The organism is Catenibacterium sp. AM22-6LB (assembly GCF_003435615.1).
In the GTDB taxonomy this organism is placed as follows: domain Bacteria; phylum Bacillota_I; class Bacilli_A; order Erysipelotrichales; family Coprobacillaceae; genus Catenibacterium; species Catenibacterium mitsuoka_A.
In genome coordinates this window covers 1-44,567 of record NZ_QTUM01000012.1, presented here as the reverse complement: position 1 = coordinate 44,567, position 44,567 = coordinate 1, and the positions used below count along the sequence as shown (strand labels likewise).

Annotated in this window: 45 protein-coding genes, 1 tRNA gene and 2 other annotated features; of the genes, 33 read left to right on the top strand and 13 right to left on the bottom strand. The window is 33.3% G+C overall.

Annotated features, from left to right (window positions below; all coding sequences use genetic code 11):
- Nucleotides 1-531: 531 nt before the first annotated feature.
- The 4 genes from ltrA (at nucleotide 532) to DW269_RS04450 (ending at nucleotide 4,846) form a co-directional block, all read left to right on the top strand.
- Nucleotides 532-1,815, top strand: coding sequence for a group II intron reverse transcriptase/maturase (gene ltrA / locus DW269_RS04465; RefSeq protein WP_117458723.1), 1,284 nt, complete (start codon nucleotides 532-534; stop codon nucleotides 1,813-1,815).
- Between the two features lie 209 nt (nucleotides 1,816-2,024).
- Nucleotides 2,025-2,260, top strand: a binding site (T-box leader).
- Nucleotides 2,261-2,302: 42 nt separating this feature from the next.
- Nucleotides 2,303-3,340, top strand: coding sequence for a methionine ABC transporter ATP-binding protein (locus DW269_RS04460; RefSeq protein ID WP_117458722.1), 1,038 nt, complete (start codon nucleotides 2,303-2,305; stop codon nucleotides 3,338-3,340).
- Entirely contained in the window at nucleotides 3,330-4,001 is a 672-nt protein-coding gene (locus tag DW269_RS04455) for a methionine ABC transporter permease (RefSeq protein WP_117458721.1), read from the top strand. Before DW269_RS04460 ends, DW269_RS04455 begins: the two co-directional genes overlap by 11 nt.
- Nucleotides 4,002-4,024: 23 nt before the next feature.
- Nucleotides 4,025-4,846 (top strand): MetQ/NlpA family ABC transporter substrate-binding protein, encoded by an 822-nt coding sequence (locus DW269_RS04450; RefSeq protein ID WP_117458720.1) that lies wholly within the window; start codon nucleotides 4,025-4,027, stop codon nucleotides 4,844-4,846.
- A 156-nt stretch (nucleotides 4,847-5,002) separates the two neighbouring features.
- Here DW269_RS04450 and DW269_RS04445 read toward each other — a convergent pair whose 3' ends face one another.
- Nucleotides 5,003-5,677, bottom strand: coding sequence for a PspA/IM30 family protein (locus tag DW269_RS04445; protein WP_117458719.1), 675 nt, complete (start codon nucleotides 5,675-5,677; stop codon nucleotides 5,003-5,005).
- A gap of 2 nt (nucleotides 5,678-5,679) precedes the next feature.
- Nucleotides 5,680-6,645 carry a hypothetical protein gene (locus tag DW269_RS04440; protein ID WP_117458718.1) on the bottom strand — a complete coding sequence of 322 codons (966 nt, stop codon included), beginning with the start codon at nucleotides 6,643-6,645 and terminating at the stop codon, nucleotides 5,680-5,682.
- Between the two features lie 323 nt (nucleotides 6,646-6,968).
- Here DW269_RS04440 and DW269_RS04435 point away from each other — a divergent pair, with 323 nt between their 5' ends.
- From DW269_RS04435 to DW269_RS04385, 11 genes are all read left to right on the top strand, one after another.
- A complete protein-coding gene (locus DW269_RS04435) occupies nucleotides 6,969-7,499 on the top strand; it encodes a nitroreductase family protein (protein WP_117458717.1) in 531 nt (176 codons plus the stop codon).
- Complete coding sequence (locus tag DW269_RS04430) at nucleotides 7,499-7,960, top strand: GAF domain-containing protein (protein WP_117458716.1); 462 nt, start codon at nucleotides 7,499-7,501, stop codon at nucleotides 7,958-7,960. The genes DW269_RS04435 and DW269_RS04430 overlap by 1 nt, the downstream gene beginning before the upstream one ends.
- On the top strand, nucleotides 7,936-8,454 hold the full coding sequence (locus DW269_RS04425) for an RNA 2'-phosphotransferase (protein ID WP_117458715.1): 519 nt from the start codon (nucleotides 7,936-7,938) through the stop codon (nucleotides 8,452-8,454). The genes DW269_RS04430 and DW269_RS04425 overlap by 25 nt, the downstream gene beginning before the upstream one ends.
- A 50-nt stretch (nucleotides 8,455-8,504) precedes the next feature.
- The gene (gene feoB / locus DW269_RS04420; RefSeq protein WP_117458714.1) at nucleotides 8,505-10,850 is read left to right on the top strand and encodes a ferrous iron transport protein B; all 2,346 of its coding nucleotides are present in this window, start codon (nucleotides 8,505-8,507) and stop codon (nucleotides 10,848-10,850) included.
- Nucleotides 10,851-10,931: 81 nt separating this feature from the next.
- Nucleotides 10,932-11,372: a hypothetical protein gene (locus tag DW269_RS04415; protein WP_117458713.1), complete on the top strand. Its 441-nt coding sequence runs from the start codon at nucleotides 10,932-10,934 to the stop codon at nucleotides 11,370-11,372.
- 196 nt (nucleotides 11,373-11,568) lie between these two features.
- A complete protein-coding gene (locus tag DW269_RS04410; RefSeq protein ID WP_233502420.1) occupies nucleotides 11,569-12,315 on the top strand; it encodes a ZIP family metal transporter in 747 nt (248 codons plus the stop codon).
- Between the two features lie 64 nt (nucleotides 12,316-12,379).
- The gene (locus DW269_RS04405; protein ID WP_117458712.1) at nucleotides 12,380-13,327 is read left to right on the top strand and encodes an Ig-like domain-containing protein; all 948 of its coding nucleotides are present in this window, start codon (nucleotides 12,380-12,382) and stop codon (nucleotides 13,325-13,327) included.
- Between the two features lie 53 nt (nucleotides 13,328-13,380).
- Nucleotides 13,381-14,286: a hypothetical protein gene (locus DW269_RS04400; RefSeq protein WP_117458711.1), complete on the top strand. Its 906-nt coding sequence runs from the start codon at nucleotides 13,381-13,383 to the stop codon at nucleotides 14,284-14,286.
- A 28-nt stretch (nucleotides 14,287-14,314) separates the two neighbouring features.
- A complete protein-coding gene (locus tag DW269_RS04395; RefSeq protein WP_117458710.1) occupies nucleotides 14,315-15,097 on the top strand; it encodes an SDR family oxidoreductase in 783 nt (260 codons plus the stop codon).
- The gene (locus DW269_RS04390; RefSeq protein ID WP_117458709.1) at nucleotides 15,094-15,570 is read left to right on the top strand and encodes a DNA-deoxyinosine glycosylase; all 477 of its coding nucleotides are present in this window, start codon (nucleotides 15,094-15,096) and stop codon (nucleotides 15,568-15,570) included. The genes DW269_RS04395 and DW269_RS04390 overlap by 4 nt, the downstream gene beginning before the upstream one ends.
- Before the next feature lie 44 nt (nucleotides 15,571-15,614).
- Nucleotides 15,615-16,109: a small multi-drug export protein gene (locus DW269_RS04385; protein ID WP_117458708.1), complete on the top strand. Its 495-nt coding sequence runs from the start codon at nucleotides 15,615-15,617 to the stop codon at nucleotides 16,107-16,109.
- Between the two features lie 8 nt (nucleotides 16,110-16,117).
- Here DW269_RS04385 and DW269_RS12580 read toward each other — a convergent pair whose 3' ends face one another.
- Nucleotides 16,118-16,261 (bottom strand): hypothetical protein, encoded by a 144-nt coding sequence (locus DW269_RS12580; RefSeq protein ID WP_158546305.1) that lies wholly within the window; start codon nucleotides 16,259-16,261, stop codon nucleotides 16,118-16,120.
- Between the two features lie 204 nt (nucleotides 16,262-16,465).
- Here DW269_RS12580 and DW269_RS04380 point away from each other — a divergent pair, with 204 nt between their 5' ends.
- The gene (locus DW269_RS04380; RefSeq protein WP_233502419.1) at nucleotides 16,466-19,045 is read left to right on the top strand and encodes a cation-translocating P-type ATPase; all 2,580 of its coding nucleotides are present in this window, start codon (nucleotides 16,466-16,468) and stop codon (nucleotides 19,043-19,045) included.
- A gap of 179 nt (nucleotides 19,046-19,224) precedes the next feature.
- Here DW269_RS04380 and DW269_RS04375 read toward each other — a convergent pair whose 3' ends face one another.
- Entirely contained in the window at nucleotides 19,225-19,587 is a 363-nt protein-coding gene (locus DW269_RS04375) for a metal-dependent transcriptional regulator (protein WP_006505529.1), read from the bottom strand.
- A gap of 163 nt (nucleotides 19,588-19,750) precedes the next feature.
- Between DW269_RS04375 and DW269_RS04370 the strand changes: the two genes are divergently transcribed.
- The 6 genes from DW269_RS04370 to DW269_RS04345 all read left to right on the top strand — a co-directional run bounded on the left by DW269_RS04370 (nucleotide 19,751) and on the right by DW269_RS04345 (nucleotide 23,114).
- On the top strand, nucleotides 19,751-19,960 hold the full coding sequence (locus DW269_RS04370; RefSeq protein ID WP_006505528.1) for a FeoA family protein: 210 nt from the start codon (nucleotides 19,751-19,753) through the stop codon (nucleotides 19,958-19,960).
- Between the two features lie 12 nt (nucleotides 19,961-19,972).
- Nucleotides 19,973-20,194, top strand: coding sequence for a ferrous iron transport protein A (locus DW269_RS04365; RefSeq protein ID WP_117458706.1), 222 nt, complete (start codon nucleotides 19,973-19,975; stop codon nucleotides 20,192-20,194).
- 2 nt (nucleotides 20,195-20,196) lie between these two features.
- Entirely contained in the window at nucleotides 20,197-22,320 is a 2,124-nt protein-coding gene (gene feoB, locus DW269_RS04360; protein WP_117458705.1) for a ferrous iron transport protein B, read from the top strand.
- A 6-nt stretch (nucleotides 22,321-22,326) separates the two neighbouring features.
- Nucleotides 22,327-22,674, top strand: coding sequence for a heavy-metal-associated domain-containing protein (locus tag DW269_RS04355; protein WP_117458704.1), 348 nt, complete (start codon nucleotides 22,327-22,329; stop codon nucleotides 22,672-22,674).
- A 29-nt stretch (nucleotides 22,675-22,703) separates the two neighbouring features.
- On the top strand, nucleotides 22,704-22,895 hold the full coding sequence (locus DW269_RS04350; RefSeq protein WP_006505524.1) for a FeoB-associated Cys-rich membrane protein: 192 nt from the start codon (nucleotides 22,704-22,706) through the stop codon (nucleotides 22,893-22,895).
- Between the two features lie 102 nt (nucleotides 22,896-22,997).
- Nucleotides 22,998-23,114: a rubredoxin-like domain-containing protein gene (locus DW269_RS04345; RefSeq protein WP_022425517.1), complete on the top strand. Its 117-nt coding sequence runs from the start codon at nucleotides 22,998-23,000 to the stop codon at nucleotides 23,112-23,114.
- A gap of 80 nt (nucleotides 23,115-23,194) precedes the next feature.
- Here the strand turns inward: DW269_RS04345 and DW269_RS04340 are convergent, their stop codons facing one another.
- Together DW269_RS04340 and DW269_RS04335 are read right to left on the bottom strand one after the other, a co-directional pair.
- Nucleotides 23,195-23,587 (bottom strand): hypothetical protein, encoded by a 393-nt coding sequence (locus tag DW269_RS04340; protein WP_117458703.1) that lies wholly within the window; start codon nucleotides 23,585-23,587, stop codon nucleotides 23,195-23,197.
- The gene (locus DW269_RS04335) at nucleotides 23,580-23,885 is read right to left on the bottom strand and encodes a DUF2089 family protein (protein WP_117458702.1); all 306 of its coding nucleotides are present in this window, start codon (nucleotides 23,883-23,885) and stop codon (nucleotides 23,580-23,582) included. The genes DW269_RS04340 and DW269_RS04335 overlap by 8 nt, the downstream gene beginning before the upstream one ends.
- A gap of 200 nt (nucleotides 23,886-24,085) precedes the next feature.
- Between DW269_RS04335 and DW269_RS04330 the strand changes: the two genes are divergently transcribed.
- The 10 genes from DW269_RS04330 (at nucleotide 24,086) to DW269_RS04285 (ending at nucleotide 33,868) form a co-directional block, all read left to right on the top strand.
- Nucleotides 24,086-24,514, top strand: coding sequence for a hypothetical protein (locus tag DW269_RS04330; protein WP_117458701.1), 429 nt, complete (start codon nucleotides 24,086-24,088; stop codon nucleotides 24,512-24,514).
- Between the two features lie 98 nt (nucleotides 24,515-24,612).
- Nucleotides 24,613-24,818, top strand: a binding site (T-box leader).
- Between the two features lie 116 nt (nucleotides 24,819-24,934).
- Nucleotides 24,935-26,158 (top strand): argininosuccinate synthase, encoded by a 1,224-nt coding sequence (locus tag DW269_RS04325; protein WP_117458700.1) that lies wholly within the window; start codon nucleotides 24,935-24,937, stop codon nucleotides 26,156-26,158.
- Nucleotides 26,159-26,169: 11 nt separating this feature from the next.
- The gene (gene argH / locus DW269_RS04320; protein ID WP_117458699.1) at nucleotides 26,170-27,552 is read left to right on the top strand and encodes an argininosuccinate lyase; all 1,383 of its coding nucleotides are present in this window, start codon (nucleotides 26,170-26,172) and stop codon (nucleotides 27,550-27,552) included.
- Nucleotides 27,545-28,573 carry an N-acetyl-gamma-glutamyl-phosphate reductase gene (gene argC / locus DW269_RS04315; RefSeq protein ID WP_117458724.1) on the top strand — a complete coding sequence of 343 codons (1,029 nt, stop codon included), beginning with the start codon at nucleotides 27,545-27,547 and terminating at the stop codon, nucleotides 28,571-28,573. The genes argH and argC overlap by 8 nt, the downstream gene beginning before the upstream one ends.
- 10 nt (nucleotides 28,574-28,583) lie before the next feature.
- Nucleotides 28,584-29,798, top strand: coding sequence for a bifunctional glutamate N-acetyltransferase/amino-acid acetyltransferase ArgJ (gene argJ, locus DW269_RS04310; RefSeq protein WP_117458698.1), 1,215 nt, complete (start codon nucleotides 28,584-28,586; stop codon nucleotides 29,796-29,798).
- Nucleotides 29,798-30,652 carry an acetylglutamate kinase gene (gene argB / locus DW269_RS04305; protein WP_006506234.1) on the top strand — a complete coding sequence of 285 codons (855 nt, stop codon included), beginning with the start codon at nucleotides 29,798-29,800 and terminating at the stop codon, nucleotides 30,650-30,652. Before argJ ends, argB begins: the two co-directional genes overlap by 1 nt.
- Nucleotides 30,653-30,723: 71 nt before the next feature.
- Nucleotides 30,724-31,674, top strand: a complete 951-nt coding sequence (locus tag DW269_RS04300; RefSeq protein WP_117458697.1) for an N-acetylmuramoyl-L-alanine amidase — start codon at nucleotides 30,724-30,726, stop codon at nucleotides 31,672-31,674.
- A 118-nt stretch (nucleotides 31,675-31,792) separates the two neighbouring features.
- On the top strand, nucleotides 31,793-32,632 hold the full coding sequence (locus tag DW269_RS04295; RefSeq protein WP_055233244.1) for an ATP-binding protein: 840 nt from the start codon (nucleotides 31,793-31,795) through the stop codon (nucleotides 32,630-32,632).
- Complete coding sequence (locus DW269_RS04290; protein ID WP_117458696.1) at nucleotides 32,632-33,315, top strand: ThiF family adenylyltransferase; 684 nt, start codon at nucleotides 32,632-32,634, stop codon at nucleotides 33,313-33,315. The genes DW269_RS04295 and DW269_RS04290 overlap by 1 nt, the downstream gene beginning before the upstream one ends.
- A 4-nt stretch (nucleotides 33,316-33,319) precedes the next feature.
- Entirely contained in the window at nucleotides 33,320-33,868 is a 549-nt protein-coding gene (locus tag DW269_RS04285) for a DJ-1 family glyoxalase III (protein WP_117458695.1), read from the top strand.
- A 60-nt stretch (nucleotides 33,869-33,928) separates the two neighbouring features.
- Here the strand turns inward: DW269_RS04285 and DW269_RS04280 are convergent.
- The 7 genes from DW269_RS04280 to DW269_RS04250 form a co-directional block, all read right to left on the bottom strand.
- A tRNA-Glu gene (locus DW269_RS04280) sits at nucleotides 33,929-34,004 on the bottom strand.
- Between the two features lie 48 nt (nucleotides 34,005-34,052).
- Nucleotides 34,053-34,451: a hypothetical protein gene (locus tag DW269_RS04275; RefSeq protein WP_117458694.1), complete on the bottom strand. Its 399-nt coding sequence runs from the start codon at nucleotides 34,449-34,451 to the stop codon at nucleotides 34,053-34,055.
- 124 nt (nucleotides 34,452-34,575) lie between these two features.
- Nucleotides 34,576-36,681, bottom strand: coding sequence for an ATP-binding cassette domain-containing protein (locus DW269_RS04270; protein ID WP_233502418.1), 2,106 nt, complete (start codon nucleotides 36,679-36,681; stop codon nucleotides 34,576-34,578).
- Nucleotide 36,682: 1 nt separating this feature from the next.
- Entirely contained in the window at nucleotides 36,683-38,482 is a 1,800-nt protein-coding gene (locus tag DW269_RS04265) for an ATP-binding cassette domain-containing protein (protein WP_117458692.1), read from the bottom strand.
- A 237-nt stretch (nucleotides 38,483-38,719) separates the two neighbouring features.
- Entirely contained in the window at nucleotides 38,720-40,369 is a 1,650-nt protein-coding gene (locus DW269_RS04260; RefSeq protein ID WP_117458691.1) for an ABC transporter ATP-binding protein, read from the bottom strand.
- Nucleotides 40,362-42,323: an ATP-binding cassette domain-containing protein gene (locus DW269_RS04255; protein WP_117458690.1), complete on the bottom strand. Its 1,962-nt coding sequence runs from the start codon at nucleotides 42,321-42,323 to the stop codon at nucleotides 40,362-40,364. The genes DW269_RS04260 and DW269_RS04255 overlap by 8 nt, the downstream gene beginning before the upstream one ends.
- A 559-nt stretch (nucleotides 42,324-42,882) precedes the next feature.
- A complete protein-coding gene (locus DW269_RS04250; RefSeq protein WP_117458689.1) occupies nucleotides 42,883-43,134 on the bottom strand; it encodes a hypothetical protein in 252 nt (83 codons plus the stop codon).
- Nucleotides 43,135-43,482: 348 nt separating this feature from the next.
- Here DW269_RS04250 and DW269_RS04245 point away from each other — a divergent pair, with 348 nt between their 5' ends.
- Nucleotides 43,483-44,433 (top strand): hypothetical protein, encoded by a 951-nt coding sequence (locus tag DW269_RS04245; protein ID WP_117458688.1) that lies wholly within the window; start codon nucleotides 43,483-43,485, stop codon nucleotides 44,431-44,433.
- Nucleotides 44,434-44,567 lie beyond the last annotated feature (134 nt).

The window sequence follows — 44,567 nt, the reverse complement described above, 5'->3', positions numbered from 1 at the left end:
TTGTATGCCGGGCATGGCATATATCTAGGTGGTGAAAGTCCACTGTGGGGGCGATGTCGCAACTGCCAACCACTAGCCAAAATCAAGGGTGTCTATCGTGAGATAGAATCTGAAAGAAGATGGAGGCAAAACTCTGGTCCGAGGAACACGAATCACATATAAGGCGTATAAACGGGGATGAGTGTGCAAAACAACACGAAGTCATAAGAGATTGCGGAATAGGACTGTTATATGTAAATGTGGCGGATATATGGAGAGAAAGAGATATGACCTTATCCCGGGAGGTCTTGTGAGGGATAATTATCCTAGCAACAGCGAATCACAAGAAGTCAGCAGAGGTCGTAGTAGTGAAGAAATTTCTGTAATGGAAATGGAGCGAAGGACCGAATAAATCTATCAGTTATTAAAATTAGGATTGATTCCATTATGCGTAAGCGTCAGAGATAGTACAAATACACTAGGAAGCCCGAAAGAAGAATGTAGGGGAAGTGAGCATAATGGATAGCGAGAGAAATGGAGGTAACGGAAATTATGAAAACTGATAACACATTACTTGATAAGATGCTAAGTGAAGAAAATCTTGGTCTGGCACTGGCCCAAGTAAGAAGAAACAGAGGTGCTTGTGGAATAGATGGTATGGAAGTATCGGATTTAAAGGATTATTTAGATGAAAATCTTGATGAAATCAAAGAATCGATACGTAAAAGAACATATAAACCACAACCGGTAAAAAGAGTAGAGATACCAAAACCTGACGGTGGTGTTAGAAAGTTAGGAGTACCAACAGTCTTAGATAGGTTTGTACAACAAGCAATCGCACAAGTACTTATACCAATCTATGAACCGAAATTCAGTGATAACAGTTTTGGATTTAGGCCGAATAGATGTTGTGAAATGGCAATTATCAAAGCATTGGAATACATGAATGATGGATTCCAATGGGTTGTTGATATTGATTTGGAGAAATTCTTTGATACAGTCAACCATGATAAACTGATTAGTCTTGTGATGAAGGATGTGAAAAGCGGAGAGATTGTATCGCTCATTAGAAAATTCCTTGTCAGTGGAATCATGGTTGATAAAGAATATAAGGAGTCAATTATCGGAACACCACAAGGTGGGAATCTAAGTCCACTTCTTAGTAATATCATACTCAATGAACTTGACAAAGAACTTGAAGCAAGAGGACTGCGCTTTACACGATACGCTGATGACTGCATCATTTTAGTGGGAAGCAGTAAAGCAGCCGATAGAGTTATGGCTAACATAAGCAAGTACATTGAGAATAAACTCGGTCTTAAAGTCAATATGACTAAAAGTAAAGTATCCAAACCAAATGATATCAAATATCTAGGTTTTGGATTCTATTATGATGAATTCCATAGACAATGGAAAGCAAAACCCCACCAAGTGTCAATCAATAAATTAAAAGATAAATTAAAGAAGCTTACAAAAAGAAGCTGGTCAGTATCGTGGGAGTATAGATGCACAAAACTTAGACAGCTTATTATAGGATGGGTTAATTACTATCGAATAGGACAATTCAAAATGATATGTCAAAAAATCGATAGATGGATAAGATTTAGAATCAGAATGTATCTGTGGAAGAAATGGAAAACAAACAAAAATAGAGAAAGACAGTTAAGGAAATTAGGAGCCTACCAATGGCAAGCTAAAACCTGGTCGAATACTCGTAAATCATACGCTAGATGTGCGAGTACATTTCTTTTATCCGTGATAACAAATGGATTACTAAATAGAAAAGGTCTGCCATCATTGACAGACCAATATCAGTTAAAACATATTTCAGTATAGATTTAAACCGCCGTGTGCCGAACGGCTTGCCCGGTGGTGTGAGAGGACGAAAATAATTTTAATTATTTTCTCCTACTCGATTATGCACTGATATAGTTTAAAACTATGGTACCCTATTCTATAAAACTATAATCCTACTAAAGCAGTAGATATTATCGTGTTTTGTGTTGACGCACTAAATTTGTGGTGCTAAGATGAAACCACATCAAGAAAAGACAGTGAAAAGAAGAGTACTGTAATGAAACTTATACAGAGAGTTCCGTTAGCTGAGAAGGAATGAAGGGAAGTTATAGGAAGATGGTCTTGGAGTTGCATGGCTGAAATGTAAGTCATGACGGGAGCGCCCGTTACAGCGATAGAGTATGCAGGTACTCGAAGAGGTTATTAAGGTGACTTAATAATGAATTTAGGTGGTAACACGAAACATTACGTTCTCGTCCTATTATATGGATGAGAACGTTTTTTATTTAAGGGAAGGAGTGAAAACATGATCCACTTAGAACATGTTACAAAGACTTTTAAGACTAAAGATGGCGATGTCCATGCTGTCAAAGATGTCAGTCTGAATATTGAAGAAGGTGAAATCTACGGTATTATTGGTTTCTCAGGGGCTGGTAAATCTACATTAGTAAGATGTATCAACTTATTAGAAAAACCTGATAGCGGTGCTGTTGTATTTGGAGATAAAGATTTATTAAAACTATCCGATGCAGATTTAAGAAAAGAAAGAGAAAAGATTGGAATGATCTTCCAGCACTTTAATCTTTACAACAGTCGTACTATTTATGACAATATCGCTTTTCCATTAAAACATCTAGGCTGGAGTAAGGATAAGATTCAAAAGAGAGTCTTAGAATTACTCGAACTTATCGATTTGGTAGAAAGAAAGGATTCTTATCCAAGTCAGTTATCTGGAGGACAGAAACAAAGAGTCGCAATCGCAAGAGCGCTTGCCAACAATCCTAAAGTACTTCTATGTGATGAAGCCACAAGTGCTTTAGACCCTCAGACAACACAAAGTATTCTTCAGCTTATTAAGAAAGTAAATAAAGAACTTGGCTTAACAGTTATTTTAATTACTCATGAAATGGCTGTAGTGAAGGAAGTATGTGATAAGGTGGCAGTGATGGAAGATGGTAGAGTTGTGGAACAAGGAAACATTGTAGATATCTTCTCTAATCCACAGCATCAGATTACTAAGAACTTTATTGCAACTACAAACAATCTTAATAAGATTGATGAATTGATTAAAGACAATCATCGTATTACACAGTTAAATGAAAACCAGCAGATGGTAAAATTACAGTATCAGAGTTCTAATACAGATGTCGCATTAATCTCAGTATTATCAAGAGATTATAGTGTTGATTGTTCTATTATCTTTGGGAATGTAGAAATTATCCAGGGACAGCCAATTGGTACACTCATTACAATCTTTACTGGTGAAGATGTAGATATCAAGAAAGCATTAGAATTCACAAAACAGCAGGGAGTTAAAGTGGAGGTGATTAAACGTGGTAACTAAGTTATTTCCAAACGTTATAGAGTTTGCTTCAGATTTTCCACAGGCAATTATTGATACATTAATTATGTTAGTTGTCAGTGGTTTAATCTCAGTCGTTATTGGAGTCTTCTTAGCAGTAATCGTAGTAATCACTAGAAAAGATGGTTTAAAAGAAAATGAACCTGTTTTCTGGCTCTTAGATAAGATTATTAACTTGTTTAGATCTATCCCATTCATTATCTTGATTCCTACTGTTGCAGTACTCTCTCGTGCCTTATTTGGTACAACTATTGGTATCGAAGGTGCACTTGTTCCTCTAGTTATAGGAACAGCACCATTTGTCGCAAGACAGATGGAATCAGCCATTATGGAAATTGATCCAGGAATCATTGAAGCAAGTATTGCGATGGGACTCAGTACAAAAGAAATCATCTTTGATGTTTATCTAAGAGAAAATATTCCAGGGATGATCAGAGGTCTTACAATTTCATTTATTGCGTTAGTTGGACAGATTGCGATTGTTGGTTCTGTTGGCGCAGGCGGACTTGGTGATATGGCGATCAGATATGGTCTACAGAGATCAATGGGAGATATCACATTCGTCGTTATTATCTTAATTCTTATTTTAATTTCAATTGTTCAGGCAATTGGTGACAAACTCGTAGAAAAAACAACACATTAATTAATACATTGGAGGAAAATATTATGAACAAAAACATTTTAAAAGTATTTACAGCAGGTCTTTTAGCTTTCTCATTAGCAGGATGTGGAAGTAAGTCAGATTCTAAAACTATTACAGTAGGTGCAACAACTTCACCTCATGCTATTATCTTAAAGCATATCCAGCCAGAATTTGAAAAAGCAGGATATAAATTAAAGATTAAGGAATTCTCAGATTATCCTAACATCAACCCATCTACTTCAGATGGTTCATTAGATGCAAACTTCTTCCAGCATCAGCCATACTTAACTTCTTACAACAAGGATAAGGGTTATAAGAAGGGTGATGATGGATATCTAGTATCAGTAGGTGCAATCCACTTTGAACCTTTAGGATTATACTCAACTCAATATAAAGCAGTATCTGATATTAAAGATGGTGCTAAGATTGCAATTCCTAATGATGCTACAAATGAAGCAAGAGCTTTATTATTACTTGCAGACAATGGTGTTCTTACATTAAAGAAAGACACAGGTGTAACTGCAACTAAGAAGGATGTTGTTTCTTACAACAAAAAAGTTGAATTAGTAGAAGTAGATGCTGCACAGGTGGCTTCTAAATTACCTGATGTTGATTTTGGTATTATTAATGGTAACTATGCATTAGATGCAAAAGTAACAGATAAGATCATTACTTCTGAAGATTCAAATTCTGAAGCTGCAAAGACTTACCAGAATATTATCGCTGTAAAAGAATCAAATAAAGATAATAAAGCAATTAAGAAACTAGTTGAAATCTTAAAGAGCGATAGCACTAAGAAATGGATTGAAAAGAAATTTGGAGTATCTGTAAAACCTGCAGAATAATGAATTGAGGCGGTCATTCGACCGCTTTTAGACTGTTGACAAACAAAATGTTAACAGTCTTTTTTTAAGCAAAAAAAAATAAAAATACCAATTTGGGTTATCCCAATTGATATTTTCATTAAATTTGTTACTAGTATGAGGAATATACAAATGTAATTATAATCCAAGCTTTGCTTTCATAGCAGCAAGTTCGTCTTCTACAGAAGCATCACCTTTTGAGGTATATTTATCAGCTAAAGAAGAAGCTGCACTTGTATGAGCATTTAATTCGGCTTCAGCAGTAGCTGCATCTAACATTTTTTCAGCTTTCTTTTCATAACGTTCAAATGATTCCATAGAAGATTTAGCCTTATCTCCACCAGAGACTATTGTATTAATATGTTCTTGAGCTTTTGCAGAAGCAACAGTTGCTTTAATAGCATCTCTTCTAGCTTCTAATGTTTCAATATCATTGACAAGTTTATCATACATTTGACGCATTTTATCTTCATTAGCATGAGTTAGTTCTTGTGTCTTTTTATAAGAAACAAGATTGCTTTCATATTGTTGCTTTTTAGCAATTAATGTTCTAGTATCATCTTCATTACCAGCCTTTAAGGCATTTTGTGCAGCTGTTGTATATTTTGCGATTTCTGCTTCACATTCTTTCACTTGACGATCTGCAGTTTTTGCATCCGCAATAATATTAGCTGTTTCTTTTTTTACTTCAGCTAAATCTTCCTTTAAATTTCTTAATGTTTGATCAATCATTTTTGCTGGATCTTCACATTTGTCTAATAAAGCATTAATATTGCTTTTCATAATGTCAGTAAATCTAGAAATAATTCCCATAGTTATTCTTTCCTTTCTTCATTTAAATACTTCTCTCTTAATTCATCAGTTTTATCAAGAGGTGTTTTTAAAATTTCAATTGTTTCTTCGGCTTTTTCTTTATCACGTTTAAACTTTATGCGTAAGATATAAATGGTCCCACCTAAAACAATCATAATTCCAACTATAATACATATAATTTTTATAATATCTTTAGAAGTAGTTGTTCTTGTCATAATCGTTTTTGCGGTAGAATCATATACCTTTGTAAAAACATCTACTGTAGAAAGCGAACTATCACTCCAATAACGATCAATATAGTTCCAAAAAATATCAATCGCTTCACTATCCATTACAGAAGTAACTTGTTTCCCATTGACATAAGCCATATATCCAATTTCATTAGGATTAGAGTCCGCATAGTAGATGAGTAAAAACGTACCTTCATTATCAATATTTTCTTCATACCAAGTTTGTGCGTAACTATTTTTTTGATCATCACTTATTAGAGTCGAATCATAGCTTTTTAAATAAATATAAGGCTGAACTCCCGTTTTATTATAGAAGTTCATAAGATTTTTAGAAAGTCGTGAACTGTTTTCAATATAACCTAATTCATCTTTAATACAATTATTGTTATAAGGAACACGATTTTCTATTTTTTCACGATTAATTGTAGAAACAACTTTATTATGATTATTGCTTATCATGAAAAAACTAAAAACAATTATCGCAAAAATAATAATAATACAAACAATTAATGTTCCTAAACCACTAGTAGAACCTGTATAACCATGTCTGCTATTTCTATAATAGCCTCTTCGATAAGGAGAAGTATTATGATAATGGTTTATAGAAGGGCCTCTATTAAAAGAGGAACCTCCTGTAGGACGACTTGATTGACCAACGTGATGACCACCACTTACGCGACTACTTGAATGCCCACCAGAAGAACGATGCCCACCACTGCTAGTTCCAGGTCTTGGCATATTTTCACCTCTTTTCCTTGTTTTTTTAGTACAATAATTATAACTTAATTTAATTTTTAAAAGTAGAGATAAATAGAAAATGTAAGAAATGTAAGAAATTGAGACACAAGTAACTTATTTCGTTTATTATAACATAAAATAAAAGGTGATAGATTTTAAAGAACTATTATGAAGCGCTAGTTGTATTGTTTACTTCAAATAGCAATTCTATATAAACTTACATTTTCATCTAATTTGTTGACAATCTAAAGCAATCGATTGATCGCTTTTTGTTTATCTAGAAGAGTATTTCTTATATAATAGTTCTATAAGGAGAAAATCTTATGGAATTTGATCAGTTATTAGAAGAAAGATACTCTGTTAGAAAGTTCTCTAATCAGAAGGTAGAAAAAGAAAAAATAGATAAAATATTAGAAACTGCAAGAATAGCACCTACAGCTGTAAACTATCAGCCACAAAGAATACTTGTAGTAGAAGATCCAGATAATCTTGCAAAACTAAAGGAATGTACTAGATATCATTTCCATGCGCCTCTCGCAATGATCTTATGTTATGACAAGACTGTATCATGGAAGGATATGCATAATAGAGAATGTGGTGAAGTAGATGTGTCTATTGTTGCTACATATATGATGCTTAAACTCTTTGATTTAGGATTAGGGTCTACTTATGTAGGTTCTTTTGATTATAAGGAGTTAATCAAACAGTTTAATATTCCTGAAAATTATGTACCAGTGATGATCTTACCTATTGGTTATCCAAGAGAAGATTGTGTACCTGGACCAATGCATGATAAGAGAAAACCACTCAATGCGATTGTGTCTTATGAGGAATATACACAGGGGGAACAATAATGGAGTTATTAATAAAACAATTAGAAGAACTTATTTCACCAAATGAATGGTTTGTGACTAACTTGTCTAATGCGAGTGCTTTAATGATGGATGTAATTGATGATATTAGCTGGGTAGGCTTTTATGTGATGAGAGCAGGGGAACTTGTCTTAGGTCCTTTCCAGGGTAAAGTGGCATGTACACATATTAAAGTAGGAAAGGGCGCATGTGGTGTATGTGTACAGGGAGACCAGACAATTCTTATTGAAGATGTGTCTACATTCCCTGGCTATATTGCCTGTGATGCAGAAGCAAAGTCTGAAATTGTAGTCCCTTTACATGATGAAGAAGGTAAAGTGATTGCAGTATTAGATGTAGATTCTAATTCATTGGCTCGTTTTGGTGATCAGGAACAGGAGTTATTTGAAGCTCTTGGTAAAGTATTGGAGAAATCATTATGGAGCGAAAAAGTAGACGCTTAAGTTATATTCTCAGACATTGTCCAGAAAGTATTGGTCTTGAATTAGATGATCATGGTTATGGTGATGTTCAAAAGATATTAGATGCATTAAATATCACATTAAAACAATTAGATACAATTGTGAGAGAAGATGAGAAACAGCGTTATTCGTATAATGTCGATCATACAAGAATACGTGCGAATCAAGGACATTCTATTCCTGTTAATGCAGATTTAAAAGAAGTCCAGCCACCAGATATTCTATATCATGGCACAGCAACTCGTTTTGTTTCTTCTATTCTAGAAGAAGGTATTTTGAGTCAGACACGTTTATACGTTCATTTGTCTCAAGACAAAGAAACTGCAACGAAGGTTGGCTCAAGACATGGTGAACCGTATGTCTTTATTATTGATACAAAACAGATGTATAAAGACGGATACAAGTTCTTTCTCTCAGAAAACAATATCTATCTTACAAAGATTATACCTACAAAATACTTATTGGCTTCCACCTAAGGAAGCCTTTTGTGCTATACTTGTCTAGAGAATATAAAGGAGGGGTTTTTATGACTCTAGATGAGTTAAAGATTGGCGAAAGTGCTACAGTTACTTATGTAGGGGGATCTGGGTCATTAAGACAACATTTCCTAGATATGGGTTTAATACCAGGTTCTGTTGTAACATTGGAGAAATTCGCCCCAATGGGTGATCCAATGGAATTACGTATTCATGGCTATGAGCTAACATTACGTTTAGATGATGCAAAAAAGATTGGAATAGATATGACAACTAAAGGTGTGGAAGATCATACACCTATTCCACCTATTCAACACCATATTCACCCAGGACTTGGTGAAGGTGGTAAATATCATGATAAAGAAACTGAAAATCCTTTATCAGAAGGAACACAGATTACCTTTGCATTAGCAGGTAACCAGAACTGTGGCAAAACTACATTATTTAATCAATTAACAGGTTCTAATCAACATGTAGGGAACTTCCCTGGTGTGACTGTTGATAGAAAGAGCGGGTCTATTAAAGGACATCCAGAAACACTTGTAACTGATTTGCCAGGTATTTATTCTTTATCTCCTTATACAAGTGAAGAATTAGTATCTAGACAGTATATCTTAGATGAAAAACCCAAAGGAATCATCAATATCGTAGATGCAACAAATATAGAAAGAAACCTATATCTCACTATGCAGTTAATGGAACTAGATGTACCAATGGTTCTTGCACTGAATATGATGGATGAAGTAAGAGGTAATGGTGGTTATGTTCATCTAAATAAGATGGAAGAACTATTGGGTATCCCAGTTGTTCCTATTTCTGCAGCTAAGAATGAAGGTATTGATGAACTAGTGAATCATGCCATCCATGTAGCGAAATATCAAGAAGCACCTTTAAGACAGGACTTTTGTGATGAAAATGATGAAGGTGGAGCAGTGCATAGATGCTTACATGCCATCATGCATTTAATTGAAGACCATGCAAAGCGAGCTGGTATACCATTACGTTTTGCAGCTAATAAATTAGTAGAAGGTGATGCAAGAGTAGAAGCAGCCTTAGACCTTGATACAAATGAAAAAGAAATGATTGAACATATCATTTCACAGATGGAAGAAGAAAGAGGATTAGACCGTACTGCTGCTATTGCAGATATGCGTTTCACTTTTATTAATAAATTAGTCAAAGAAACAGTTGTTAAACCACATGAAAGTAAAGAAAGAGAAAGAAGCCGTAAGATTGATGAAGTCTTAACAGGTAAATATACAGGTGTACCAGCTTTTATCATTATTATGGCTTTGGTATTCTTCTTAACCTTTAATGTATTTGGTGCCTGGGGGCAGTCACTTATGGAAATGGGTGTAGATGCATTGACTAAAATAGTTGATCAAGGACTCACTGCATGGGATATTAATCCAGTACTTCATTCATTAGTTATTGATGGTGTATTCCAGGGTGTGGGCTCTATTATCAGTTTCTTACCTATTATCGTTATTTTATTCTTCTTCTTATCATTACTAGAAGATACAGGATATATGGCTCGTGTTGCTTTTGTAAGTGATAAACTACTCAGAAAGATTGGTTTATCAGGAAGAAGTATTGTGCCAATGTTGATTGGATTTGGATGTTCTGTACCAAGCGTTATGGCAAGCCGTACACTTCCTTCAGAACGTGACCGTAAGATGACAATCATGTTGACACCATTTATGAGTTGTACTGCAAAACTTCCAATCTATGCATTCTTTGCAGCTGCATTCTTCCCTAAACAGGCTGGCTTAGTCATGGTTGGATTATATATCTTTGGTATTGTGATGGGTATTATTACAGCACTTATTTCTAAGCGTTTCTTATTCAAGGGTGAAGCTGTTCCATTTGTGATGGAACTGCCTAACTACCGTATGCCTAGCGCAAAGACTACTTTCCAATTATTATGGGATAAAGCCAAGGACTTCTTACAAAGAGCTTTTGGAATTATCTTTATCGCTTCTATTGTCATCTGGTTCTTACAGAGCTTTAACTTAAGATTAGATTTAGTTACTAATTCACAGGATAGTATCTTAGCTATGATAGCAGGATTCATTGCACCAATCTTCAAACCTTTAGGTTTTGGTGATTGGAGAATCTCTACATCACTTATTGCAGGATTTATGGCTAAAGAAAGTGTTGTTTCTACACTCTCAGTATTATTCAAAGGAACAGAATCTTTAATGACAGTACTTACACCTCTAGGTGCATTATCACTCTTAATATTCTGTTTATTATATACACCTTGCGTAGCAGCTATTGCTTCTATTAAAAGAGAATTAGGCGCTGCCTGGGCTATGAAAATTGTGGTATTCCAGTGTGTTATTGCCTGGATTTGTGCCTTTATCGTACATACTATTGGATTACTCTTTATATAATTATTTTTTTCAAAATAGTTGTAATGTTTGATACATTTATTGTGATTAATTATAATAAAAGTATTGAAGGAGGTGTTCATCATGAAGTTATCTAAAATCATACTTTATTCAGATGCGAAAGGACGTGGGATTAAACCAGATGCTTGCGTAGAAGTCAGTCAGCGTTTAACAATCCTAGGTGATGGACACATCTGGTTTACCGGATATGATTATGGAGATGGATTTAACTCTAGAAGAATCACTAGACGTAAAAGAGTGAATATAGGTCAAGAAAAAGCAGAAACACTCTTAGAACTATTAAAAGAATTCTTTCTTGAATCTTCTAATCATCCATCATCTACAAATCGTGACTGGTGGCGTATTCAGTTAATTGATGAAGATGGACATGAATACAACTATAATGTATCTGCCGTAGGAGATGTTATTCTCAAAGAAATAGATATAACACAATACATGAGGAATATTATTCCTATAGATGATATGTACTTGTTTGGGAAAAAGGATTCACATAATTTGACATAATCGAATTATAATCTTAACACAATCTTTAAGTATTATATATATCGTAGTCAAGCAATCCCTTCCCTTCGTTAGACTACAAAGTACAAGAGTAAATACAAGAAAGAAGATAAGTGTTCCCCATGCTTATCTTTTTTCTTTATCATATAGTTTGTGCTTACTAACTAATTTATGTAATATGAAGGACAGGAGGTATTATATGGTTTTAATTATACCCTTTATTGGAACAACATTAGGTGCAGCCTGTGTGTTCTTTATGAAAAAAGAATTAAGTATCAATATACAAAAAGCACTTACTGGATTTGCGGCAGGTGTGATGGTTGCTGCCTCTATCTGGAGTTTAATTATTCCTTCACTTGAACAGGCGTCTACCTTTATTCCTGCACTTATTGGATTTTGGTTAGGTATTCTATTCTTATTATTGCTTGATCATTTGATTCCTCATATGCATCTAGACCATAGTCAGGAAGGACCACGAAGTCACTTATCTCAAACAATCAAGCTTGTACTTGCAGTAACGATTCACAACATTCCTGAAGGAATGGCAGTCGGTATTGTTTATGCATCTTACTTATCAGGAAATCATACAATTACGGCCATGGGTGCACTCGCACTATCTTTAGGTATCGCAATACAGAACTTTCCTGAAGGTGCTATTGTATCCATGCCTTTAAGAAGTACAGGTGCGTCACGATTGAAGTCATTTATGTATGGCACATTATCAGGTATTGTAGAACCCATAGGTGGTTTCATTACAATCTTACTTGCACGTTATATTATCTCAGTGATGCCTTATCTACTTAGTTTTGCGGCAGGCGCAATGATGTATGTGGTAGTAGAAGAATTAATTCCTGAGATGAGTCAGGGAGAACATTCACACCTAGGTGTCTTGTTTTTTTCAGTAGGTTTTACTTTGATGATGGTTCTAGATGTGGCATTAGGTTAATTCGTAGTATTCATCTTTACTATTATTTAAATTAAGCATAAGATAGAGATAAGAGGTGAAATAAATGCGAAAGATATTCATAGTTTTATTGATGTCTTTGTTTTTTATAAGCCCAGTTTATGCAGATAATCATGTAGTCAATGTCAGTTATGATGGAGAAGTAACAACAGCTTCTGGAACAGCACCATCACTTCCACTCAAGGCAAAGATTACTTTCTATGATGGGAGTGAGAAGGATTATAATATCGACTGGAATACATTTGATGAAAGCTTATATAAGACAAGAAATGCGAGTCAATTTACTGTCACAGGTTCAATTGCGGACTTACAAGTGACAACAAGTTGTATAGTGAATGTAGAAGCGGCTAAAATAACACATATCGATGAATTAGCCAATAAAACAGTGATTATAGGAGAAGCTCTCTCTTTACCTGCCACCGCTTCTGTGACATGGTCCAATGGGGATCAATCAAATGAAATTATACGCTGGGATAATTATGATGATAATGCCTTAAAATATGTACATACTTTTTCTTTAACTGGTCATATTTATGACCAGACGATTACACAGACAGTTCATGTAAAGTATGCATCTATTACAAGTGTGAGTGTTCCTGCAGTTGTTTCTACTACAGTGGGTGTAGAAGCAGAATTACCACAATATGCGACTGTTAGTTACTCTAATAAGACAAGTAAGAAGGTTAAGATTATTTGGGACAACCAGGTCTTTAATGAAGCGGGTAAGTATACAGTTTATGGGAAGTTATATAAGTCTACACATAAAGTCTCTATACGTGTAGAAGTAAAGAAAAATAAGGATACAACGATAGAAACACCAAAACAGGAAGAACTTGTAAAAAAGACTAAGAAAAAGAATAAGAAGGTTCAAAAAGAAGAGAAGTCATCTTTTTCTTATATGATCGCATTAGTTGTATTTTTAGCTATTTTATTTGGTTTTATCACATTTATTTCTTTTATTAAAAGAAAGATTAGAATTCAAGAGAATCGTTAAGGATTCTCTTTCTATTTTTGTTTATATAGTAAGCGCTTGCTGGAGGGTAGGATATGAATGAAATAAGGGGTGTTAGAAAAAAGAATGTGATAAAGATTATTCAATCATTAGTAAAACAGGGTGGTTGTACTAAGAATGAATTAGTATTCTATACAGGTTTATCTTTGTCTACGATTGATAGTCTTTTAGAAGAAATGTTGAAAAGTAATCTAGTGATTAAGGCAGGCTATAGAGAATCAACAGGTGGTAGACCAAGTATGTCTTATACAGTGAATGGAGAGTTTTCACAGACGTTATGTATTTATACATATAAGCATGATAAGACAATAACAGTTATAGGACGTCTTTATAATCTTTATAGTGAGATGATGGAAGAAAAGAGAAGAGATATACCTAAGTTAGATCATGATGCATTATGTTCTTTTATTGATGGAATGTTGAATGCTCAGGTGCATACAATATGTCTCTCTTTACCTGATTGTAATATAGATTTAAAGCACTATTATAAACAACGTGTACTTGTAAAGAATGATGTGTATATGGGGGCTATAGGCGCTTATATCAAGCATATGCAGTATGATTCTATCGTCTTATTGGATTCAAAAGTCAATTCACGTTTAGGAATAGTTATTAATGGACATCTTGTAGAAGGAAAGAGTTCTATTGCCGGGCAAATTCGTTATATGCCTTTGATAGAAAATAAGAATAGACGTTCTATGAAAGGCAGAAGCCAATTACTTGTCATAGAACTACAGAATATTATTGGTATGTTGAATCCCGAAGCCGTTGTGATATGTGCTCAAGCTATTGATCAACATTATGTAGAAGAAGAATTATTAAAGATCTTTAAGATGAATGATATGCCACATTTAATATATATTGATGACTTTATTGATGAAGTCATGTTAGGTATGGAGAGTATAAGCAAAGACAGTTTATTTGACAATCTATCAAGATAAAGTATGATGGTAGAAAGGGGTGAAATAGATGTCACAAACAGTATTAATTACAGGTGCTTCTAATGGAATAGGGAAAGCATGTGCACGTGTGTTTGCGAGAAAAGGATACGATCTTGTTCTTGTTGCACGTCATAGAGAAAAACTAGAAGCAGTAAAGAAAGAATTATCAGAATATGATGTACATATCAAAGTGGTTGCAATGGATCTTACAGGAGAAGATGCTGCTGTGGATTTATATAATAACTTAGTTCTTGATGATATAAGTATTGATATTCTAGTGAATAATGCAGGTTTTGGAGATCATGGAGCATTCCATGATGCATCATGGGAAAAACAGAAAAAGATGGTTTTATTGAATATAATGGCTTTAATGCAGATGACTTATGTATTTGGTCAGTCAATGAAACGTAGAAAGAAAGGCCGTATATTGAATGTGGCTTCTATTGCAGGACTTTGTGCAGGACCTTATATGTCTACCTATTATGCAACAAAAGCTTTTGTATTGTCTTTTAGTGAATCCATTGCGTATGAGTTAAAGAATTATAATGTAGAAGTATCATGTTTATGCCCTGGCCCTACTAAAACAGGATTTATGGATGTAGCTAACTTAGGGCAGTCTCCGATGTTTAAATTATTTAAACCACAGTCTGCAGAAGCAGTGGCTGAAATAGGTATTCAAGGTTTGTTTGATAATCGTTTAGTTCAGTTTACTGGTTTATCAGGACACTTATTAAATCTTGCAGCAAGACTCTTACCACGTTCATTTTTGAGTTCATGTACAGGATTTGTGAATGGAAAGAGAAAAGTATGATTGAACATCCATTAGAACCAATCATAGATGAACAATGTGAAGTATTGATACTAGGAAGTTTCCCTTCAGTGAAATCAAGGGAAATTTCTTTCTATTATGGACATCCACAAAATAGATTTTGGAAAATTATTGGTACTATCACAGAGACAAACTATGAAACAATAGAAGATAAGAAAAAGATGTTACTGGAACATCATATTGCGATATGGGATATCATCCACTCATGTACTATTACAGGAAGCAGTGATGCCTCTATTAAGGATGTCGTACCAAATGATATTAAGACATTAATACAAGGTACAAATATTAAAAGAATATATTGTAATGGAGGCACATCTTTAAAGCTATATAAGAAATATCAGGAAAAAGAAACAGGAATAAAAGCAATCCTTTTACCTTCCTCTTCTCCTGCCAATGCACGTTATCGATTATGTGATTTAGTTGATATATGGAAGAAAAAATTGACTTTGTAATAACCTTTCTGTATGATTAATCATGTTAATCAAGGAGGACATATATGGAATCAATCGCATTATGGTTTGCAGGAACATTAGGTAAATACATTTCATCTAAGCTTGCAGTATTTATTGTATCTTTAGTTCCTATTCTTGAATGTCGTGGAGGATTAATTGCATCAGCATTATTAAAAGTAGATATTCGTTATGCAGTACCTCTATGTATTCTAGGAAATATCTTACCAATTCCATTTATTTTATTATTTATTAAACGTATATTTAAATGGCTTAAGAAGTTTGACTTCTTCAGACCTTTGATTGAAAAACTAGAAAACCGTGCTATGAATAAGAGTAAGAATATGAGTAATGGTGAATTCTTAGGACTCTTATTATTTGTAGGTATCCCATTACCAGGGACTGGTGCATGGACAGGTTCTTTAGTGGCTGCATTACTTGATATGGACTTCAAGAAGGCTATTACTGCCATCTTCTTAGGTATCCTGCTTGCGACACTTATTGTTGGTTCATTATCATATGGCTTATTAGCTGCATTTTAAAAGAGAGACTAATCATCTCTCTTTTTATATTCCTCTAAGATTTCCTGCATCTTCACTAATCCTCTTTCACAATTAGGATGAAGTAGATCACAGCTTCTTGCACACCCTAAACAGAATTCATTTTCTAATAGTTTCAGTTCTTCTTCTTTCATAATCTTCACCTCAAGTTATTATAGGATTAACGTTCTATGATTGACAAGCAATATGAATTTGGTAGAATAATATTAATTAAAGGGGAGTAGCTCTTACAGAACCGTTCGTCAACACGTTATGTTTACATAACCGGATTGTTTTGGTCATTTATGATCAGCGAGACCTTTAATAAAACGATTGTTTTTATTAAAGGAGGAATACAAATGTATAAAAAAACAATTGAAGAAGTAAAAGAGTCTTTGGATACAAATATTGAAAAGGGTCTCACTTCTTCTGAAGCAAAGAAGAGACAAGGCATATATGGTACAAATGAACTAGAAAAGCCACAGAAAAGGTCTCTTCTTTTACGTTTTCTAGATCAGTTTAAGGATGCAATGATTATTATTTTAATTATTGCGGCAGTAGTTTCTATTATTGTAGAACCAGGTGACTGGATTGATTCTCTTATTATCGTAATAGTTGTTATGATGAATGCGATTCTAGGTGTTGTATTAGAGAGTCATGCAGAAAAGAGTCTTGAATCATTACAGGAATTATCTGCACCACAATCTAAGGTATTAAGAGATGGTGTGAAACAGACAATTGCATCTAAAGAATTAGTGCCTGGTGATATTATTATTCTTGAAACAGGGGATATGATTCCTAGTGATGCACGATTAATTGAAGCTTATAACTTAAAGGTAGATGAATCAGCTTTAACAGGTGAATCTGTTCCTGTAGAAAAGACAACTGATCCTATTAGTCAGGATGTTGTGATTGGGGACCAGACAAATATGGTCTTCTCTTCTACAGTAGTGACTTATGGTCGTGGTGAAGCAATTGTGACATCTACTGGTATGAATAATGAAGTAGGTAAGATTGCTGGCATGTTGAATGCGAGTGAAAAGGAATTAACACCATTACAGGTTAAATTAAATGAAATTGGTAAAACAATTGGATTACTTTGTATTGTGATCTGTGTGATTGTATTTATTCTTGAATCATTGAGTGGTATTAGCTGGTTAGAATCATTTAAGACAGCTGTAGCTTTAGCTGTTGCAGCAGTACCAGAAGGACTTGCAGCTACTGTTACTATTGTCTTAGCTGTCAGTGTAACTAAGATGGTTAAACAGCATGCCATTATTCGTAAACTACCTGCAGTAGAAACATTAGGTAGTACTTCTATTGTATGTTCTGATAAGACAGGTACATTAACACAAAATAAGATGACTATCTTAAAGACTTACTTAGATGGTGATGAAGTAAAAGATTTAGAAGAAGCAGATTCTAAGACTATTGATATGTTGAATGCATTTACTCTATGTTCTGATGCTTCTATTGATGATGGTAAGGTACTAGGTGATCCTACTGAAGTTGCACTAGTAGAAGCAAGTAAAAAGATGAACTTTGAAAAGAAAGCACTCATGGAAAAGTATCCACGTGTAGGAGAATTAGCTTTTGATTCTGATCGTAAGATGATGAGTGTTATTGTGAAGGACGGAGATCATTATGTGTCTATTACTAAAGGTGGACCTGATGTGATCTTAAATAGATGTCGTGATGTAGATAGTGACCAGGCTATGACTGCCAATGATGAAATGGCTAAAGATGCATTAAGAGTCTTAGCTGTGGCAGTGAAGACATATGATACAATCCCTACTAACATTACAGTAGAAGAAATAGAAAATGATATGGACTTTATTGGGTTTGTAGGTATGATTGACCCAGCTCGTCCAGAAGCAAAAGAAGCCATTAGAGTTGCTAAACATGCAGGTGTGCGTACTATTATGATCACTGGTGACCATAAGACAACAGCGACTGCCATTGCGAAAGATTTAGGTATTTTAAGTGAGGGACAGGAAGTCATTTCTGGTGAAGAATTATCTCAGATGTCTCAGGAAGAATTAGAAAAGAATGTAGAAAAATATAGTGTTTATGCACGTGTGGCTCCTGAACATAAAGTAAATATCGTCAAAGCATGGAAATCAAAGAATAAGATTGTCGCTATGACAGGGGATGGTGTCAATGATGCACCAGCCTTAAAGACTGCAGATATTGGTTGTGCGATGGGTATTACAGGTACTGATGTAGCGAAGAATGCTGCTACTATGATCCTAACAGATGATAACTTTGCGACTATTATTCAGTCTATTAAACAGGGTCGTGGTATTTTTGATAATATCCAGAAGGATGTACAGTTCTTATTATCAAGTAATATTGGTGAAGTATTAGCTATCTTCTTAGTTTCTATTATTGCGTTAATTAATCCTTCTTGGGGATTTGGTGTACCACTATTACCTATTCATTTATTATGGATTAACCTAATCACAGATGCTTTACCAGCCTTTGCGATTGGTTTAGAACCAGTTGAAGATGATATCATGGATAGAAAACCAAGAGAAAAGGATGAAGGTTTCTTTGCGAATGGCTTAATGGTGAAAGTCATCTGGCAGGGTGTTATGGTAGGTTTACTTACTTTAGTTTCTTATTCAATTGGTCAGTATTTCAGTAATCATGAATATGCGATGACTATGGCCTTTATCACCATGTCAGGTGCTGAATTATGTCATGCTTTTAACGTAAAGAGTCATCATTCAGTATTTAATAAACAGGTATTCAACAATAAATATTTATGGGGTGCAACAGCTTTAGGTCTTGTATTACAGTTAGCCATCATCTTTACACCTCTTTCTCATTTATTTAGTTTAGTGCCTCTTGATCCATCTCATTTCGCGATTGCAGCATTACTTGCATTCTCAGTTATCCCAATCGTAGAAATCTCTAAACGTTTCAATAAACGTTAACACCTGCATCGCAGGTGTTTTTTTACTATTTCTGTTGCATTTATCTCATATGAGCAGTATTATTTAGTTAGTAAAGGCTAACCCTTTACTAAACACAACATATCCTTTCATATTCTCAGTTCCTTAAAATAGAGGACATAAAAAAATCACAGGACGGCACACACCTGTGATTTTTTTATTTAGATCTTATTTTTAAAATAAGCTTTTAAAGCTTCAAAAGTTTCTGGTGAAATATAATGTTCGATACGACATGCATCCTGTGAAGCAGTAGACTCACTGACTCCAATATGAACTAGGATATTTCTTAATTCAGTATGTCTTTCAAATATCATATTCGCAATCTTAGCACCAGCTTCTGTTAATGTAATGGCACCATCTTCATCCATGTTGATGAGTTCCTTCTCTTTTAATCTTTTCATCTGCTGTGAAATAGTAGGTTTAGAGAAATTCATTTCACGGGCGATATCAATGGAACGCACATGTCCTTTCTTCTTTTGAATAACTAATATAGTTTCTAAGTACATTTCTGTAGATTCACTCATCTTATTCACCTCATTTGAATCATTATAGCATAAAAATTCAAATAATGAAAAAGTTAGGCTTTGCTAATATTTTTGTTGACATATAAAAACAGTAAGGCTATACTAACAATGAAGTTAGAAAAGGCTAATTAGGTTAGTCTAATCATCTGAGGAGGCGGATTATATGCCAATTAGTATGGCAAATCCTGGAGATACAGTCATTATTAGACGTATTACAGGAACTGATAAAGTAAAGAATCATCTAGCAGAACTTGGTTTTGTAGTAGATGGAGAAGTAACTATTATCAGTAAAGTAGATAACGGAATTATTTGTAATGTGAAAGGCAGTAGGATTGCGCTTTCTGAACAGATGGCCAATCGTATATTGTTTTAAGGGAGGCGTAACATGAACTTAAAAGATGTAAAAGTGGGCGAAACAGTAACTATTAAAAAAGTAACTGGTACAGGTCCAGTAAAAAGAAGAATTATGGATATGGGTTTAACTAAAGGACAGAGTGTTTATGTAAGAAAAGTTGCACCTTTAGGAGATCCAGTAGAAATTACAGTACGTGGTTATGAATTATCTTTGCGTAAAGCAGATGCGCAGATGATTGAAGTGGAGGATTAGTTATGAAGATAGCGTTAGCGGGTAACCCTAACTCCGGTAAAACAACATTATTTAACGCTTTGACAGGAAGTACTCAGTATGTTGGTAACTGGCCAGGGGTTACGGTTGAAAAGAAAGATGGGAAACTAAAAGGTCATAAGGATGTGACTATCCAGGATTTACCTGGTATTTATTCATTATCTCCTTATACACTAGAAGAAGTTGTTACAAGAAGATATTTAATTAATGAAACACCTGATGCAATCATTAATATTATTGATGGTACAAACTTAGAAAGAAACTTATACTTAACTACTCAGTTAGCTGAATTAGGTATTCCAATGGTTTTAGCTGTCAATATGTATGATATCATCGAAAAGAAGGGTGATAAGATTGACTTAGATCAGTTAGGTCAGTTAATTGGTTGTAAAGCAGTGACTTTATCAGCATTAAAGGATAAAGGGACTCAGGAAGTTGCTGAAGAAGCAATTAAACTTGCACATAACCATAAGGTATCTGAACATCCTCATGTATTCGAAGGTTCTGTAGAACATGCTTTAGCACATATTGAAGAATCAATTGAAAATAAAGTAGATGCATCTAAGTTAAGATGGTTTGCAGTTAAGGTATTTGAAAGAGATGAAAAGGTATTGGCTGAACTTAAATTAGATCAGGCAGTATTAAATGAAATCGAAGGTCATATTGCGGATTGTGAAAAAGAAATGGATGATGATTCAGAATCTATTATCACAAACCAGAGATATACTTTTATTAAGAATTCTATTAATAAGGTTCTTACAAAGAAGAATCCACATCAGACATTATCTACATCAGATAAGATTGATAAGATTGTGACTAACAGATTCTTGGCTTTACCAATCTTTGTATTAATTATGTGGCTTGTTTATTACATTTCAGTATCTACAGTAGGTAGTTGGATGACTGACTGGGTGAATGATGTATTATTTACTGAAATCATTCCACCTGCAGTAGAAACTTTCCTTAAATCAATTGGTTGTGCAGCTCCATTAATCAGCTTAATCAAAGATGGTATTATTGGTGGTGTAGGTTCAGTATTAGGTTTCGTACCACAGATGGCACTTATTTTCTTATTCTTAGCTATTCTTGAAGATTCAGGATATATGGCAAGAATTGCATTCATTATGGATAGATTATTACGTAAATTCGGTTTATCTGGTAAATCATTCATCCCTATCTTAATTGGTACTGGATGTGGTGTTCCAGCCGTTATGGGTACACGTACTATTGAAAATGAAGCAGATAGAAGAATGACTATTCTATTATGTACATTTATTCCTTGTGGTGCGAAGACTGTTATTATTGGTATGATCAGTTCAGCATTCTTCCCAGGTAACACTTGGATTGCGCCAGCAATGTATTTCTTAAGTATTTTAGTTATTATCTTATCAGGTATCGCATTAAAGAAGACTCGTTTCTTTGCAGGTGATCCAGCACCATTCGTAATGGAATTACCAGCATACCATATTCCTACATTAAGAGGTGTATTCATCCATGTTTGGGAACGTGCAAAAGCATTCATGATTAAAGCAGGTACTATTATCTTTAGTATTTGTATTGTGGTATGGTTATTATCTACATTTAACTTCTCATTCCAGATGGTTGATATTGAAAACTCAATGTTAGCATCTATTGGTCATGTATTTGCAACATTATTCGCACCAGTAGGTATTGAAAACTGGAAAGGTTCAGTAGCTGTTATTTCAGCATTAGCTGCTAAGGAACAGGCTGTTTCTACTATCTCTATCTTAAATCATATGGGTGATGCAGATTCAGGTGCTAAGGCAATTCATGCTATGGTGAATACATTCTCTGCAATGGGTGGTTTCTCATTCATGATCTTGAACTTATTCGATCCACCATGCTTTGCCGCTATTGGTACAATCATGAGAGAAATGGGTTCTAAGTTCTGGGGATGGTTCGCAGTATTATACCAGATGGTATTAGGTTATGTATTAGCTATGATCACTTATCAGTTAGGTTCATGGTTATTCTATGGTGCAACATTCGGATTAGGTCAGATTCTATCAATCGTATGTATTCTAGTAATGATCTACTTCATTGTAAGACCAGCACCTAAACCAGAATTAAAGACACAGAGAGCTTAATCAATTATGGGTAACATCATAGTTGTGGCTATTGTTGTTGTGTTGCTCATTATAGGTGTTCTTCACTACAAGAAGACATTACAGTCAGGATGTTGTGGTGAACACGATCAAATAAAGAAAATAGGTACGGGGGATAAGGATAAAAATCTTTATCCCTATCGTACTATTCTTCATATTGACGATATGTTCTGCAAGAACTGTGCAGCAACAATAGAAAACGCGTTTAATCAACATAAAGAATATCTTGCATCAGTAGACATGAATAAGAAAGAAATCACTATTCTTTCTATGAATCAACCTGATCTAGAAACATATAAACAGATGATCATCAAACTTGGTTATACGCCAAGATAATTGTATAATAGAAGCAAGGAGGAGATAGTATGGGTACAATTATAGTAAGTATTTTATTAGTTATCTGGATTTGTCTTGTCCTTAGAACTATATATAAAAATAAGAAAAAAGGCATAGGTGTATGTGGCCATAATTGTAATACATGTGGCACAAATGATCTATGTCATGCTGATCTCTATAAAATGTATCGTGAAGAGATGCGTAAAGAAGGACACGCTTAGTGTTCTTCTTTTTTTAGTTTGAGCATATTTATTGAATTATATCTCAAAAGGACTATAGTATAAGTAGTAATAATTACTATATACTAAAGGAGGAATTCTGATATGAAATGGGTATGTAAAGTATGTGGATATGTGTATGAAGGTGATGAATTACCTGAAGATTATGTATGTCCACTATGTGGTGTAGGACCAGAAGAATTTGAAAAAGTAGAAGAATAGTATTCATTCTTCTAAATAAGAGAGGCTGTAACGCTTAAGGTAGTAGTCAATACTATCTATTCGTTACAGCCTTTAATAATTTAAAAGAGTTCTTTTGCTCTCATACGCTTCAATTCAGCATGTGTACTTTTTTTATGTCTGCAATAGAAGTAAATACCTAGCATTACAAAGTTTCCAGCATTGATAGACACAATAGTATATACAATGCTTGTTGTTGTAAGAGAGTGGTCTCTTAATGCGGTAGATGTTTTGTCTGAAGAACTTTCTACCACTTTACCTCTTTCTGTCATCACAGATTGAGTCGTTTCAATTTTATTATGGGTTGGTATGAATCCAAATGAGAATATGAGTGAACTCGCAAAAATAACGATTGGGATAATCAAACCAAGTAACCTATTATCCTTTTTTGATAAAAATATTTGTAGTCTTATAATTGCGATTAAAATAATCACACCAATAATAGTTCTAACCATTTTTTGATTTCTCCTTTATTTTCTTATATTCTGTAATTAAATTTTTAGCAACATCAAATTCTATATCTTCATCGATGACATATCTTTTGATCAACTCTACAAATTCATCGTTATCTGTTTTATCTTCAGCTAACTTGATCTTATCAATCAATTTATTTAACCTGACTCTTACTGTTGGATAAGTAACACCATACAACTTAGCAACTTCTTTTAAAGAACCTGAAGCGAGTAGAAATCTTTTGATAAAAATCATATCTTCATCATCCAAATTTTTCATCCACATAGGAACAGTATCCATATTTATCACCTCTTTTTGTAATATAACATATTTAAATTTTAAATAAAAGATAAATATTTTAATATTATTAAAGTGTATATTTAACAATATTAAAAATACTCCTAGTTTTTTAATCATTATGTAAGAGTTGTGTATTTTGATTAGGTTTGATTTATTTAGTAGTTTGATATGATATAGTAGTGTGGAATGGAGAGGTGAATATGAAGAAAATATTAATTTTATTAGTGACAATGATGTTATGTGCCTGCGCACCTGCAGAACCTATGTCACTCAAAGACTGCTATGGACAGTACAAACAAGAGAAAATCGTATATGCGAATAAGAAGGATTACATAAAGAAGAAGGATGCTTATAATGCGTATCTTGTTTATGAAATCAATAAAGATGCATGTACATTTGAAAGTGATTTAAAGTATCAGAATATCCAGTATAAGAAGGTTGAACTATCAAAAGATGAGAAAGAAAAAGTTCCTGAAGCACTCATCAAATACAACCTTTATGAAGGTGAAAAACAGTTAGGTATTGCGGTTTACTTAGGTGAAGAAGCTGTTTATATTGCTAGCTATGATCAATATGATGGTAGCCCTGTATATATTGCGAAAATGAAAAAAATCATAAATAAGAGCTAAAATTTACGAAAAACAGAAAATAAATAATTTTGTTTATATTTAAAGAAAAATTATTGACAAAGTAAAAAAGTGATTGTATTATAGACCCAAGTTAAATAAACAAATCGATGAACGAGAAGAGTATCTTACAATCACCTACAGCGAGATGACATAGAGTGGAAGGTCATCAGGAAGATATAAGAGAAACGCACTCGGGAGAGTCTGTTGGAATTGAGTATAACAGAACGTGAATCTGCGTTAATGAAGAGGTGGTTTGTATGATACAAGCAACTAGAGTGGTACCGCGTTTATATACGTCTCTGGATTAATCCAGAGGCGTTTTTTGTTTATTAAAGGGGTGTTTGATATGAAGGAACGACGATCTAGTTAAGTAGTGGGGCATTAAAATAAAACATCAAACATTTAAAGGAGAAGAAAATTATGGAAAAGAAAACATTTAAGAAAGTTGTATTAGCTTATAGTGGAGGATTAGATACTTCAATTATTATTTCTTGGTTAAAGGAAAATTATGGCTGTGAAGTTATTGCAGTTGCTGCTGATGTGGGACAGGGTGCTGGAGAACTTGATGGTCTTGATGAAAAGGCTGCAAAGACAGGTGCTTCTAAATATATTTGTGTAGATTGTAAACCTGAATTCGTTAAGGATTTCTGTTTTGAAGCAGTTAAAGCTAATGCATTATATGAAGGTAAATATATGTTAGGTACTTCTCTTGCAAGACCAATTATTGCGAAGAAGTTAGTAGATATCGCTTTAGAAGAAGGTGCAGATGCAATCTGTCATGGATGTACTGGTAAAGGTAATGACCAGGTAAGATTTGAATTAGCTATTAAAGCATTCGCACCAGATATGCCTATTATCGCTCCTTGGAGAGAATGGGATATTAAATCAAGAGAAGAAGAAATCGAATATGCGGAAGCAAGAAAGATTCCTCTAAAGATCAACAGAGAAACAAACTACTCTAAAGATAAGAACTTATGGCATTTATCTCATGAAGGTTTAGATCTTGAAGATCCAGCTAATGAACCTAAGTATGATGAAATCCTAGAAATGGGTGTTTCACCAGAAAAGGCACCAGATGTTCCAACATATATCACTTTAACTTTTGAAAAGGGTAAAGCTGTCGCATTAAATGGTGAAAAGCTTGAACCAGTAGAAATGTTAGCTAAGTTAAATGAAATCGGTGGTGCGAACGGTGTTGGTATCGCAGATATGGTTGAAAACAGACTTGTTGGTATGAAGTCAAGAGGCGTATATGAAACACCTGGTGGAACTATTTTATATGCAGCACATCAGAACCTAGAAGAAATTACTGTAGATAAAGAAACACAGCATTTCAAACAGCAGGTAAGCTTAAAACTTGCTGATAATATCTATAACGGCCAGTGGTATACACCTCTTACTGAAGCATTACTTGCATTCGTAGATAAGACTCAGGAAAACGTAAATGGTGATGTTAAACTTAAATTATATAAGGGTAATATCGTAGGTGCTGGTGTTACATCTCCAGATACATTACATGATTTACAGACAGCATCATTTGATGAAGATGATGATTATGATCAGTATGATGCCAAAGGATTCATCACATTATATGGTTTACCAATCAAGGTAAAAGCTAAGTTAGATCAGAAGAAAAAGAAATAGGAGTTTAAGATATGGTATTGTGGAAAGGTAGATTTTCTAAAGAATTAAATCATGAAGTGAATGCATTCAATTCATCTCTTTCATTCGATCATCGTATGTATAAACAGGATATCAGAGGATCTCTTGCTCATGCAAAGATGTTATGTAAACAGAGTATTATTGAAGAGAAAGATTATGAAGAGATTGTAGAAGGTTTAAATGCAATTTTAAAAGAGATTGAAGAGGGTACACTCCTCTTTGATCCTGAAGCTGAAGATATTCATATGTTTGTGGAAAGTGAACTCACAAAACGTTATCCAGTGGCTGGTAAAAAACTACATACAGGACGTTCTAGAAATGATCAGGTTGCATTAGATCTTCGTTTATATGCACATGATGAAATTCTAGAAATCAAGAAAATGTTAGTGAACCTGATTCATACATTAACAGATTTAGCTGAACATAACCTTGATACAATCATGCCAGGATACACACACTTACAAAGAGCACAGCCTATTACTTTTGCCCATCATTTAATGGCTTATGCATCAATGTTTTTAAGAGATATTGATCGTTTAGAAGATGTTGATAAGAGACTTTATGTATCACCTCTAGGAAGTGGTGCACTTGCAACAACAACTTATCCATTAGATAGACTATTTGTGGCAGAAGAATTAGGTATGTATGATATTATGTATAACTCTTTAGATGGTGTCAGTGATCGTGATTATGCGATTGAGTTATCAAGTGCCTTAGCCACAATCATGATGCATTTATCAAGATTCTCAGAAGAAGTGATTCTATGGTGTTCATGGGAATTCAAATTCATTGATCTTGATGATGCGTATGCAACAGGTTCTTCTATTATGCCTCAGAAGAAGAATCCAGATATTGCAGAATTAGTAAGAGGTAAGAGTGCAAGAGTCATTGGTGATGTGAATACATTACTTACAATGATGAAGGGACTCCCTCTTGCTTACAATAAAGACATGCAGGAAGATAAAGAAGCTTTATTTGATGCAATTGATGAAGTCAAGCTTTGTCTTCCAGTCTTTACAGATATGATGGCAACTATTACTGTTCATAAAGATAAGATGAGAGATGCTGCTGCAAGAGGATTTATTAATGCGACAGATTGTGCAGATTATTTGACTAAGAAAGGTATGCCATTTAGAGATGCTTATAAGATTACTGGGGAACTTGTAAGATATTGTATTGAACATGGAGAAACATTAGAAACACTTCCTCTAGATGTTTATACAGGTTATACAGATATGTTTGGTGAAGATGTTTATCAGGCTATTTCATTAGAAACATGTCTTAACAACAGAGCAGTTGTTGGTGGACCTTCTCCTAAAATTGAGATGGAGAATATTCATAGAATCAATCAGAAAGTGAGTGGATATTGTGATTAAAGCAGGTATTATTGGTGCAAGTGGTTATGCAGGATGTGAACTATTAAGAATCTTATTAATGCATCCTGAAGCAGAAGTAACAGCTATTTCTTCACATAGCTATACTGGTAAAAAGATTTATGATCTTTATCCTAACTTCTATCAGGTATGTGATTTAGAGTTTATTGAAGATACAGAAGTCATTGAGAAAGCAGATATTATTTTTGCATCTCTTCCTCATGGCTTATCTGAAAAGTATGCGAAGACATGTGTAGAAAAGGGTAAAAAGTTTATTGATTTAGGGGCTGACTTCAGACTTGATAAAGAAGAAGATTATCAGAAATGGTATGGTTTAGATTATAACTTACCAGAACTTCATAAGAATCAGGTCTATGGTTTACCTGAAGTCAATAGAGATAAGATCAAGGATGCCACTATTATTGGAAATCCTGGTTGTTATCCTACAACTATTACATTAGGTCTTTATCCATTATTAAAGAATAAGCTTAATGTATCACAGAAGATCATTATTGATTCAGCATCAGGTACAACAGGTGCGGGTAAGAACTTAAGTGATGGTATGCATTTTCCAAGATGTAATGAATCGTTCCATCCTTATAAAGTAGGTGTACATAGACATACACCAGAAATTGAACAGGAATTAAGTAAGATGAATGAAAAAGATGTACATATCACATTTGTCCCTCATTTACTTCCTGTAGATCGTGGTATTGTTTCTACTATTTATGTTCCTGTAGATAAGTCTTTAGAAGAAATCTATGAAACATATGTAGAGGCTTATAAGAATGAACAGTTTGTGAGAGTATTACCTCTTGGACAGGTCGCAGACTTAAAGTTTGTGAAAGCATCTAACTATTGTGATATTTCATTACATATGGATGAACGTGATCATACATTAATTGTAGTGTCTACAATTGATAATATGGTGAAGGGTTCTGCTGGTCAGGCAGTACAGAATATGAATATTATGTATGGACTCGATGAGAATACAGGTTTAAATCTTGTCGCTCCATCATTCTAAGGAGGAAATCATGAAAGATATACTTGGTGGTGTTTGTGCACCAATAGGATTTAGCGCAAATGGTATTCATGCAGGAATGAGAAAGAATAAATCTAAGAAGGATTTATCTCTTATTGTGAGTGAAGAGTTATGTACAGCAGCTGCAACATATACACAAAATAAAGTAAAAGGTGCTCCTTTGACAGTTACAAAGCAGCATTTAAAGAATGGTCGTGCAAGAGCAATTATCTGCAATTCAGGTAATGCGAATACATGTAATGCGAATGGTATTGAGCTTGCAAATGAAGTATGTGCTTTAGCTGCAAAAGAATTAGGTTTAAAGGAAGATGATATTATTGTCGCTTCTACAGGTGTTATTGGTCAGCCTATGTCTATTGATCCTTTTAAAGATCATATGAAAGAACTTGTAAAGGGATTAAATGTAGATGGGTCTCATGATGCATGCTATGGAATCATGACAACTGACACACAGCCTAAAGAATATGCAGTAGAATTTAAACTAGGTAATGCGAAATGTCATATTGGGGCTATCGCAAAGGGCTCTGGTATGATTCATCCAAATATGGCAACAATGCTTGCTTTTGTAACCAGTGATGTAGCCATCTCTAAAGAATGTCTAGAAGCAATGGTACATGAAGTTGTCGATGATACATTTAATATGGTTAGTGTTGATGGGGATACATCTACTAATGATATGTTATGTGTATTATCAAATGGTATGGCACAGAATAATAAGATTGTCTTAAAGGATCAGTCTTATAATATTATGAAGGATGCGTTATACCATATCTGTGAACAATTATCTCGTGGTATTGCGAAAGATGGTGAAGGAGCAACTAAGCTTCTTACATGTAATGTCAAGAATGCGAAGACATTACAGGATGCTAAGATTGTTGCCAAGAGTGTTATCACATCTACTTTATTTAAAGCAGCCATGTTTGGTAGAGATGCGAATTGGGGTCGTATCTTATGTGCTATAGGTTATTCTGAAGCTGATTTAGACATCAACAAAGTATCCGTGACATTGGCTTCATCTGCAGGAGATATTCATGTTTGTGAGAAGGGCATGGGGGTTATCTTTGATGAAGAGAAAGCATTAAAGGTCTTATCTGAAGATGAGATTGATATCAATATTGATTTAAATGATGGAATATGGGATGCAACAGCATGGGGTTGCGATCTAACATATGATTATGTAAAGATTAATGGGGAATATAGAACATAATGGAAGAAAGAGAAATATATCGAGCAAAAATCTTATCTGAAGCTGTTCCTTATTTACAGGAATATAATGGTAAGACAGTAGTAGTAAAATATGGTGGAAATGCGATGATCAATGAAGAATTGATGAACAATGTCATTTCTGATATATGTCTAATGACTTTAGTTGGTATTAATGTCGTATTGGTTCATGGTGGGGGCCCTGAAATCAATAAGGCATTAAAACGTTCTGGTATAGAATCAAAGTTTATTAATGGGTTACGTTATACTGATGAAGAAACAATTGATATCGTACAGGAAGTATTAGCGGGTAAAGTCAATAAGAATCTTGTAAAGCTAATAATGAATGGGGGAGGCCGTGCAGTAGGTCTTTGTGGTATTGATAATAAGTTGTTAGAGGCGAAGAAGATTAAAGACGAATTAGGTTATGTAGGCACTGTTACACAGGTAAACAATGAAATCATTAAGGATGCAATCAAGAGTGGTTATATTCCAGTTATTGCGTCTATCGCAATGGATGATGAAGGTAATAGTTATAATGTCAATGCAGATTATGCAGCAGCAGCTATTGCGGATAGTCTAGAAGCAGAAAACTTGATTGTAGTTAGTGATATTCCTGGTTTATTAAGAGATCCTCATGATGAAAAGACATTGATTCCAGAGGTATCTATTCAGGATGTAGAAAACTTAAAAGCAGAAGGTATTATTGCAGGAGGTATGATTCCTAAAGTGGATTGTATTACTCATGCATTAAAAGGCAATATGTCAAAAGCAGTCATTATTGATGGTCGTATTCCACATTCTATTCTTATTGAAATATTATCTAAGGATGGTAGTGGTACACTATTCACAAGATAACAGAGTTACATCTGTTATCTTTTTTTTGCCTCTAAAATAGTATATTATTAAAGATAAGGAAGGGTGAAACGATGAAAAGATTATTATGCTTATTATTATGTAGTATATTGTTTGTGGCATGTGGTACTACAAAAGAGACAAAAAAGAAAGATACTGCAGTAGTAGAGAAACAAAAGAAAAAGGAAGAGGAAGCTAAGAAATTAGAAGAACAAAAGAAAAAGGAAGAAGAAGCTAAGAAACTAGAAGAACAGAAGAAACAGGAAGAAGAAGCAAAAAAACTAGAAGAACAGAAAAAACTAGAGGAACAGAAGAAAGCCGAAGAACAGAAAAAAGCTGAGGAAGCTAAAAGACAGGAAGAAGTAAAAAGACAACAGGCATCTGTTGCGATAAATAATAATGTGGTTGCTATTGATGCAGGACATCAGGCGAGAGGTAATTCACAATTGGAACCTATTGGCCCTGGTGCTTCAACACAAAAGGCTAAGGTCGCAGGTGGAGCAACAGGAACTGCCACACGTATTCCTGAATACCAGACAACTCTTAATGTGAGTTTGAAACTAAGAGATGTATTACAGTCTAGAGGGTATAAGGTTGTTATGATTCGTACAACTAATGATGTGAATATTTCTAATAGAGAAAGAGCTGAAATGGCTAATAATGCAGGTGCTGGTGCTTTTATTAGATTACATTGTGATGGTATTGGTAATAGTGGTGTCACTGGTGCAAGTGTACAGGAACCAGCTAATGGAAATCCTTATATGAGTGCAGGTAATGTGTCTGCTTCACAATCTTTAGGAAGAACAGTACTTAATCACTATTGCAGTACTACAGGTATTAGAAATAGAGGAATGGCTGCACGCAATGACTTAAGTGGAATCAACTGGTGTAAGACACCTGTCTGCTTACTTGAGATGGGATTCATTTCTAATGGTGATGAAGATAGAAAGTTAAACAACAGTGATTTCCAGCAGAAAATTGCGGAAGGTATTGCGAATGGTATTGATGCGTATTTTGGTCGATAATAATTGCATTTATGCCTATTAACTGTTTATAATGTTTCTTGATAAGGTTATCCTTAGAGGATAACCTTGAATTTTAGAGTATATTCCTATGTATTTAGTAGGAACTAGAGGTGAAACGATGGATAACATTAAAGCGATAGAACGTAGTATTATTACAAACTTTAGAAAACCTTTATGGCGTAGATTTATTAAGGGTATTCAGGATTATGAACTCATTGAACCTGGTGATAAGATTGCGGTATGTATTTCAGGGGGAAAGGATTCAATGCTTCTTGCAAAGTTATTACAGGAATTACAGAGACATGGTAAGTTTCATTTTGATTTAGAGTTCATCTGTATGGATCCAGGCTATAATCCTGCCAATAGAAAACTGATTGAAGAGAATGCGGAAAAGCTAGGTATTCCTATTCAGTTCTATGAGTCAGATATATTCAATGTCGTACATGGAATAGAAAAGAATCCATGTTATTTATGTGCAAGAATGCGTAGAGGATTCTTATATAATAGAGCACAGGAATTAGGATGTAATAAGATTGCGTTAGGACATCATTATTCTGATGTCATAGAAACAATATTAATGGGTATGATGTATGGGGCTCAGGTTCAGACTATGATGCCTAAGCTTCATAGTAAGAACTTTAAAGGTATGGAATTAATCCGTCCTATGTATTTGATTCATGAAGAAGATATTATTGCCTGGGCTGAGAAGTTTAATTTAAAGTTCTTACAGTGTGCATGTCGTTTTACAGAAGAATCTGAAGCGCGTGGAGAAATTGAACATACGTCTAAACGTGCAGAAACTAAGATGTTGATTAAGAAACTAAGAGAAATCAATCCTAAAGTAGAACAGAATATCTTTAAGAGTGTAGAGAATGTCAATCTTAAAACAATTATTGCCTATACTGACTGGGATGAATCAAAGAAGAGTTTCTTAGATTTCTATAAGGAGCAGGAATAATGGATGATCAGTTTACAAGATTAAGATGGGTGGCAGGTAATGATTCTATTGATATCATGAAAACTAAACATGTTGCAGTATTTGGCTGTGGTGGTGTTGGTGGCTATGTCATTGAAGGACTCGTTCGTTCTGGTATAGGAACAATTGATGTATTTGATCATGATACAGTGGATATCACAAATCTCAATAGACAGATAATTGCGTTACATTCTACAGTTGGTAAGAAGAAAGTAGATATTATTAAAGAACGTATGTTAGATATTAATCCAAATTTAAATATAAATACGTTTGATACATTTTATTTACCAGAGAATGCTGATACAATAGATTTATCTCAATATGATTATGTAATTGATGCAATTGATACAGTAACTGCAAAGATAGAATTGATTAAGAGATGTACAGAATTGAATGTACCTATTATCTCTTCTATGGGTACAGGAAATAAGCTTGATCCTTCTCACTTACAGATTACTGATATATATAAGACGAAGATTGATCCTCTTGCGAAAGTAATGAGAAGAGAATTAAAAGCAAGAAGAATTAAGAAGTGTTTAGTTGCTTATTCAGATGAGATTCCTGCAAAGACAGGACAGAGAACACCAGGTAGTAGTGTATTTGTGCCAGCAAGTGCAGGGTTAATGATTGCAGGATATGTGTTTCAATCATTGATAGGAGGATAACAGTATGGCTAAAGTTGCAGTTTTAATGGCAGATGGTTTTGAAGAAGTAGAAGCCTTAGGTGTAGTAGATATCTTAAGACGTGCAGAAGTGGATGTAGACACTGTTTCTATTAAAGAGGAGCAGGTTGTCATTTCTTCTAGAAACATTCCTGTACGTGCCGATAAGACACTTACAGACATGGATTATTATGATATGATTGTGATTCCTGGAGGAGCAGGTGCATGGACCTTAAGAGATGATGATCGTATTATTTCACTCATTAAGAAATATGATCATGAAGAAAGATATATTGCCGCTATATGTGCAGGACCTATGGCTTTAGGTAAAGCAGGTGTAATCACTAATAAGAAAGTCACTTCTTATCCAGGAGAAGAAATAGAAAGCTATTTAAAAGCAGGTAAATATGTTGAAGAAGAAGTGGTTGTAGGTGGTCATATTATTACAAGTAGAGGACCAGCCACAGCATTTGCATTTGCCTATAAGCTTTTAGATGTATTAGGTATTGATTCATCAAGCCTTAAACATGGAATGTTATATGATTTATACAGATAGCCTTTGTGCTATCTTTTTTTATGCAAAAAAAACGATCCCGAAGGATCGTAATATTTAATATGGTGACCGGTACGGGATTCGAACCCGTGAATGCATGCGTGAAAGGCATGTGAGTTAACCGTTTCTCCAACCGGCCAGCGGAATTGAGTATATCATAGGAGAAACGAATACGTCAATAGTTATTTTAATATTTTGATAATGAAAATGCGGAAATTTTTTTATCTTTAAAAGTAAACTTAATTTGTATATTCTTCTCTTTATATTTATAGGTTATAGTACCTTTTCCGTTATTGTAATGGTTAGAAGTAGGAGAAGAATAAGTATGCTTTACTGTAGAATAATCAGTTCCAACAGTAATATTATTCTTAAGTTTATACTTCTTAGTAAAGAGAGTGATTGTTTGGATCTTTCCATTCTTTTCTGAATATTGAATATTAGAGTCAAATAAAGCATCTGACATCTTTGATGCACTCACACCAGGATAAACCTCTTTATTCTTATAAATGACTGTATAGTCCTTTATATCAGTTTGAGCACTACATGCACATAATAAGAGACATAGTAATAATAGTATCTTTTTCATATGTATACCTCCTTGTCTTTATATTAGAACTTTAATAAGAAATTGCAAGAGAAGTTTAACAGGGAGTAACTACCGTCTAGTAGAGTGAAGAAATGTTAAAGAAAAAAGACTTCATTTGAAGTCTTTAACGGATGTGGTGTTTTGATATCATCTTTTGGATGAATATAGGTATAAAGAATTCTATCACAAATGCGGATGCATAGAATAATGCAATATGAATTATTGTGATAGGCATGATTAATGGAATAATCATCATCTTTATTGTGAAAATCATAATCACTTCTAGAAGAATCCATACAAATGTACCTAATATTAATGCGTTTTTCAAGTATGTGCGATAGAAGCTGTGATCTATTCTCTTAGTTGTTAATCCCATGTTATAGAGATAGTCTCTTGTCTGTTTCTCTTCTCTTAAAATGAGATACTTAAGGTAAAAATAGAAACCATACAATAATATAAAGACAACTGCAATGAATTGTATTAGTACTTTCTTGTTGTTATTGATAAGAGAATTGATTGCATCATTATCTACAAATGCACCCTCTACCTTAAAACCTAATCTTTCTAATTCATTCTTTACCTGATTGATATTCTTAAGACTATCTACTCTTAATGTATAAGCATCTGGACGCCATGGTGTTTTCATGATGATATCATTTACATCATTCATAGTATAGTTTTCAGGAAGAACATTTTCAAATGTTATAAAACCTTCTTCGAGCTGAGTATCCTCTATACTATAAACGACAACACTTTCTTTGGCTTTAAAAGTTTCCATATAAGGTGCTATACAGTCGCTAGGAATATAAACATATGGATTTCCTGTACCGACACTATTTGTACTTATAGCTGATCCTGGTTTTAAAATTCCTCTCACAGGCAGGGTCATATAAACAAGTTTTACACAAGGTGTGTTGATATCGATCCACTCATCACCATCAGTTGATGTTCCCATTTGAGAAATACCAGAAGCATTATAGACAGGTATTGGAACCCATAATCCTATTTTTAACTTCTTGATATTAATATCCTCTAGTCTAAGGTTATTTTCTTCTAAGAAAGCTTCCATTTTTTCGTTGCTTAAATAGACACCTTTATTATCAGCATGTTTAATAGTGATGTTTGTATAATCATCCCTACTATCATAAGTTTGAAGCATAAAGATGGATGAACTACCATTCATATGACCATCAGATAGTGATATCTGATCATAGTTATTTTCTGTTGCACCATTCATATCATCCGTCCATTCTGAGAAGGTGCTATAGTGAACATCATATCTCCATGTAAGGCGTTCTATGTGACTGACACTTTTAATCTTATTGTAATCCTGTTGACTCAGAGGTGTTTCTCCAGAATAGTATGTATAATAATCATTCTTATATTTTTCTTTGTAGACAACAAGGTCTCTAGAAGCAACAGAATTAATTTTGTCTTCATAAGAAGCACTATATGTTCCATAAATATTATAACTATAAGCACATATAATCATTGTGAAAGCAATAAGTATATTCATTACTGTTCTGAAAGTACGATGTGAAAAATGAATATCCATGTTTTTATCTTTTAGGATAGGTGCTTTTATTAGATTCTTCTCTTTGGATAGATCTCTATCTATGATTAATGCACCCTCCACTTTATAAAGCGTATCAGCTGCTTGAATCATTCTACTATCATGTGATGCACTAATTACATAATGTCCTTTATCTGCATATTCCTTGAGAATATGAATCATTGTCTGTGCATAACCTGCATCAAGCGCAGCAGTAGGTTCATCTAAGATAAGTATTTCAGGCTGTCTCATTAAGGCTAAATAAACAGCAGCACGTGTTTTTTCTCCTCCAGATAAACTTTTAGGGTATTTATTTTCAAGGGGCTTTATACCTAATTGTTCTTCATAATCAGGAATTCTTTTACATCCTAATTTTTCTAGCTGTTTAATATGACTGCCAATAGTCATTCCTTCTATAAATAAAGGGATCTGATGAACATTTGCGAGATGATTATAAATAAACTTTTGTTTATTTTCTTCATCAAGAGTATCTATTCTTTCACCTTCATAAAGATAAATACAGTCATAAGCAAATTGGAAGGCTTTAAGAAATGTGGATTTTCCTGATCCGCTTCTTCCTTTGATAACAGTTAAATGTCCACATTCAGCGCAGAATGAAGCATCTTTAAATAGAGTCTTTTTTCCAAAAGACACATTAAGTTGTTTAATTTCAAGCATATTAAACCACCTCATTTCTTAGTTCTGTAACAATATCAATCTTTTTGATAAATCTAGATTGTGTCATCACTCTTTCTAAAAGAAGTGCAATTATAAATACAAAAGTAGATATAAGAGGTGCTACAAGTGAGAATATACCTGTTAAAAGCAACATGATAATAGATATAATTGTACTAATTACTAAAACAGCACAAAGCCCAATAATGCTTTCGGTAAGAGATATATGAATCAAATCTTTTTCTCGTAAGCCAGAAATTCTTAATAAAACAAGTTCGCTCTTTCTTTGCATTAATAAATGTGACTCAAGAACAATATCAATAATCATAGCTACAAGAATAATAATACCTGCAAACGTAAACATCAGCATTTGATAATAGTTGTTTAAGCTATCCATCGATTCTCTATCTGTAAATGAATCATTAACTGTATAACCACTCTTTTCATAGCCTTTAAGAGCCTTTTCTAATGCATCGTATGTATCATAGCAGATTACGTATCCTATATATTGTTTATCTTTACTGTTCTTTTCATAAATGGATTTCATTAATGAATAAGGCATATAGATATATCTTTGACTTTTTACTACATAATGGACTTTTTTAGAATTTTTAAATACACCATTCATATCAAAACTATGTTCAGTTTGATGCATTCCTTCTCTATCTTTAATGGTTATATCAAGGCTTATTTTATTGTTCTTGGATTTCTGATTGAGAATATAGAAGGTAGATTCATCCATATAGATACCATTTTGTTTATCCTGTATAGGTCTATCTATATACTTGGATAAATCATCTTCTTTGAAATAGGGAACAATAAAAACTTCTTCACCATTTACATCAGTAGACATTTTATATAAAGGATATGCATTCTTATCATTTAATGTAATCAGTTTACTATAATCCTGATCTACATAAGAATGTTCATCTTTCGTGATAATAGCTTTGTTTTCTAATTGTCCTACTAGCATCTGCATTGCCTGCTTTTTAGAATTATGAATAATTCCAGTCATAACCTGACATGAAACAAGACTTAAAACAAAAACCATCAATAAAAGAACATACATGAATCTATAATGTTTCATATACGTTTTAACATACTCAATACAGAAATTTTGATTAATAGAAGGGGCTGTCCCTTCACCGCTTTGATCTTCTGAAAGCAAAAAATCAGAAGATGAAAGCATACCATCTTCAATCATATAAGTAATATCAGCATATTCTATTGCACAATCAGAATGTGATGCCATAACAATAGTCATATCATGACTCAGTTCTTTTAGGATTTCATATATTTGTATTTCATTATCATGATCTAGAGAAGCAGTCGGTTCATCAAGAATAAGAACCTGTGGATGACTAATAAGGGCACAAGCAATAGAAAGTCTTTGTCGCTCACCAAGAGAAAGCGTCATAACATTCTGTGATGGAGATACATCTAAATGCATTCTACCAAGGCATTCATCTATATCATTATCCGTTAATACTTTATTATGAATACGCGCAAAATATTGAAGTGTACCTGTTACATCAAGATGAGGAAGAAGACTGCTTTCTTGTAAAACATAACTTATACGGCTTCTTCTATATTCATCTCTCATCTTTCCTTCTATGAGTTTTCCATCATAGAAATATTTATAATTGCTTTTATTATCCATGAGGGCAATACAGTAAAGAAGAGCTGTTTTTCCTGAACCACTTGTACCTCTAAGAAGAGTGACAGAGTGAGCAGGAATACTGATTGTTGCATGATCTAGAATGACTCTATCATAGGTGATGGTTACATCTTTGAGTTCAATCATATTATTATTCCTTTCTAAATATGAATTCCAGTGGAACTAGAAGTCATAGTGTTTAATAATCCTATATATAATAATAGCAATTTATAAAAAAATGTATACCCTTACATTGAATTTATTTAAATCCTTGGACAATAAGTCAATATAAGTAAAAATAAGTTGGTAAAAGCATCTCTTGAAAATATTAGGTTAAACTAACCGTGGTATATATCGCATGGAAGATAAATATTAAAAGGGCAGTTAACTGCCCTTAAGTCTTCCAATCTTATGAATGCATAGTGTAGTAATAACTTCTTCTAGTAGAATACTGAAGAACCATAATAAGCATGCATAGAGAATAATAGGTATATGCATCATGAAACTCATAAAGATACTTATGATTAGTAGTATGATTAAATAGAATACGTAGTAGTAAACATAATCATATCGTGCAAGAGATTTTAACTCTTTAATACTTAATCCATTCTCATATAGGAAGAAGTATTCATCCTTGTTGGAATCAATCGTCTTTTGACGATGATAGATAAGAATAATCAACATGATAATAAATATTGCACATATTAACATCAGTAAACTATTCATCATTCTAGAATTAATCTGAGTGAGGTGATCAAGATTCACATTAGAATATACTGTTAAGTGAGGATCAATATCATTGATTTGTGAAAGAATACTAGATATATATTGTGCATCATCCACACTCACAAGTAACATCCTTGTATCATCAATTTTAAAGTATTTCCTATATAGAGCTTCAGGAAGATAGAGTACATCATCTCCTTGAGAAGAAATAGTATTCTTCTTGTTTATGTAGGATGAAACATGAAAAGTATGATTATTGATGGTGATGTCTTTACCTAAATTCTTGATTGTACGAGATGCTTTGATTGTATCACCGGTATAAGATTGTACAATTAAAGTATCAGTCACTGTTTCATAGAACGGAGTGATATGAATATGTTCTATTTCATTGAGGTCTTTTCTTATATCCATTCTAATGGGCTTAGTAATAGAATCATAAGCATAGTTACTGTTATTTCCATAATAGAGGCGTACATCTAATAGTTTCTCTTGTATCGCATTGATTTCATGTGAGTAGTATGTACGATATCCAAATATACCTATAGTCATAGAAAGAATTAAACCAAAAAGTATATATAGTATTTTAGAAGAACGTATAAGATGTTTCTTGTAATAAGATAAATAGTCTTGTGGTTTTCTAGTAATAGAAGTCGTTTCTAGTTCTTTTATTGAACTCTTTTTGAGAGGTACTATTTTATGATTCTGAATCTCATAGAGATTATCTGCATAATCAATAATACGTTTATCATGTGTTGCGATAAGAACGCATACAGGATGTGTATGGATATAATCACTCAGTAGTTCTATTAATAGTTTGCAATTAATAGAATCTAGAGAAGCTGTTGGTTCATCTAAAAGAAGGAGATAAGGGTCTTTCATTAATGCAAAGGCGATAGCTGCACGTTGTCTTTCTCCTCCTGATACATGATCAGGTGTCTGATTGAGTAGATGTTCTATCTTCATAGAACATAGAATATCATGCATTCTACTTTCGTTATATTCCTGTCCAGAGAGTAGGAATGCGAATTCCATATTCTCTCTAATGGTCATGTTATTGAATAATGTACTTTCTTGATGTACATAACCAATCTTTTCTTTCCTTGTAGTAAGAGGGTCATCAATAGAATGACCCTCCATTAAATAATCACAGGCTAATGGGGCTACAAGTCCTAATTGATTCAATAAGGTTGTTTTACCTGTACCACTTTTTCCTTTGATTGTAGTAATGCTGTTGTTAGATAAGGTGATGCTTGCATCATCAAAAATCACTCTATCAAATGTGATAGAAAGATGATTGATGTTAATCATGATCCGTACTCGTTACCATTATTTTATTTGTAATATAGAAGACTAATGTAGTCACAACAGCACTTACTAAACCTATAATCATCTTGATTGAATTGTTTACTAACGCAAACTCACTCGATGTGAATAGTCTTAAACAGAAGGAAAGAAGAACAGCTATAAACAGGAATGTAGACATAAACTGGATATCAACCATATGAATGGATTGAATCTGTTTCTCATTTAAATCAAGTTCCCTATATCTTATATATTCTCTTGATTTATTATAGAGGATTAAGAAAACAACATAAGCAATAAGACCAACAACAGTATAGATGAGAATCATAGTCTGAGTATTCTTAGAATCCTTTTGACGCATCTTTGCTGTTTGTTTATAATCGTCACTTTGTATATAAGTAACGATGTTTGGAGATATCTTATTGAGTCCATTTCTTACCTGGTCTACATAACTTGCATTTTTACATTCGACAGCATAAGTTGCAGGAACATAATCAACAATATGCTCATTTAAATCTTCATATAAATTAATTGAAACATTAGTTGTACGATATTTATTTATAATAGAGTTCGCAAAGTCATTATTTAAATAGACTTTAAATGCGTTATTTCCTGTAAAGTCATCTTGATCTTCATTTGATTTGATAACACCATAGATTTTAATGGATACTCTTTTCTTCTGATACACAGGATGTCGTGTAATTACATCATAAGATTTTTTCTGTAATCCATTTTGATCACCATATCGTCTAGTGTCACTACATTCTGTAGAACATACGGGTACACCTATATCCATTTTCATAGTTACAGGAAAATCTGAATCAGTTAATTCTAACGTTTTCATAAGACCTTCGCTTATATAATTTTTGTTTTTATCACCAAACTGACCTTTTATATAGCTTGATACAACAACATTATCATCAGTAGAATACTCTCTACCCTTGACTGACATATATGCAAGTAAATTATCATCCTCGTCATTTCTTGTATCATAATTACGAGCTGGGAACTGATAATAGCTTGTTATGCTTTTAACTCCTTTGATCGATTGAATAGATTGTATTTCTTGAGGAGTCATAGAAAATCCTTGGTCATATTCCATGAATCTATAACCAGAAGGTAATTCGTTTCTTGTAATGTATTCTTTTCCTGTATAGATAATTTTACTAGTCAAGTTATCCATCATAGATGCTGTATTCTTGTTTGTCATATATAGTTCTATACCAGAATATAAAGTCATATTGATAATAACTAAGCACAACAAAGCATATAACAGGATACTGAACTTTTCTTTCTTACTTTTTACATGTGCAATCTTTTTAGGGGTGAATTTCTGTGTTACTGAAAGTGGTTCACCATTAATTTCAGTATCTTTAATACGAGTAAATTGAAGATTCTCAATTAAATACTTGATATCCAAATACTCATCAAATTCTTCATCATGAATAGTAAGAATAATAACACGATCATGACTATATTCTTTTAATAACTTCATGATTGAATGTTTATCTTCATAATCTACAGAAGATAAAGGTTCATCTAATATAATACAAGGACTATTAGAATAAACACTTAAGGCTATCATTATTCTCTTCTTTTCACCTAAGGAACAAGAGTCATATTTCTGTGATAAGCTGGCTTTAATGTTTAAATTGTTGAATAGTTCACTTATTACATTTTGATCATGCTTTCTATTATATATAGATTCTATTAATTTAAATTGCTGCGCAATAGTAAGGTCTTTTTTTAATAATGCATCCTGGTTTCCATAGAATATAGAAGTGGCATTATTCACCATAGAGTCTAGATGAATCTGTTTAGATATAATTTTTAAAAAAGTGGTTTTTCCACAGCCACTCTCACCTGCAATACCTATAATACCAATAGAAGGAGCAATGAAATTGGCTCCTTCTAAGAGTATTCTATTAGTTTTGTATGTGAAATTATTTAATTCAATCATTTAGTTCTCACCGTCCAATTGTCTAATTTTTTAAAGTTGCCTACGGTTGCAGTTACATATGCACTAGAATAATAAGTATCGATTTTTGTAACATAAGTGTTAAATTTTTTCTAAGGGACATTTATGTTTCCATGCCACATCTCCACCAGATACTTTCTTTGATATATATGATATAAACTTGAAATACCGCATAAATGTCAGCGCTAACATAATTATAATATATATATATATATAATGTAAACATAAAGGGACAGTGAATTATAAAATTCACTGTCCCTTTAAAATGATCAGTTATATATACCTTATGAATACAAAAAGTAATTCAATAATAGCAACGATGATATATGTAATGGTCCAACGTTTCTTCGTTTTTTGGGATGACTGTGGTCTCATTTGGTTAGGTATTATAAACAAAAGAGTACAAACAACAATATATAAACCACCAGTAATACCATTTAGATATTTTGAACAATACAACAATAATAATATAAAACAGTATGTAGTTGCGTAAGGCAGATATTTATCTTTCATGATATTTACCTTCTTCTATAATCGTTAATTATAGAATATAAACAATAAACACATCAAAAATCACGGCTATGATAGTAAAAACAAACCATCCAATCTTAGTTTTTTTAGATTCAGCTTTATCTAAATAAAAAGGTAAACCTGTCATCATTGTAAGAAAAATAAGAAAGTTTGGTGCTATACGACTTGGTAAAAATCTAGAACAATATGACAATATACATATCAACACTGTGATTAAATATAAAGGTTTTTTAGGCAAAAGTATAGATTTGATTTTATTCATAACAACCTCTCTTTCGTAATTAGTGACCACTAACTGAATTATATATTCTATTTGAAATATGTCAATATTTTACTTATATCATTATTGATAATTTTAAAGTGAAAAGTTAAATTCCACTGTAAGCAGGTCAAAGTTGCGTTTAGTCTTTCGTAACTTTCTAGTTGATTTTTTAACAAGTATATAGTTATTGTGATATCTTTTTCTTTATTTTATGAAAGGCTAATTATTATGACAAAATTAAATAAGAATCTGTATCTAAAAGGCGTTTTGTGATTGTATGTGTCATAAACCAACATATATAATATATATGAAGAGGTATTCCAATTGAATAAAGAAAGGAGAATAGTTATGAAAAAGTTAATTCAATTGTTGGTGGTACTCTGTATTTTTGTAATAACGGGCTGTAAAACAAATAAAGAACGTTATCTATCTATTACAACAAGTGGATATGATAAGAAGGGGAATGTAGTAGTGAATATCTATGAATATTCATTATCTACTAAGAAAGTGACTAAAAAGTATACTTCTTCTAATCCACTTGGTGTCTATTCTAAATCTAATAATGCTGTATATTATGCTGAAGAAGATAATAGTGGTGATCATCTGTATACTTATGATCTTGATACAAAGAAATCTAAAAAGTTGTCTGGTGGATTAACCGCAATTAACAGAATTATTCCTGTAGAGAATAATATCTATGTATTAGGCGTAGAAAAAGGTCAAAGATCACTCAAGCCTTATCGTTATAATATAGAAACAAAGAAGTTCAGTAAGATTAAGGCAGAAGATGATTTGGATTTTGATCATATGGTCTATGATGTTTTCAATCATGATTTATATCTATGTGCAAGTCATCAAAAAGAAGAAGATCAGGCATTAGAAGAAGCGAATGCGGGTAAGGGTAGTAAGTATATTGCACCTAATGCGCATATTTATCGTTTGAAGAATGATCAACTCAAACGTATCTATACTACAAATCGCAAGATAGTCTATAGAATGCTTCCGATGGAAAGTGGAAATCTTACATTTACTGAAAGTGACACCATTTCAGCCTGGAATCCTCAATATCATACATATACATTAGATACAAAAACAAATAAGAAAAAAGCAGGAATTAATATTGATGAAATTATGGATGTAACACAGTATACTTGTTTTAGTTCTTCTCATCAGATTATTCTTCTTGGGCGCAATGATAAACATCAAGGAATATATATATATAATATTGATTCAGGTAAAACTGAATTATTGTATGAATCTAAAAATGAATTGATTAATAGTTTTGAACTATTAGAATAAATAAAAATACCCACAGCTCGTAACTGTGGGTATTTAGATAATAAAAAAATAGACCTAAGTCTATCTTCTAATCGTATGGAGCGGGTGATGGGAATCGAACCCACGTAGTCAGCTTGGAAGGCTGAAGTTCTACC

What these genes read in the sequence shown, in the direction of transcription:
- DW269_RS04340 (WP_117458703.1), bottom strand. Translation starts at nt 23,587, where the DNA reads ATGGTTAGAACTATTATTGGTGTGATTATTTTAATCGCAATTATAAGA.
- DW269_RS04350 (WP_006505524.1), top strand. Translation starts at nt 22,704, where the DNA reads ATGGGTACAATTATAGTAAGTATTTTATTAGTTATCTGGATTTGTCTT.
- DW269_RS04255 (WP_117458690.1), bottom strand. Translation starts at nt 42,323, where the DNA reads ATGATTGAATTAAATAATTTCACATACAAAACTAATAGAATACTCTTA.
- DW269_RS04270 (WP_233502418.1), bottom strand. Translation starts at nt 36,681, where the DNA reads ATGCTTGAAATTAAACAACTTAATGTGTCTTTTGGAAAAAAGACTCTA.
- DW269_RS04400 (WP_117458711.1), top strand. Translation starts at nt 13,381, where the DNA reads ATGAATGAAATAAGGGGTGTTAGAAAAAAGAATGTGATAAAGATTATT.
- DW269_RS04425 (WP_117458715.1), top strand. Translation starts at nt 7,936, where the DNA reads ATGGAGCGAAAAAGTAGACGCTTAAGTTATATTCTCAGACATTGTCCA.
- DW269_RS04245 (WP_117458688.1), top strand. Translation starts at nt 43,483, where the DNA reads ATGAAAAAGTTAATTCAATTGTTGGTGGTACTCTGTATTTTTGTAATA.
- DW269_RS04375 (WP_006505529.1), bottom strand. Translation starts at nt 19,587, where the DNA reads ATGAGTGAATCTACAGAAATGTACTTAGAAACTATATTAGTTATTCAA.
- DW269_RS04355 (WP_117458704.1), top strand. Translation starts at nt 22,327, where the DNA reads ATGGGTAACATCATAGTTGTGGCTATTGTTGTTGTGTTGCTCATTATA.
- DW269_RS04415 (WP_117458713.1), top strand. Translation starts at nt 10,932, where the DNA reads ATGAAGTTATCTAAAATCATACTTTATTCAGATGCGAAAGGACGTGGG.
- DW269_RS04365 (WP_117458706.1), top strand. Translation starts at nt 19,973, where the DNA reads ATGAACTTAAAAGATGTAAAAGTGGGCGAAACAGTAACTATTAAAAAA.
- DW269_RS04435 (WP_117458717.1), top strand. Translation starts at nt 6,969, where the DNA reads ATGGAATTTGATCAGTTATTAGAAGAAAGATACTCTGTTAGAAAGTTC.
- DW269_RS04265 (WP_117458692.1), bottom strand. Translation starts at nt 38,482, where the DNA reads ATGATTGAACTCAAAGATGTAACCATCACCTATGATAGAGTCATTCTA.
- DW269_RS04325 (WP_117458700.1), top strand. Translation starts at nt 24,935, where the DNA reads ATGGAAAAGAAAACATTTAAGAAAGTTGTATTAGCTTATAGTGGAGGA.
- DW269_RS04335 (WP_117458702.1), bottom strand. Translation starts at nt 23,885, where the DNA reads ATGGATACTGTTCCTATGTGGATGAAAAATTTGGATGATGAAGATATG.
- DW269_RS04410 (WP_233502420.1), top strand. Translation starts at nt 11,569, where the DNA reads ATGGTTTTAATTATACCCTTTATTGGAACAACATTAGGTGCAGCCTGT.
- ltrA (WP_117458723.1), top strand. Translation starts at nt 532, where the DNA reads ATGAAAACTGATAACACATTACTTGATAAGATGCTAAGTGAAGAAAAT.
- DW269_RS04345 (WP_022425517.1), top strand. Translation starts at nt 22,998, where the DNA reads ATGAAATGGGTATGTAAAGTATGTGGATATGTGTATGAAGGTGATGAA.
- DW269_RS04295 (WP_055233244.1), top strand. Translation starts at nt 31,793, where the DNA reads ATGGATAACATTAAAGCGATAGAACGTAGTATTATTACAAACTTTAGA.
- argJ (WP_117458698.1), top strand. Translation starts at nt 28,584, where the DNA reads ATGAAAGATATACTTGGTGGTGTTTGTGCACCAATAGGATTTAGCGCA.
- DW269_RS04460 (WP_117458722.1), top strand. Translation starts at nt 2,303, where the DNA reads ATGATCCACTTAGAACATGTTACAAAGACTTTTAAGACTAAAGATGGC.
- DW269_RS04290 (WP_117458696.1), top strand. Translation starts at nt 32,632, where the DNA reads ATGGATGATCAGTTTACAAGATTAAGATGGGTGGCAGGTAATGATTCT.
- DW269_RS04300 (WP_117458697.1), top strand. Translation starts at nt 30,724, where the DNA reads ATGAAAAGATTATTATGCTTATTATTATGTAGTATATTGTTTGTGGCA.
- DW269_RS04370 (WP_006505528.1), top strand. Translation starts at nt 19,751, where the DNA reads ATGCCAATTAGTATGGCAAATCCTGGAGATACAGTCATTATTAGACGT.
- DW269_RS04330 (WP_117458701.1), top strand. Translation starts at nt 24,086, where the DNA reads ATGAAGAAAATATTAATTTTATTAGTGACAATGATGTTATGTGCCTGC.
- DW269_RS04440 (WP_117458718.1), bottom strand. Translation starts at nt 6,645, where the DNA reads ATGCCAAGACCTGGAACTAGCAGTGGTGGGCATCGTTCTTCTGGTGGG.
- DW269_RS12580 (WP_158546305.1), bottom strand. Translation starts at nt 16,261, where the DNA reads ATGAAAGAAGAAGAACTGAAACTATTAGAAAATGAATTCTGTTTAGGG.
- DW269_RS04390 (WP_117458709.1), top strand. Translation starts at nt 15,094, where the DNA reads ATGATTGAACATCCATTAGAACCAATCATAGATGAACAATGTGAAGTA.
- DW269_RS04260 (WP_117458691.1), bottom strand. Translation starts at nt 40,369, where the DNA reads ATGATTAACATCAATCATCTTTCTATCACATTTGATAGAGTGATTTTT.
- argH (WP_117458699.1), top strand. Translation starts at nt 26,170, where the DNA reads ATGGTATTGTGGAAAGGTAGATTTTCTAAAGAATTAAATCATGAAGTG.
- DW269_RS04395 (WP_117458710.1), top strand. Translation starts at nt 14,315, where the DNA reads ATGTCACAAACAGTATTAATTACAGGTGCTTCTAATGGAATAGGGAAA.
- DW269_RS04285 (WP_117458695.1), top strand. Translation starts at nt 33,320, where the DNA reads ATGGCTAAAGTTGCAGTTTTAATGGCAGATGGTTTTGAAGAAGTAGAA.
- feoB (WP_117458714.1), top strand. Translation starts at nt 8,505, where the DNA reads ATGACTCTAGATGAGTTAAAGATTGGCGAAAGTGCTACAGTTACTTAT.
- DW269_RS04385 (WP_117458708.1), top strand. Translation starts at nt 15,615, where the DNA reads ATGGAATCAATCGCATTATGGTTTGCAGGAACATTAGGTAAATACATT.
- DW269_RS04430 (WP_117458716.1), top strand. Translation starts at nt 7,499, where the DNA reads ATGGAGTTATTAATAAAACAATTAGAAGAACTTATTTCACCAAATGAA.
- feoB (WP_117458705.1), top strand. Translation starts at nt 20,197, where the DNA reads ATGAAGATAGCGTTAGCGGGTAACCCTAACTCCGGTAAAACAACATTA.
- DW269_RS04275 (WP_117458694.1), bottom strand. Translation starts at nt 34,451, where the DNA reads ATGAAAAAGATACTATTATTACTATGTCTCTTATTATGTGCATGTAGT.
- DW269_RS04445 (WP_117458719.1), bottom strand. Translation starts at nt 5,677, where the DNA reads ATGGGAATTATTTCTAGATTTACTGACATTATGAAAAGCAATATTAAT.
- DW269_RS04405 (WP_117458712.1), top strand. Translation starts at nt 12,380, where the DNA reads ATGCGAAAGATATTCATAGTTTTATTGATGTCTTTGTTTTTTATAAGC.
- DW269_RS04450 (WP_117458720.1), top strand. Translation starts at nt 4,025, where the DNA reads ATGAACAAAAACATTTTAAAAGTATTTACAGCAGGTCTTTTAGCTTTC.
- argB (WP_006506234.1), top strand. Translation starts at nt 29,798, where the DNA reads ATGGAAGAAAGAGAAATATATCGAGCAAAAATCTTATCTGAAGCTGTT.
- DW269_RS04250 (WP_117458689.1), bottom strand. Translation starts at nt 43,134, where the DNA reads ATGAATAAAATCAAATCTATACTTTTGCCTAAAAAACCTTTATATTTA.
- DW269_RS04380 (WP_233502419.1), top strand. Translation starts at nt 16,466, where the DNA reads ATGTATAAAAAAACAATTGAAGAAGTAAAAGAGTCTTTGGATACAAAT.